42 protein-coding genes (1 of these 42 only partly in view) are annotated in these 46694 nt (G+C 68.2%); 28 read left to right on the top strand and 14 right to left on the bottom strand.

Annotated elements, in window-relative coordinates; genetic code table 11:
• The 14 genes from FGX59_RS39330 to FGX59_RS18190 form a co-directional block, all read left to right on the top strand.
• On the top strand, positions 1-92 hold a 92-nt coding region (locus tag FGX59_RS39330; RefSeq protein ID WP_093363049.1), incomplete at its 5' end, for a hypothetical protein.
• A gap of 199 nt (positions 93-291) precedes the next feature.
• Positions 292-600: a 30S ribosomal protein S10 gene (gene rpsJ, locus FGX59_RS18250; RefSeq protein WP_108261210.1), complete on the top strand. Its 309-nt coding sequence runs from the start codon at positions 292-294 to the stop codon at positions 598-600.
• A gap of 16 nt (positions 601-616) precedes the next feature.
• On the top strand, positions 617-1348 hold the full coding sequence (rplC, locus tag FGX59_RS18245; protein WP_138468568.1) for a 50S ribosomal protein L3: 732 nt from the start codon (positions 617-619) through the stop codon (positions 1346-1348).
• On the top strand, positions 1348-1968 hold the full coding sequence (gene rplD / locus FGX59_RS18240) for a 50S ribosomal protein L4 (RefSeq protein ID WP_138468567.1): 621 nt from the start codon (positions 1348-1350) through the stop codon (positions 1966-1968). The genes rplC and rplD overlap by 1 nt, the downstream gene beginning before the upstream one ends.
• Positions 1965-2261: a 50S ribosomal protein L23 gene (locus FGX59_RS18235; RefSeq protein ID WP_138468566.1), complete on the top strand. Its 297-nt coding sequence runs from the start codon at positions 1965-1967 to the stop codon at positions 2259-2261. Before rplD ends, FGX59_RS18235 begins: the two co-directional genes overlap by 4 nt.
• A gap of 119 nt (positions 2262-2380) precedes the next feature.
• The gene (locus FGX59_RS18230; protein WP_138468565.1) at positions 2381-3004 is read left to right on the top strand and encodes a hypothetical protein; all 624 of its coding nucleotides are present in this window, start codon (positions 2381-2383) and stop codon (positions 3002-3004) included.
• Between the two features lie 173 nt (positions 3005-3177).
• Positions 3178-4020: a 50S ribosomal protein L2 gene (gene rplB / locus FGX59_RS18225; RefSeq protein WP_138468564.1), complete on the top strand. Its 843-nt coding sequence runs from the start codon at positions 3178-3180 to the stop codon at positions 4018-4020.
• Positions 4021-4023: 3 nt separating this feature from the next.
• A complete protein-coding gene (gene rpsS / locus FGX59_RS18220; RefSeq protein ID WP_138468563.1) occupies positions 4024-4302 on the top strand; it encodes a 30S ribosomal protein S19 in 279 nt (92 codons plus the stop codon).
• A gap of 3 nt (positions 4303-4305) precedes the next feature.
• On the top strand, positions 4306-4686 hold the full coding sequence (gene rplV, locus FGX59_RS18215; RefSeq protein WP_138468562.1) for a 50S ribosomal protein L22: 381 nt from the start codon (positions 4306-4308) through the stop codon (positions 4684-4686).
• Positions 4686-5417, top strand: a complete 732-nt coding sequence (gene rpsC / locus FGX59_RS18210; protein ID WP_138468561.1) for a 30S ribosomal protein S3 — start codon at positions 4686-4688, stop codon at positions 5415-5417. The genes rplV and rpsC overlap by 1 nt, the downstream gene beginning before the upstream one ends.
• A gap of 11 nt (positions 5418-5428) precedes the next feature.
• Complete coding sequence (rplP, locus tag FGX59_RS18205) at positions 5429-5842, top strand: 50S ribosomal protein L16 (RefSeq protein WP_138468560.1); 414 nt, start codon at positions 5429-5431, stop codon at positions 5840-5842.
• A 134-nt stretch (positions 5843-5976) separates the two neighbouring features.
• On the top strand, positions 5977-6573 hold the full coding sequence (locus tag FGX59_RS18200; RefSeq protein WP_138468559.1) for a hypothetical protein: 597 nt from the start codon (positions 5977-5979) through the stop codon (positions 6571-6573).
• A 75-nt stretch (positions 6574-6648) separates the two neighbouring features.
• Complete coding sequence (locus tag FGX59_RS18195; RefSeq protein WP_138468558.1) at positions 6649-7269, top strand: TIGR02466 family protein; 621 nt, start codon at positions 6649-6651, stop codon at positions 7267-7269.
• A gap of 660 nt (positions 7270-7929) precedes the next feature.
• Positions 7930-8949 carry an LLM class flavin-dependent oxidoreductase gene (locus FGX59_RS18190; RefSeq protein WP_138468557.1) on the top strand — a complete coding sequence of 340 codons (1020 nt, stop codon included), beginning with the start codon at positions 7930-7932 and terminating at the stop codon, positions 8947-8949.
• A 33-nt stretch (positions 8950-8982) separates the two neighbouring features.
• Here FGX59_RS18190 and FGX59_RS18185 read toward each other — a convergent pair whose 3' ends face one another.
• Positions 8983-14085: a PAS domain-containing protein gene (locus FGX59_RS18185; RefSeq protein ID WP_171060699.1), complete on the bottom strand. Its 5103-nt coding sequence runs from the start codon at positions 14083-14085 to the stop codon at positions 8983-8985.
• Between the two features lie 117 nt (positions 14086-14202).
• On the bottom strand, positions 14203-15666 hold the full coding sequence (locus FGX59_RS18180) for an aldehyde dehydrogenase (RefSeq protein WP_138468555.1): 1464 nt from the start codon (positions 15664-15666) through the stop codon (positions 14203-14205).
• 236 nt (positions 15667-15902) lie between these two features.
• Here FGX59_RS18180 and hisC point away from each other — a divergent pair, with 236 nt between their 5' ends.
• On the top strand, positions 15903-17003 hold the full coding sequence (gene hisC / locus FGX59_RS18175) for a histidinol-phosphate transaminase (RefSeq protein WP_138468554.1): 1101 nt from the start codon (positions 15903-15905) through the stop codon (positions 17001-17003).
• On the opposite strand, the gene FGX59_RS18170 is transcribed toward hisC, so the two are convergent.
• Entirely contained in the window at positions 17000-17560 is a 561-nt protein-coding gene (locus tag FGX59_RS18170) for a gamma-glutamylcyclotransferase family protein (protein WP_138468553.1), read from the bottom strand. The genes hisC and FGX59_RS18170 overlap by 4 nt on opposite strands.
• Positions 17560-18339, bottom strand: coding sequence for a FadR/GntR family transcriptional regulator (locus FGX59_RS18165; protein ID WP_138468552.1), 780 nt, complete (start codon positions 18337-18339; stop codon positions 17560-17562). The genes FGX59_RS18170 and FGX59_RS18165 overlap by 1 nt, the downstream gene beginning before the upstream one ends.
• A 355-nt stretch (positions 18340-18694) precedes the next feature.
• On the opposite strand from FGX59_RS18165, the gene FGX59_RS18160 reads away from it, so the two are divergent.
• The 6 genes from FGX59_RS18160 (at position 18695) to lpdA (ending at position 30018) form a co-directional block, all read left to right on the top strand.
• Positions 18695-19747, top strand: coding sequence for a TRAP transporter substrate-binding protein (locus tag FGX59_RS18160; protein ID WP_138468551.1), 1053 nt, complete (start codon positions 18695-18697; stop codon positions 19745-19747).
• Between the two features lie 146 nt (positions 19748-19893).
• Positions 19894-21984 (top strand): TRAP transporter large permease subunit, encoded by a 2091-nt coding sequence (locus tag FGX59_RS18155; RefSeq protein WP_138468550.1) that lies wholly within the window; start codon positions 19894-19896, stop codon positions 21982-21984.
• 22 nt (positions 21985-22006) lie between these two features.
• Entirely contained in the window at positions 22007-23716 is a 1710-nt protein-coding gene (gene dld, locus FGX59_RS18150; protein ID WP_138468549.1) for a D-lactate dehydrogenase, read from the top strand.
• Between the two features lie 302 nt (positions 23717-24018).
• Positions 24019-26676, top strand: a complete 2658-nt coding sequence (gene aceE / locus FGX59_RS18145) for a pyruvate dehydrogenase (acetyl-transferring), homodimeric type (RefSeq protein ID WP_138468548.1) — start codon at positions 24019-24021, stop codon at positions 26674-26676.
• Between the two features lie 24 nt (positions 26677-26700).
• Complete coding sequence (gene aceF, locus FGX59_RS18140) at positions 26701-27966, top strand: dihydrolipoyllysine-residue acetyltransferase (protein ID WP_138468547.1); 1266 nt, start codon at positions 26701-26703, stop codon at positions 27964-27966.
• Between the two features lie 12 nt (positions 27967-27978).
• Positions 27979-30018 carry a dihydrolipoyl dehydrogenase gene (lpdA, locus tag FGX59_RS18135; RefSeq protein WP_138468546.1) on the top strand — a complete coding sequence of 680 codons (2040 nt, stop codon included), beginning with the start codon at positions 27979-27981 and terminating at the stop codon, positions 30016-30018.
• A gap of 80 nt (positions 30019-30098) precedes the next feature.
• Here lpdA and FGX59_RS18130 read toward each other — a convergent pair whose 3' ends face one another.
• The 4 genes from FGX59_RS18130 to FGX59_RS18115 all read right to left on the bottom strand — a co-directional run bounded on the left by FGX59_RS18130 (position 30099) and on the right by FGX59_RS18115 (position 33867).
• The gene (locus FGX59_RS18130; protein ID WP_138468545.1) at positions 30099-31142 is read right to left on the bottom strand and encodes a hypothetical protein; all 1044 of its coding nucleotides are present in this window, start codon (positions 31140-31142) and stop codon (positions 30099-30101) included.
• Positions 31143-31304: 162 nt separating this feature from the next.
• Positions 31305-32495: a hypothetical protein gene (locus tag FGX59_RS18125; protein ID WP_138468544.1), complete on the bottom strand. Its 1191-nt coding sequence runs from the start codon at positions 32493-32495 to the stop codon at positions 31305-31307.
• 166 nt (positions 32496-32661) lie between these two features.
• Positions 32662-33309 carry a VPLPA-CTERM sorting domain-containing protein gene (locus FGX59_RS18120; RefSeq protein ID WP_138468543.1) on the bottom strand — a complete coding sequence of 216 codons (648 nt, stop codon included), beginning with the start codon at positions 33307-33309 and terminating at the stop codon, positions 32662-32664.
• A 111-nt stretch (positions 33310-33420) separates the two neighbouring features.
• Positions 33421-33867 (bottom strand): low molecular weight protein-tyrosine-phosphatase, encoded by a 447-nt coding sequence (locus tag FGX59_RS18115; protein ID WP_138468542.1) that lies wholly within the window; start codon positions 33865-33867, stop codon positions 33421-33423.
• Positions 33868-33973: 106 nt separating this feature from the next.
• On the opposite strand from FGX59_RS18115, the gene FGX59_RS18110 reads away from it, so the two are divergent.
• A complete protein-coding gene (locus FGX59_RS18110; protein WP_138468541.1) occupies positions 33974-34534 on the top strand; it encodes a helix-turn-helix domain-containing protein in 561 nt (186 codons plus the stop codon).
• An 11-nt stretch (positions 34535-34545) separates the two neighbouring features.
• A complete protein-coding gene (locus FGX59_RS18105; protein ID WP_138468540.1) occupies positions 34546-35070 on the top strand; it encodes a GNAT family N-acetyltransferase in 525 nt (174 codons plus the stop codon).
• A 66-nt stretch (positions 35071-35136) separates the two neighbouring features.
• On the opposite strand, the gene gltX is transcribed toward FGX59_RS18105, so the two are convergent.
• Positions 35137-36459: a glutamate--tRNA ligase gene (gene gltX / locus FGX59_RS18100; protein WP_138468539.1), complete on the bottom strand. Its 1323-nt coding sequence runs from the start codon at positions 36457-36459 to the stop codon at positions 35137-35139.
• Between the two features lie 165 nt (positions 36460-36624).
• On the opposite strand from gltX, the gene FGX59_RS18095 reads away from it, so the two are divergent.
• From FGX59_RS18095 to FGX59_RS18085, 3 genes are all read left to right on the top strand, one after another.
• Complete coding sequence (locus tag FGX59_RS18095; RefSeq protein ID WP_138468538.1) at positions 36625-37047, top strand: metallopeptidase family protein; 423 nt, start codon at positions 36625-36627, stop codon at positions 37045-37047.
• A gap of 85 nt (positions 37048-37132) precedes the next feature.
• A complete protein-coding gene (locus FGX59_RS18090; RefSeq protein WP_138468537.1) occupies positions 37133-38059 on the top strand; it encodes an MBL fold metallo-hydrolase in 927 nt (308 codons plus the stop codon).
• Positions 38060-38136: 77 nt separating this feature from the next.
• Complete coding sequence (locus FGX59_RS18085; RefSeq protein ID WP_370296111.1) at positions 38137-38778, top strand: nucleoside/nucleotide kinase family protein; 642 nt, start codon at positions 38137-38139, stop codon at positions 38776-38778.
• A 57-nt stretch (positions 38779-38835) separates the two neighbouring features.
• Here the strand turns inward: FGX59_RS18085 and FGX59_RS39325 are convergent, their stop codons facing one another.
• The 4 genes from FGX59_RS39325 to FGX59_RS18070 all read right to left on the bottom strand — a co-directional run bounded on the left by FGX59_RS39325 (position 38836) and on the right by FGX59_RS18070 (position 42677).
• Positions 38836-38958: a hypothetical protein gene (locus FGX59_RS39325; protein WP_255471602.1), complete on the bottom strand. Its 123-nt coding sequence runs from the start codon at positions 38956-38958 to the stop codon at positions 38836-38838.
• Between the two features lie 407 nt (positions 38959-39365).
• Positions 39366-41027: an NAD+ synthase gene (locus FGX59_RS18080; RefSeq protein WP_138468536.1), complete on the bottom strand. Its 1662-nt coding sequence runs from the start codon at positions 41025-41027 to the stop codon at positions 39366-39368.
• A 132-nt stretch (positions 41028-41159) separates the two neighbouring features.
• Positions 41160-41687 (bottom strand): flavodoxin domain-containing protein, encoded by a 528-nt coding sequence (locus tag FGX59_RS18075; protein ID WP_171060698.1) that lies wholly within the window; start codon positions 41685-41687, stop codon positions 41160-41162.
• A 114-nt stretch (positions 41688-41801) separates the two neighbouring features.
• Entirely contained in the window at positions 41802-42677 is an 876-nt protein-coding gene (locus tag FGX59_RS18070; protein ID WP_138468534.1) for a helix-turn-helix domain-containing GNAT family N-acetyltransferase, read from the bottom strand.
• 159 nt (positions 42678-42836) lie between these two features.
• Here FGX59_RS18070 and FGX59_RS18065 point away from each other — a divergent pair, with 159 nt between their 5' ends.
• Positions 42837-44282: an MORN repeat-containing protein gene (locus FGX59_RS18065; protein ID WP_171060697.1), complete on the top strand. Its 1446-nt coding sequence runs from the start codon at positions 42837-42839 to the stop codon at positions 44280-44282.
• A gap of 51 nt (positions 44283-44333) precedes the next feature.
• On the top strand, positions 44334-44762 hold the full coding sequence (locus FGX59_RS18060) for a globin family protein (protein WP_138468532.1): 429 nt from the start codon (positions 44334-44336) through the stop codon (positions 44760-44762).
• A 1406-nt stretch (positions 44763-46168) separates the two neighbouring features.
• On the opposite strand, the gene FGX59_RS18050 is transcribed toward FGX59_RS18060, so the two are convergent.
• A protein-coding gene (locus FGX59_RS18050; protein ID WP_206078380.1) for an NAD-dependent succinate-semialdehyde dehydrogenase crosses the window boundary here: on the bottom strand, positions 46169-46694 show its 3' portion. Its footprint extends 947 nt past the window's final position; 526 of the gene's 1473 nt are visible here — the last part of the coding sequence; its start codon lies off the right edge, out of view — the gene reads right to left on this strand; it ends in the stop codon at positions 46169-46171.

Genomic DNA, 46694 nt, shown 5'->3' with positions numbered 1-46694 from the left:
CCCCGATCGCGATGGAAGAGAAGCTGCGCTTCGCCATCCGTGAAGGCGGCCGCACCGTCGGCGCAGGCGTCGTCTCCAAGATCATCGAGTGATGATCTGACAAGGGATGCGGGGCCCTGGTTCCGCTTCCCTTTCTTTTTGAATTTCGGGCGGTTCGGGGGCGTGAAACGCTTGCGAATCTGTCCGTTTCGGGCCAAAAGGCCCGACCCCCAAGACCTTCGGGAATGCAAGTGGGGCGCATAATGATGTGCGCTCCACCTCTCGTTTCCTTAGCCGCGAAAGCATAACCAAATGCAAAGCCAAAACATTCGCATCCGGCTGAAGGCGTTTGACTACCGGGTTCTGGACGCCAGCACCCAGGAAATCGTCAATACCGCCAAGCGCACGGGCGCACAGGTGCGCGGGCCCATCCCGCTGCCGAACAAGATCGAGAAATTCACGGTTCTCCGCGGTCCGCACGTCGACAAGAAGTCGCGCGACCAGTTCGAGATCCGCACGCACAAGCGTCTGCTCGACATCGTCGATCCGACCCCGCAGACCGTCGACGCTCTGATGAAGCTCGACCTGGCTGCCGGCGTCGACGTCGAGATCAAGGTCTGAGGGAGGGTATAGGATTATGCGCTCCGGAGTGATCGCCAAGAAGGTGGGCATGACCCGCCTGTTCATGGAAGACGGCCGCCAGATCCCGGTGACCGTGCTTCAACTCGACGCCCTGCAGGTGGTTGCACAGCGCACCGCCGACAAGGACGGCTATTCCGCAGTCCAGCTCGGCGCCGGCACTGCAAAAGCCAAGCGCGTCTCCAAGGCCATGCGCGGCCATTTCGCAGCTGCTTCGGTCGCCCCGAAGCGCAAGCTGGTCGAATTCCGCGTTGCCCCCGAGAACCTGATCGAGATCGGCGCAGAGATTTCTGCCGAGCACTATGTTGCCGGCCAGAAAGTCGACGTGTCGGGCACCTCGATCGGCAAGGGCTTCGCCGGTGCCATGAAGCGGCACAATTTCGGCGGTCTGCGCGCGTCGCACGGCGTGTCGATCTCGCACCGCTCGCACGGCTCCACCGGTCAGTGTCAGGACCCGGGCCGCGTGTTCAAAGGCAAGAAGATGGCCGGTCACATGGGTGCTGCCCGTGTCACCACCCAGAACCTCGAAGTCGTCCGCACCGACGCCGGCCGTGGCCTGATCATGGTCAAGGGCGCCGTTCCGGGCTCCAAGGGCGGCTGGGTCACCATCAAGGACGCCGTCAAGAAGAAGCTGCCGGAAGGCGTGCCGTTCCCGGCCGCTCTGAAGGCTGCGGAAGCTGCGGCCGCTGAGGCCCCCGCCGAGGCTCCGGCCGAAGGAGGGAATGAATAATGAAAGCTCCCGTTATCAAGCTCGACGCGGGCGAAGCCGGCGAAGTCGATCTGAACGACGACATCTTCGGCCTGGAGCCGCGGGCTGACATCCTGCACCGCGTGGTCCGCTGGCAGCGTGCGCGCATGCAGCAGGGTACCCACAAGGTCAAGACCCGGTCCGAGACCAGCTACTCGACCAAGAAGATCGTGCGCCAGAAAGGCTCTGGCGGCGCCCGTCACGGCGACCGCAACGCACCGATCTTCCGCAAGGGTGGCGTCTACAAGGGCCCGACCCCGCGCAGCCACGAGCACGACCTGCCGAAGAAATTCCGCAAGCTCGGCCTGAAGCACGCGCTGAGCGCGAAGCAGAAAGCCGGCGAACTGATCGTGATCGAGGACGCCAACCTGGCCGAAGCCAAGACCAAGGCGCTTGCCGCTGCGGTCAAGAATCTCGGCTGGAAGCGTGCGCTGATCATCGACGGCGCAGCGGTCAACGAGAACTTCGCCAAGGCCGCGGCCAACATCGAAGGTCTCGATGTGCTGCCGAGCCAGGGCGCCAACGTGTACGACATCCTGCGCCGCGACACCCTCGTGGTGACCAAGGCCGGGATCGAAGCTCTGGAGGCTCGCCTGAAATGAGCGTGAAGCCGGAACATTACGACGTCATCCGTCGTCCGATCATCACCGAGAAGGCCACCATGGCCTCCGAAGCCAACGCGGTCGTCTTCGAAGTCGCCATCGACGCGACGAAGCCGCAGGTGAAGGAAGCCGTGGAAACCCTCTTCGGCGTCAAGGTGAAGGCCGTGAACACGACCATCACCAAGGGCAAGGTCAAGCGCTTCCGCGGCATGCTGGGCAAGCGCAAGGACGTCAAGAAGGCCTATGTGACCCTCGAAGAGGGCAACACGATCGACGTCTCCACGGGTCTCTGATCCGGACGTCCTTCGGGCCACGACATCGAGAAAGCCCCCGCCGAGCGCGGGGGCTTTTTTCATGTCCGGCCGCCATCTCCGCGCTATGTCGGGAGTCGGGACCGGAAGGGGAGGCGAACGTGCTGTCGCGGATCAGGCGCTGGATCACCGAAGGGGTGCGGGTGCCCGAGGACCGGACCGAGCCCGGCGCGGCGGCCCTGGCGCTCTACCGCAGGATGGAGGGTCTCGACGCAGATCCGTATCTTCAGGTGGTCGACTGGCAGCTGCGGCTGATCTCGGTCTTCGACGAGCTTAGGTACGACCGGGCCGACGCGGACATCCTGTCCGCGGGAATGCGGCGCCACGCGCTGGCGAAGCTCGCGCCGCTGGGCTTCCGCCAGGTCTCGGGCACGGTCTTCCGCCATGCGGAGGCGGATGTGAACGTGGTCCTGCCGAAATTCCATGCCCTCGGCGCGTCGCCTTTCGACGCGACCCGCCACAGCCCCAAGCGGCTCTGCGATTTCTACCTGCTGACCCCGACCCAGGCCGCCTGCCGGCTGATCGACACCTGCCCGGCCGCGGAAGCCGTCGAGCGGGTCAAGGCGCTGGTGGCCAAGCATCCGGTCAACGTGCTGCGCATCGGAGACTACCTGGAGGACCGGGCCGAGCACCGCGCCTTCGAAGGCGCGATCGGGCACTTGCGCTATGTCCAGCGGGTGGCGATAGAGAGCACGGATTTGCGGCACCGCCGCGGCCTTGGCTGAAAGCAGCGGCGCGCAGGGACTATGCGCTGGACGCGGTGTCACCCTTCTGTTAAATGCGGCGGACCTGAACGGCCTCGGATTCGCTCCGGGGCCGCAGTTTTTGAATTCGGGCACCTACGGGGGCCTTCACTACTGGGACCTACGGGGCCCTCTAACAACGGAAGACAGAAACTATGGCACTCAAGTCGTATAAACCGACGACGCCTGGCCAGCGCGGGCTGGTTCTGATCGACCGTTCGGAGCTTTGGAAAGGGCGTCCGGTCAAATCCCTCACTGAGGGTCTGACCAAGTCGGGCGGCCGGAACAACACCGGACGGATCACCTCTCGCCGTCGTGGCGGTGGCGCCAAGCGCCTGTACCGCGTCGTCGATTTCAAGCGTCGCAAATTCGATGTGGCGGCAACCGTCGAGCGGATCGAATACGACCCGAACCGGACCGCCTTCATCGCGCTGATCAAGTACGAAGACGGCGAGCAGGCCTACATCCTCGCGCCCCAGCGTCTTGCTGTCGGCGACAAGGTCGTGGCCGCTGCCAAGGCAGACATCAAGCCGGGCAACGCAATGCCGTTCTCGGGCCTGCCGATCGGCACGATCGTCCACAACATCGAGATGAAGCCCGGCAAGGGCGGCCAGATCGCACGCGCTGCAGGCACCTACGCCCAGTTCGTCGGCCGTGACGGCGGCTACGCCCAGATCCGCCTGTCCTCGGGCGAACTGCGCCTGGTCCGTCAGGAATGCATGGCCACCGTCGGTGCCGTGTCGAACCCGGACAACTCGAACCAGAACTTCGGCAAGGCCGGCCGCATGCGCCACAAGGGCATCCGTCCGTCCGTCCGCGGCGTCGTCATGAACCCGATCGACCACCCCCATGGTGGTGGTGAGGGCCGCACCTCCGGTGGCCGTACCCCGGTTACCCCGTGGGGCAAGGACACCAAGGGCATGCGCACCCGTAACACCAACAAGGCGTCGCAGAAGCTCATCATCCGCTCGCGTCACGCCAAGAAGAAGGGCCGCTAACCCATGGCACGTTCCGTTTGGAAAGGGCCTTTCGTGGACTCCTATGTCCTCAAGAAGGCCGAAAAGTCCCGGGATTCCGGGCGCAACGAAGTGATCAAGATCTGGTCGCGCCGCTCGACGATCCTGCCCCAGTTCGTGGGTCTGACCTTCGGCGTCTACAACGGCCACAAGCATATCCCGGTGAACGTCACCGAGGACATGATCGGCCAGAAATTCGGCGAATATTCTCCGACCCGGACCTATTACGGTCACGCGGCGGACAAGAAAGCGAAGCGGAAATAAGCCATGGGCAAGGAAAAGAATCCCCGCCGCGTGGCTGAGAACGAGGCAATGGCGAAAGTCCGCATGCTTCGCACCAGCCCGCAGAAACTGAACCTCGTCGCGCAGCTGATCCGCGGCAAGAAGGTCGAGAAGGCCCTGGCCGACCTCACCTTCTCCGAGAAGCGGATCGCCAACGACGTGAAGAAATGCCTGCAGTCGGCCATCGCCAACGCAGAGAACAACCACAACCTCGATGTGGATGAGCTCGTCGTGGCAGAAGCCTTCGTCGGCAAGAACCTGGTGATGAAGCGCGGCCGTCCGCGGGCGCGTGGCCGCTATGGCCGGATCATGAAGCCGTTCTCTGAACTGACCATCAAGGTCCGCCAGGTCGAGGAGCAAGCCTAATGGGTCATAAAGTCAATCCGATCGGCATGCGCCTCCAGGTCAACCGCACCTGGGACAGCCGCTGGTACGCAGACACCAAGGACTACGGCGACCTTCTTCTCGAGGACATCAAGATCCGCGAGTTCATCAAGAAGGATTGCAAGCAGGCCGGCATCAGCCGCGTGATCATCGAGCGCCCGCACAAGAAGTGCCGGGTGACCGTTCACACTGCGCGCCCGGGCGTCATCATCGGCAAGAAAGGCGCGGATATCGAAGTCCTGCGCAAGAAGCTGGCATCGATGACCGCCTCCGAGCTGCACCTGAACATCGTCGAAGTCCGCAAGCCGGAACTCGACGCCCAGCTGGTTGCCGAGTCCATCGCGCAGCAGCTGGAGCGCCGGGTGTCCTTCCGCCGCGCCATGAAGCGTTCCGTGCAGAACGCCATGCGCATGGGTGCCCTCGGCATCCGCGTGAACGTCGCCGGCCGTCTGGGCGGTGCCGAGATCGCGCGGACCGAATGGTACCGCGAAGGCCGCGTGCCGCTTCACACCCTGCGGGCCGATATCGACTACGCAACCGCCGAAGCCATGACGCCCTACGGCATCATCGGCATCAAGGTCTGGATCTTCAAAGGCGAGATCATGGATCATGATCCGTCCGCGCGGGATCGCAAGGCCCAGGAGCTGCAGGACGGTCCGTCCCCCCGCGGCGCCGGTGGTGATCGTCGTCGCAACCGCGACAACGACCGCTAAGGAGTTAGAAAATGCTTCAGCCAAAGCGTACGAAATTCCGCAAGCAGTTCAAGGGCCGCATCCATGGCGAAGCCAAGGGCGGGTCTGATCTGGCTTTCGGTCACTACGGCCTGAAGGCCGTCGAGCCCGAGCGCATCACCGCGCGCCAGATCGAAGCTGCACGCCGTGCCATGACGCGCCACATGAAGCGTCAGGGCCGCGTCTGGATCCGCATCTTCCCGGATCTGCCCGTGACCTCCAAGCCCACCGAAGTCCGGATGGGTAAGGGTAAAGGTTCGGTCGACTACTGGGCCTGCAAGGTCAAGCCGGGCCGGGTGATGTTCGAGCTGGAAGGTGTTCCGGAGGCAACCGCCCGCGAGGCGCTGCGTCTGGCCGCCATGAAGCTGCCGATCAAGACCCGCGTCGTGGTCCGCGAGGACTGGTAAGACCGGATCGCGCAAGCGAGACAGTTACAGGGCCCCTGCCGAGCGATCGGCGGGGGCCTTTCCTTTTGGCGGTTGACCGATGGCAGAGTGCGGGAAACGATGGCCGGGCCTCTTGCCTGTCCGGGTTTTCCGTCTTGCCCTTGATCGACCGCCTCCGGCGCCGTGCATGTCCCGATGAAATCGGCCCTCGAGAATTCCGTCGGGAGCTGTGGCGCGCCGCGCTCGCAGGTCTGGCAGGTCCCGTCATCTGGTTCGTGCCTCTCCTCTTCTTCCTGGCTTGGCGGGCCGGCTACCGGACCTGGTCCGGGCTGGAGATCCTGGCCATCTTCGGCCTGATTTTCGCACTGGGCCATGCCTCCCGGTCTGCATCGCTGCGGCTGAACCGGGCGGCGCTGGCGCGCGAGACGCGGGTCCTGGGACGCGTGCCCGAGGACATCAGGAAGAAAACCCCCTTCCGGACCGCCGGGCATCCGGTCTCGCGGGCCTCCGGGCAGGTCGTCGGCCTGATGCGCGGAGTTCCGTTTCTAGGCGCGATGCTGGCGGGGTGGGCCGGTCTCCTTGTGCTCTCGTCGCAGCGGGAACCTTATCCGTGGCGGCCAGAGCCCAACCTGTACCTGGAAATCGCCCAGGGCCTTGCCATGCTGTGCTGTCTCTATGATTTCATCAGCCGTGCAGCGAAAGGCGCCCGGCAGGTCCGCTGGCTCCTGCGCCGCGTGCCCGCCGACGGCTGACCGGCCCTGCGGCTTTCCTTGGCCGGGCAGTTGCACTAAGGCTCCGGCAACTGCAGCCGAAGGAAGCCCTCCGCCATGGCCGAAATCAAATCCCTCTTCGTGACCCGTCTCTACCGCGCCGGCCTCTCCGAGCTGGGGCATGACATCGACCCGCGCGAGCTGGAGACCTCCTGCTACGTCATCGCCGAGGATGACGAGGCCGGCCAGCAATGGTGCGAGGAGAACGGCTATCCCGGCTACACGTCCTATGCCTCGCTGACCGATCTGCCGTGGCGCTTCCCGGTCTTCGCCGAGCTGAAGAAGGCGCTCGACGCCCATGTCGCGGCCTTTGCGGAGGATCTGGAATTCGACCTCGGCGAGGGCAAGCTGGAGCTCGAGGACCTCTGGATCAACATCCTGCCCGAGGGCGGCATGCATGCCTCGCACCTGCATCCGCATTCGGTGATCTCCGGCACGACCTATGTCGCCATGCCCGACGGCGCCTCGGCGCTGAAACTCGAGGATCCGCGCTCCGCCCGGATGATGGCGGCGCCGGCTCGCCGCAAGGACTGCCGCGAGGAGCTGCGCACCTTCGTCTACGCCAGGCCCGCGGTCGGCGACGTGCTGCTGTGGGAAAGCTGGCTGCGCCACGAAGTGCCGATGAACATGTCCGAAGACGAGCGGATCTCGGTCAGCTTCAACTACAAATGGGTCTGACGCCCGGACGGTCCGGGCAGGGGAGGCCTCTCCCGGTCCTGACCGGCGGCATCGTCTCGCGCTGATTTTGGGCGCCCCCGAGCGTCCTGCCGACCGGGTCGAGGGCGCGGCGGCCCTCTTCGTCCGGCACAGTCTCCGGCTCATGACGCGGCAGGGGCCTCCGGCGCCGGAAGGGCCCGGTCGTGGCCCGTCCCCGGCAGCGTCCCGCCGTTCCTGCCGCCGGGCACGGCCATGGGCTGTCCCTGGCGTTCCGAAGCGGAGCCGCGACCGGCATCCTGACGCATGTCGCGGAAGCCGGGCGGACAAGCTCCGGACCCCGGGCGAAGGACGAGACGGAGGTCCGGTTCCCCCGCGGCCGGTGATCAGCCCCGGTTCCGTCATGGACGGCTGGGATCCCGTTCCCGTCTGCCGGAATGGATATCCGCTGGGCGATATTCGCCGGGGCGGTTTTTTTCCGCCCCTCCTGTAAGACGAGGGAGATGGCGCGAACACTGGTCCGAAAGCGCTGCCGGGAGCGCCCGGACACGGCTTGCCGCTGGCGGCGGGATGGGCGTGGCTGCAGAGTGGCTGCGCGCGGGAGAACAGAGCGGACGGCTGACGCGGGGAATTGCGCCGACTATCTAGGGGACAACCGGCGCGCTGCGCCAGAAAGGATGTCCCATGAAGAAGATCGGTTTCCTGTCCTTCGGGCATTGGAGCCCCGAGCCCGGCTCGCAGGTGCGGTCGGCCTCGGACGTGCTGCTGCAATCCATCGACCTCGCGGTGGCGGCCGAGGGGCTGGGCGTCGACGGCGCCTATTTCCGCGTCCACCACTATGCCCGCCAGCTCGCCTCGCCCTTCCCGCTGCTCGCCGCGGTCGGCGCGCGCACCTCGAAGATCGAGATCGGCACCGGCGTCATCGACATGCGCTACGAGAACCCGCTCTACATGGTCGAGGATGCGGGGTCCGCGGACCTGATCGCCGGCGGGCGGCTGCAGCTTGGCCTCTCGCGCGGCTCGCCCGAGCAGGTGATCGACGGCTGGAAGTACTTCGGCTACGGCCCGGCCGAGGGCGAGAGCCCGGCCGACATGGCGCGGCGCCACACCGAGGTCTTCCTGCACATGCTGAAGGGCGATGGCTTTGCCGAGCCGAATCCGCAGCCGATGTTCCCCAACCCGCCGGGGCTGCTGCGGCTGGAACCGCAATCGCCGGGGCTGCGCGACCGCATCTGGTGGGGGGCGGGCTCGAACGCCACCGCCGAATGGGCGGCCAAGCTCGGCATGAACCTGCAGAGCTCGACTCTGAAGGATGACGAGACCGGCGAGCCCTTCCACGTGCAGCAGGCCAAGCAGCTGCGCGCCTACAAGGCGGCCTGGAAAGAGGCCGGACATGCGCGCGCGCCGCGCACCTCGGTCAGCCGGTCGATCTTCGCGATCACCAACGACATGGACCGGCGCTATTTCGGCCGCGGCGGCAAGGAGCGCGACCAGTTCGGGATCATCGACCAGACCTGCTCGGTCTTCGGCCGCGGCTATGCCGACGAGCCCGACAAGCTGATCGATCAGCTGCGCCAGGACGAAGGGATCGCCGAGGCGGACACGCTGCTCTTGACGGTGCCGAACATGCTGGGCGTCGACTACAACGCCCATGTGCTGGAAAGCATCCTGACCCATGTCGCGCCGGCCCTCGGCTGGCGCTGATCCGGGCAGGGGCGGGGCCCCGCGGTCCCGCCCTCAGGCACTCTGCTGCAGGGTGCCGCGCAGATAGGCGGTCAGCGCGTCTTCGCTGAGCGGGCGGGAATAGGCATAGCCCTGCAGCATGTCGCAGCCCGACTGGCGCAGGACGGTGATCTGCTCCTCCGTCTCGACCCCCTCGGCGATGGTCTGGATCCCCAGCGTCTCGGCGATTTCGACAATGGCACGCAGGAGGTTGCGCGAGCGGTGGTCGCGCGCCACCGGCATGACGATCCGGCGGTCGATCTTCAGCGCCTGGGGCGCGATCTCCATCAGGCCGATGATCGAGGCATGGCCGGAGCCGAAATCGTCGATCTCGATCTCGATCCCGGCCTCGCGGATCATGTCGACATGGAACTTGAACGCGTCGCTCTCCTCCTCGACCAGGATGGATTCGAGCAGTTCGAACGCCACCTTTGTGTGGCCGTCGAGCAGCGAGCGCGCCATGTCGACCACGTCCGGGTCGTGCATCCGCCCGGAGCTGACATTGAAGCTGATCTTGGGAATGACCAGCCCCTTGGCGCGCCAGCGCTTCAGCGCCTCGCGGGATTTCAGCATCATGATCCGGTCGATTTCCGGCACCAGGCGCAGCTGTTCGGCGACATGCATGAAATCGCCCGGCACCAGCACGCCGCGTTCGGGATGGTTCCAGCGCAGGAGCGTCTCGACCCCGACCAGGCTGCCGTCGCGGGCCGAGACCTGCGGCTGGAAATAGGGGACGAATTCGTCGCGCTCCATCCCGGCATGGATCTCGGTCGCCAGGCGGCGGTCGTTGAGGATCCCCTGATGCAGGTCGGTGGTGAAGAACTCCATCCGGTTCCGGCCGCCCTGCTTGGCCTTGTAGAGCGCGGCATCGGCGAAAAGCTGCAGCTCGGGGCCGAATTCGGTCAGGTCGTCGGTATGGGCGATGCCGAAACTGGCGCCGAAGCGGCAGAGCCGGCCGTCATAGGCCAGCGGTTCCGACAGCTTGACCTGGATCCGCTCGATGATCTCGCGGGCATTCTCCTCGCTCATGCCGGGCGCGAGGATGATCGAGAATTCGTCGCCGCCGATGCGCGAGGCGAAATCCTCGCCGCGCAGGCAGTTGCGCAGCACCTCGGCGACGCGCATCAGCACCAGGTCGCCGGCCTCGTGGCCCAGCGTGTCGTTGACATACTTGAAATGGTCGAGGTCGATGCGGATCAGCACGCAGTCGCGGACCCGCGAGTTCTGCGCGTAGTTCAGCCGCTTGGCGATCATGCTGTCGTAGTAGCGCCGGTTCGGCAGGCCGGTCAGCCCGTCATGCAGCGCCTGGCGCTCGTTCTCGGCGCGCATCTTCTCGGCCAGCTCATGGGCGCGGCGCAGCTCCGCCTCGCGCTGGACGTCGCTGGTGACATCATGGATCGCGCCGGTCCAGATGACGCTGCCATCGTCCTCGCGGCGCGGGATCGCAGAGCCGGAAAGCCAGATCAGCCCGCGTTCGGGATGGTGCAGGCGGAAGCGCGCCTTCCAGGGGATCAGGCTGCGGGCGCTGTCGTCGATGCTGTTGAGGATATTGGGCAGATCCTGCGGGTCGATGCGGTTGAACACGTCCGCCGGCGTGTTGCGCCCGCCGGGGCCGAGGCCCAGCAGTTCCTCGAACCGGCCGCTGGCATAGAGGAAATCCTGCTGCCCGTCCGGGTGGCGGCGGAATTCGTAGAGCCCGACCGGGGCGATATCGGCGATCATGCTCAGCCGCGCATGCGCCTTGTGGACTTCGGCGGCGGACTCGGCGGCGAGATACTCGATCTCCAGCCGCTCTGTGATGTCCATGATATTGCCGTACCAGACGACCGCGCCGTCCTCCTGCCGCTCGGGGCTGGCGCTGCACAGGAGCCAGCGCTGGCCCCGTTCCGGGTGGTCGAGGCTGAAGCGGATCTCGATCTGGTCGGTGAAATCGTCGAGCTCCGCCAGGAAGCGGTTGGTGATCTGCGCCGTCTCCTCGGGTGAGACATTGCGGAAGATGGCATAGGCATCCGCCTGCATCTCTTCGCTGGCGACGCCCACCAGCTCGGGCAGCTTGGCGTTGAAATAGCGCCATTCGGCGGCGCCGCCGCTCTGCAGCCACAGCTCGAAGAGCGCCCCGGGCGAGTTCTCGGCGATGGTGTTCAGCCGCTCATGGGCGGCGCGCAGCTCCTCGGCGGCGCAGCGGGCGCGATGCTCCACCTCCAGCTGGTCGGTGACATCGAGCGTGTTGCCGAACCAGGTGGTGACGCCGTCCTCGCGGATATAGGGCAGCGCCTTGACCAGGATCCAGCGCAGCCCGCGCTCGGGGTGGTTTATGCGGTGCTGGTACTCGAAGGTCTGGCCGGTGCGGCGCGCCTCTTCGACCCGCTGCTTGGCCTCCGGCACGTCCTCGGGCAGGATATTGGTGTAGATCGCCCGGCCGTCGGCGGCGAGCGCCTCGCCCGAGATGCCCATCAGATCGGGCAGGGTCGCGCTGAAATAGCGGAAGATCATCTGCCCGTCGGGCGTCGACTGGTATTCGAAGAGCGCGCCTGGCGCGCGGTCGGCCAGCGCGTTCAGCCGGTCGACGGCGCGGCGCGCCTTGTCGGCAGCGCGGGCGAGCCGCTCCTCGCTGTCCTTCTGGCTGTCGATATTGAAGATCGCCCCGGCCAGGACGAAGGGCAGGTCCTGGGCCGAGCGGTCGATCTTGCGGGCCACGACCCGGTACCAGTGGTAGCTGCCGTCCTTGTGGCGCATCTGGGTCTCGGTGTCGTAGACATCGCGCGCGTCGGCGAAGAGCGCGTCCATCATCGCGACATCGCCGGGCAGGTGGTCGGGATGGATCAGCCCGCGCCAGCCGGCATCGGTGCAGGGGAACTCCCCGGGCTCGTAGCCCATCAGCCGGTAGGTCAGATCGGGCGCGAGACCGTCATCCAGCTCGGGATAGATCATGAAATGGCCGATCTGCCCCGCCTCGGAGGTGATCGCCATGACCTGCTCGCGCAGCTCCACCTTGGCGGCGGCATCCTGCGCCGCGCCGAGCGCCTCGGCCAGGCGCTGCTCGTTCTCCTTCAGCGCGTCGATGCGGGTATGCGCCCCGGCCAGGTAGGCCGGCTGGCCCGGGGCGGAGATCCGGCGGCCGATCAGCCGGTACCAGTGCCAGCTGCCATCGCCATGGCGCAGCCGCATCTCGGCATCGAAGACCTCGGTCCGGCCGCGCAGGAGCGCGACCAGCCCGCGCCGCGCCTGCGGCAGGTCGCCGGGATGGATCAGCCGCCGCCAGCCGCGCAGATCCGGGCGGAAGGCGCCGGGGGCGTAGCCCAGCTGGCGGAAGCCCTCGTCCTCCATCCAGGCCTCGCCGGTTTCCAGCCCGATCCGCCAGGCGCCCATCTCGCCGCAGCGCGCGGCGATGCTGAGGAGTTCGGCATTGTCCTTGGCGGCCTGGCGGGCGCGCTCGGCATCTTCCAGCGCCTCGGCCAGCCGGGCCTCGGCGGCCTTGCGCTCGGAGATGTCGACGAAGCTGCCGCAGATCATGTCGGGCAGGCCGATCTCGGAATTGTCGACGAGCTTGCCGACCGAGGAGATCCAGACCCAGTGGCCATCCGCATGGCGGAGCCGGAAATCGACGCTGATTTCGCGCTGCGTGCCGTCGAGCAGCGCGCCGAAGCCCGCGCGGGTCGCGGCGAGGTCGCCGGGATGCATCGCCGCGTCGAGCGCGTCGCGGCTGAAGCCCTCCGCCGGGGGCTGGCCGAGGATCGCCGCCATATGGGCGCCGATCTCGGCCTCGCCGGTGGAGGGGATATGGTACCACGGGACGACATTGCTGCTTTCCGAGGCGACGCGCTGCAGCTCCATCCGGTACTGCAGCCGCTGGCGGGCGGTCTCGGCCTCGTCGCGGGCGGCGCGGGCATCGGCGGCCGCGCGGTGCAGCAGATCCTCGGCCTCCTTGCGCTCGGTGATGTCCATGGTGATGCCGCAGATCAGCAGCGGCGCCTCCTCGCCCTGGCGGAGCGGCCGCGCCTCGGAGGCGAACCACAGCCAGCGGCCGTCGCGGTGGCGCTTGCGGTAGTCGACCTGGGCGACCTCCGTGCGGCCGGCGATCAGCCCCTGCAGGGCCAGGCGGACGGCGTCGATATCGTCGGGATGGACATCGCCCTGCATGCTGGCGAGCGGCTGCAGCAGCGCTTCGTCGGGCTGGCCGAGCGCCTGGCGCGGCGGGGTGGTGTACTGGACCATGCCGGTCGAGGTGTCGAGGAACCAGGCGACGGCACGGCCGGAATCGGTGGCGATGCGGAGCATTTCGCTGTTGCGGTCGCCCTCGGCGCGGGCGGCCTGCGCGGCCACCAGGGCCGTGCCGAGCCGCGCCGCGGCGGCCTTGCGCCGGTCGATATCGACGAGGCTGCCGCAGATCATCGGCGGCAGCCCGTTCGCGCCGCTGCGCCTCGCCGAGGCCTCGAACCACTTGTAGCGCCCGTCGCGGCAGCGCAGCCGGTACTCGAACCGCACCAGGCTGCAGCGCCCGGCAACCAGATCGCCGATCGCGCTGACCGACATGGGCAGATCCTCGGGATGGACCTGGTCGCGCAGCCAGGCGGCATCGGCAGGGGCGTCGCAGGGCTCGTAGCCGAGCAGGGTGTAGTAGCTGCCGGTCGCCCAGATGCGGTTGGTGCCGAGCTCGCAGTACCATTGCCCGAAACTCGCCGCCGCCGCGGCATCGTTGAGCACGCGGTAATGGTCCTCCGGCGGCAGCGGCACCGGCGGGCCGTTCGTCCCGGCGCCCTGCGCGGCGGAGAGCGGCCGCAGCTGCAGCACCGCCGGGGCGGTGGACGGATCGCCGCCGAGCGGGGTCAGCACGCAGTCGAAGGCCGCGTCGCCGCCGCCCGGGCAGGGGAAATCCGCGACGCAGCCTTCGGCGCAGCCCTCTTCGGCGAGCCGGGCGCGGGCGGCGTCGAGGCGATCCGCGGATCCGGGGCTGCAGAGGCGGCGCAGCACCTGGCCCGCCAGCACGGAGGAGGGGCGGCCGAGCGCCTCGGCCATGGCGGCATTGACGGCCAGGACCCGGCCATCGGGCGCAAGAAGGCAGGCAGGACCTGGAAGATCCTGCACGACGCGGCCGATTTCTAGCAGTCCGTCTTCCATTCTCATCCCAGTGCAGCGGTCGGGCACTGGTCAGGAATGGCGGCAAAAGCCTAACCCAAACTTGAAACCGGGGGGGTCGTTAAACTTGCGCGTTCTTTTCGGGCGGGCCCCGGCGGATCACAGGTCTATGAGGACCGTCTTGGTCTTCAGGCTCGACAGATAGGCCTCGCGGCCCAGGTCCTTGCCCAGCCCGCTGGCCTTCCAGCCGCCGGTCGGCAGGATGTGGTCGCGGGTGCGGCCGTAGCGGTTGACCCAGACCGTGCCGGCCTCGAGCCGCCGGGTCAGCCGCATCGCCCGGCTGAGATCGCGGGTATAGAGCCCGGCGCAGAGCCCGTAGGTCGGGTGCGATGCCAGGGCCATCGCCTCCTCCTCGGTGTCGAAGACCTGGAGCGTGGCGACGGGGCCGAAGATCTCCTCGGTGATTGCCGGGCTTGCGGCATCGACGCCGCCGATCAGGGTGGGGCGGTAGAAGCTGCCCGCGCGGTCGAACCGGCTGCCGCCGCAGAGGATCTCCGCGCCCTTGGCCACGGCGGCGCCGACGATGCCGTCGATCCGCGCCAGCTGCTTTTCCGAGATGATCGGCGAGAAGCCGGCCGGGTCCTCCCAGGTGGCGGCGGGGGCGGGGCGGGCAAAGCGCTCTGCCAGTTTCGCGGCCAGCTCGTCGGCGATCCCGCGCTGGACCAGGATGCGCGAGCCGGCGACGCAGAACTGGCCGGCATTCGGGAGGATGCCCTTCTCCAGGCTGTCGAGCACGACCTCCATGTCGGCATCGGCGAAGACCACCTGCGGGGATTTCCCGCCCAGTTCCAGCGTCATCGGCTTGATGCCGGTGCGGGCGATGTTCTCCATGATCTGCGATCCGGCACGGGTCGAGCCGGTGAAGCTGACCTTGTCGATGCCGGGATGGGCGACGAGCGCGCTGCCGGTCACCGGCCCGTCGCCGAGCACGATGTTGACGAGCCCCGCGGGGATCCCGGCCTTCACCGAGAGGGCGGCGACATAGAGCGTCGAATAGGGCGTCATTTCCGACGGTTTCAGCACCACGGCATTGCCCGCGGCAAGCGCCGGGCCGAGCTTCCAGGCGGCCATGGAGAGCGGGAAGTTCCAGGGCGTGATCGCGCCGACGACGCCGTAGGGCTGGGCGGAGATGAAGCCCATCTGGCTGTCGGCGGTCGGCACCAGCGTCCCGGCCTCCTTGTCGGCGAATTCGGCGAAGAAGCGGATCTGCTCGGCGGTGCTGGCGACATCGCCGCCGAGCGCCTGGGCGACGGGGCGGGAGGAGGCGACGGCCTCGATCCGGGCGATGGTCTCCGCCTCGGCCTCGATCAGGTCGGCCCAGGCATGCATGGCGCGGATCCGCGCCCGCGGCTGCCAGCCGGCCCAGCCCGAGAATTGCAGCGCGGCGCGCGCGGTCTCGACGGCGCGGTCGACCAGATCGGCATCCGCCCTCGGGATCGGCGGCAGGGCGCGGCCGTCGGACGGGGCGGCAAGATCGAGCGCGGCCTCGGCCTCGACGAAGGCCCCGCCGATGAAATGCGCGGCGGGCAGGCTCAGGGCGGCGGGGTCGAAGGCGAGGGACATGGCGGCGCTCCGGTCTCTGGGGGATCAGCTCTGTCCCAGTCCTAGCGCCGGGGCGGCGCTGCGCCTAGCGCCGGGCCCCGGCTGGCGCGGTCGAAACCGGAGGCTGGACCTAAGCGGGCAGGGCACTGCCCGGATCCTGGCCGCAGGAGGCCCCGGCTCGGGGCCGGGGCGCCGCGGGGCTTGCCTTTGCCGCCGCGCTCTGCTCAAAAACATGTATATACTTATCAGGGACCGACATGGCCGAAGAGACCCTCCTGCGCCCGGAGCTGGGCGCGCTTGCCCCCTATAATGCCGGGCTGACGATCGAGGAGATCGCCGGGCGCCCCGGCGTCACCCGGATTGCCAAGCTCGGCTCCAACGAGAACCTGCACGGGGCCTCGCCGCGCGTCGCCGAGGCGCTGGAGGCGGCGGCGCGGGCGACGCATCTCTATCCCGATCCGCAGGGGCGGCAGCTGGCGGCGGAGCTGGGCGCGATGCTGGGCGTGCCGCCGGGCTGGGTCGTTCTGGGCGACGGGTCGGAAGATCTGCTGAACGTGCTGGCGCGCGCGGTGCTGCGTCCCGGCGACCGGGTGGTGACGCTCTATCCCTCCTTCCCGCTGCACGAGGACTATGCCCGGATGATGGGCGCCGAGGTGGTGCGGATCGGCCTGACGCCGGAGGGGCAGGTCGATACCGGCGCCCTGGAGGCGGCGATGGCGGAGCCGGTGCGGATGGTCATGATCGCCAATCCGATGAACCCGGCAGGCAGCTGGCTCGACCCCGAGGGCCTCGGACGGGTTCTGGCGGCGCAGCGGCCGGACACGCTGCTGGTGGTGGACGAGGCCTATGTCGAATACGCCGCCCATGGCGATTTCCGCTCGGCGGCCGAGATGCTCGCGACGCATGACCGGCCGCTGATGGTGCTGCGGACCTTCTCCAAGGCCTGGGGGCTGGCGGCGCTGCGGATCGGCTTCGGCGCGACCAATGACGCCGAGCTGCGCCGCGGGCTCGACCTGGTGCGCACGCCCTTCAATACCAGCCACATGGCCCAGGTGGCGGCGCTGGCCGCGCTGTCCGATCCTGCCCATATGGAGGCTTCGGTGGCCGCCACGGTGGCCGAGCGCGCCCGGCTGGCGCGCGGGCTCGAGGCGCTGGGGCTGCGGGTGCTGCCCTCGCTGGGGAACTTCCTCTTCGCCGAGACCGGGCAGCCCTCCTCGGAGGTCGCGGCGCGGCTGCTCGACCGCGGCGTGATCGTCAAGCCGTGGAAGCAGCCGGGCTACGAGCGCTGGCTGCGGATTTCCGTGGGGCTCGAGGCGGATACCGACCAGGTGCTGGCGGCGCTGAAGGCGGTGCTCTAGCCTTCGGGCGGGCGCCGTTCGATCCCGCGGGCGGCGAGCTCGGCATCCACCATGTCGCGGATCGCGGGGATCACGGGGCGGTGGCGGGGATAGACCGGCTGATGCCGGTCGTCGGTCACGGGCCGGTCCCAGCCGTCGGTGGTGGCGAAGAAGGCCGCCACCCCGGCCTCGCCGAAATGGTGCTGGTAGCCTTCGGCGACCACGTCGAGATAGCTCAGAAGGATGCTGCCGCGGCCGGTCCCGGCGCGGTGGCGGCCGGCGACGGAATAGACCTGCACGGCCTCCTCGGCGCGTTCGTCGGTCATCTGCGCGGTGACCGGATGGCGGTCATAGGCGTATTCGCGTTGGTCGAGCGCGCGCCAGTCGCCGCCCGGCACCTGCGCGACCAGCCCGTCGATGGCGCTGCCCGGGGCGGGGCGGGCCGACAGGAAGGCGACCGGGCGCAGCGTGGTCAGGCACCATTCGCGCCGCCACCCCTCCAGCCGCGCGGCGCGCAGCGGGCGGTTGTCATGGGTCAGATGGTTGACCAGCGAGCCGTAGCCGAAGAACCAGCCCATCAGCCGCCATCCCTGAGGAGCAGGCTGCGCTTGCGCGCGACGGTCTCGCGCTCATGCGCCTGCAGGCCCTTGCGGAAGGAGCGCTCGACGAAGTCGATATGGGCGACGGCGGCGGCCTCGGCGGCCTCGGGTTCGCCGGCCAGGATCGCCTCGCCGATGGCCAGGTGCTGCTCTACCAGGAGCTTGCCAGAGCCGTCGATCGATTGCAGGAAATGGCGGTTGTAGAACACGCCCTGGCGGGTGAGCTGGAAGATCGAGCCCATCATGTGGATCAGCGTGCGGTTGTGGCTGGCATCGACCACGGCCGAATGGAAGGCGGCATCCGCCTCGCGCGAGCCCTGGTCGTCGGCATCGACCCAGGTCTGGCGCAGCCGCTCCATGCAGGCGCGGATGATCTCGCGGTCGGGCGCGGTGGCCCGCTCGGCGGCGAGCCTGGCGGCAAAGGCCTCCTGCGTGCGGCGGTATTCGAGATAGTCGAAGAAGGCGACCGGGTGGCGGGCATAGAGGTCGATCAGCGCGGGCGACATCGCCTGGCCGGTCAGCGCGGCAACGAAGGTGCCCTCGCCATGGCGGGTGACGATCAGCCCGGCCTCCTCCAGCCGCTTCAGCGCCTCTCGCAGCTTCGGGCGCGAGACATCCATCAGCTCGGCCAGGTTGCGTTCCGAGGGCAGGCGGGTGCCTTCCTTGAGAATGCCCGCGACCAGCATGTCCTCGATCTGGGCGACGACCGAGTCGGCGACCGAGTCATGATCCACGGGATCGAAGAGCTGTTCCGACATCAAGTTCCGGGCCTGCAGAGGGTGAAGATCCAGTCAGGAGGTCAAGAGACTATTCCACAAGAGCTGCGGCCTGTTCCATCGCAAAACGCACCGGTTATGCAGAATCCAGCTATCCGTCATGCATTTTTCATGACGCTAGGAAAACTTTTCAAGCGTTTACAGTGTTTTAAACATTTGACATTTTCTGAATTCCTCCGTTAACCATTGCGTGAGGGGTGCGTAAGGTCGCCGCAGGATCTCGAAACCGGGTTCTCCGTGTCAGTGGTCAACTTTATAAACCTCTTATCAGGGGGGGTGCGGGAGCCACCCGGTTCTGTCGGCGTCCGTCGGGCGCCGAACGCTTTTGGAGGAGCACATGAAGAAATCCCTTATCGGCCTCGCGGCCGTCGCCGGCATGCTTGCCGCGCCCATGGCCGAGGCCGCGGACAAGCTGCTGCTGAAGACGCCGGTCGCCTTCTCGACCGCGCTTCCGGGGCTGGGCACGCCGCTGCCGCGCGTCGCCGAGCAGCTGGAGCTGATGTCCGGCGGCACGATGCAGATGCGCATCTACGAGCCCGGCAAGCTGGTGCCGCCCTTCGAGATCCTCGATGCGGTCTCCACCGGCAAGGTCAATTCCGGCTACACGATCTCGGGCTACTGGGCGGGCAAGATGCCGGCCTCGCCGATCTTCTCGGCCGTGCCCTTCGGCCCGGACGCGGGCGAGTTCATGGCCTGGATGTTCTACGGCAACGGCCTGAAGCTCTACCAGGAAATGTACGACGAGGGCGGCTACAACGTGCAGGTCATCCCCTGCGCGCTGAACGCGCCGGAAACCGCCGGCTGGTTCGCCGAGGAGATCACCTCGCCCGAGGACATGCAGGGGCTGAAGATCCGCTTCTACGGCCTCGGCGGCAAGGTGCTGGAGAAGATGGGCGCGGCCGTGTCGCTGATCCCGGGCGGCGAGATCTTCCCCGCGCTGGAGAAGGGCGCGATCGAGGCGACCGAATTCTCGATGCCCGCGGTGGACACCCGCCTCGGCTTCTCGAAGCTGGTGAAGTACAACTACTTCCCGGGCTGGCACCAGCAGGCGACCTTCTTCGAGCTGCTGGTCAACAAGGACGTCTATAACGACATGTCCGAGCAGCACCGCGCGATCCTGCACAATGCCTGCATGGCCTCGCTGGCCGACAGCTTCGCCGAGGGCGAGGCGTCCCAGTTCAAGGTCATGAACGACAATGTCGCCAACGAGGGCGTCACGATCGAGCAGTGGTCGCCGGAAATGCTGGCCGCCTTCGAGGCCGCCTGGGAAGAGGTCGCCGCCGAGGAGGCCGCGAACGACCCGTTCTTCGCCAAGGTCTGGGCCGACCTGTCGGAATTCCGCGACGGCTACGAAGTGTGGAAGGTCAACGCCTTCCTGCCGCGGAAGTGACCGCCGCATCCTAGAGACCTGCCGCGGGGCGCCATGAGGCGCCCCGCTCCGGTTTCCGGTCGGGCCCGCCGGCAGAATGCGGCCGCTTTCATCGAGACGAGGAGAGCCCCGGCAGGCGCCGGCGGCAGGGACGAGGACGACGCGCCATGCAAGGCTACCAGCAAGAGGACCGGCTCGACGATCCGGTCGGCACTTACGAAGGGCTCCTGGAGCATCCCGATATCGACGACCAGCCGGTCGCGAAGGCGATCGAGACGGGGGTCAAGACCGTCGGCCATGTCGTCATGCTGGCCAATGTGGTGCTGGTCCTGGCGATCGTCAGCCAGGTGGTGATGCGCTACGCCTTCAACATGAACTTCCCCAAGCTCGACGAGCTGCAATGGCATCTCTACGGGCTGGTGACGATGATCGGCATCTCCTACGCGATGGTCTCCGACAGCCATGTGCGCGTCGACCTCCTCCACATGCAGCTGTCGCGCCGGGCGCAAAGGGTGATCGAGGTGATCGGCATCCTGGCGCTGGTCTTCCCCTTCATCTGGCTGATGGTCGACCAGGGCTACGACTATTTCTACGAGAGCCTCCGCGTCAACGAGAGCTCGGACAGCCCCTCGGGCCTGCCCTACCGCTGGATCCTCAAGGGCGTGATCCCGGTCAGCTTCATCCTCCTGGGCCTCGCGGCGCTGGCGCGGCTGATCCATGACGGCCATGCGCTGATCTTCGGCGGCCCCTCCGAGCGCGAGGGCCGGGACCTGCGGATCATCCTGCTGACGCTGCTGGGCTTCGCCGTCGTCGGCTACGCGCTGACCTTCCTCGTCGAGTACACCGAGGAGAAGCTAGTCATCGCGATGTTCCTGACCTTCATCGCGCTCCTCTTCACCGGCTTCCCGGTGGCCTGGACGCTGGCGGGGGTCGGCGTGCTCTTCTGCGGCATCGCCTTCCTCTATGACAACGACCTCTTCGGCCTGCCCGCGATGATCGGCTGGGAGAGCTTCGAGGGCACGCTGACCGGGCTCGACTACCTGACGCTGGGCGCCACGGTGAACCGGGTCTACGCCACCATGGCCAATCCGGTGATGGTCGCGCTGCCGATGTTCATCTTCATGGGGCTGATGCTCGACGAATCCGGCGTGGCCGAGAAGCTGATGACCGCGATGCAGCGGCTCTTCGGCACGGTGCGCGGCGGGCTGGCGCTGACCGTGACGCTGATCGGCATCATCCTCGCCGCCTCGACCGGCATCATCGGCGCCTCGGTCGTGCTGCTGGGCGTGCTGTCTCTGCCGACGATGATGGCGCAGAACTACTCGAAGCCGCTGGGCGCGGGCGTCGTCGCGGCCTCCGGCACGCTCGGCATCCTGATCCCGCCCTCGATCATGCTCGTCATCATGGCCGACCAGATGGCGCTGTCGGTCGGCGACCTCTTCATGGCGGCGGTCTTCCCGGGCTTCATCCTCGGCGCGCTCTATCTCGTCTACATCTTCGTCATCGCGCTGGTGAAGCGCGACGTCGCCCCGGTCCCGGCCGGTGCCAAGGCGCCCGACTGGGCGGCGGTGAAGGACGTGGCGATCGCGGTGCTGCCGACCCTGGGGCTGATCCTCGCCGTGCTGGGCTCGATCTTCGCGGGCATCACCACCCCGACCGAAGCCTCGGGCGTGGGCGCGCTCGGCGCGACGCTGCTGGCGCTGCTCTACCGGAAATTCACCTTCGCCAAGCTGTGGAATGTCTGCAAGGCGACCTTCAACACCACCGCCTACATCTTCGCCATCTTCCTCGGCGCGACGGTCTTCTCCTTCGTGCTGCGCGAGCTCGGCGGCGACTTCCTGATCGAGGAGATGATCTCGGGCACCGGCTTCGGCCCCAACGGCACCGTGATCTTCATTCTCTTCATCGTGTTCCTGCTGGGCTTCGTTCTCGACTATATCGAGATCACGCTGATCGTCCTGCCGCTGATGGCGCCGGTCATTGCCGGGCTGGATCTGGCGATCCCGGGCTTCGGCGAGCTCGACGATGCCGCGCTGGTGTGGTTCGTGATCCTGGTGGCCGTGACCTTGCAGACCTCGTTCCTGACCCCGCCCGTGGGCTTCGCGCTCTTCTATCTCAAGGGCGTCTGCCCGCCCGAAATCAAGCTGATGGACATCTACAAGGGCATCATCCCCTTCGTGCTCCTGCAGCTTCTCGGCCTCGCGCTGGTCTTCCTGTGGCCCGCGCTGGCGACATGGCTGCCCTCGGTAGCCTACTGACACGACGGAAAGGATGACGGCGATGACCGATCACGATCTGGTGGAAACCCTCAGGAGCGTGGTCGGGCGCCGCCACGTCCTGACCGGCGAGAAGGCGACCGAGCGGTTCCGCAAGGGGTTCCGCTCGGGCGAGGGCGAGGCGCTGGCCGTCGTCCGTCCCGGCACGCTGCTGGAGCAGTGGAAGGTGCTGGAGGCCTGCGTCGCGGCCGACAAGATCGTCATCATGCAGGCGGCCAATACCGGCCTGACCGAGGGGTCGACGCCGAAGGGCCGCTACGACCGCGGCGTGGTGCTGGTCAACACCAACCGGATGGACGCGATCCACACCCTGCAGCAGGGCCGCCAGATCGTCAGCTTCCCCGGCGCGACGCTGTTCTCGCTGGAGAAGCTCCTGAAGCCGCTCGGCCGCAAGCCGCATTCCGAGATCGGCTCGAGCTGCATCGGCGCCTCGATCACCGGCGGGGTCTGCAACAACTCGGGCGGCTCGCTGGTCGAGCGGGGGCCGAGCTATACCGAGCTGGCGCTTTTCGCGCGGATCAACGAAGCGGGCGAGCTGGAGCTGGTGAACCATCTGGGGATCGAGCTCGGCGCCAGTCCCGAGGAGATGCTGACCCGGCTGGAGCGCGGCGACTACAACCGCGAGGCGCCCGCGCCGACCAACCGCAAGGCCTCGGATACCGACTATGCCGCGCGGGTGCGCGATGTCGATGCGGCCAGCCCCGCGCGGTTCAATGCCGACAAGCGGCGGCTCTACGAGGCGGCGGGCTGCGCGGGCAAGCTGGCGGTCTTCGCCGTGCGCCTCGACACCTATCCGGTCAACGGGGCCGAGCAGGTCTTCTATATCGGCACCAACGATCCGGCCGACCTGACCGAGCTGCGCCGCCGCATCCTGTCGGAATTCGAGACCCTGCCGGTCTCGGCCGAATACATGCAGCGCGAGATCTTCGACATCTCGGCGAAATACGGCAAGGACACGGTGGTGATGATCGACAAGCTCGGCACCGACCGGCTGCCGGCCTTCTTCGCCATCAAGGGGGCGGTCGATGCGCGGCTGAACAAGTTCGGGCCGACCAAGGGCTTCACCGACCGCTTCATGCAGTTTCTCGCCGGGCTCTGGCCCGAGCACCTGCCGCTGCGGCTGCGCCAGTACCGCGACCGCTACGAGCACCACCTGATCCTGAAGATGCATGACGGCGGCATCGCCGAGGCCGAGGCGCTGCTGCCGGCGTTCTTCGAGGACCGGGAGGGCGCCTTCTTCGCCTGCGCGCCGCGCGAGGCCAAGATCGCCGGGCTGAACCGCTTTGCCGCCGCGGGGGCCGCGATCCGCTACCAGCACATCCATTCCGGCGAGGTGGAGGACATCCTGGCGCTCGACATCGCGCTCCGGCGCAACGACCGCGACTGGCTGGAAGAGCTGCCGGCGGAGATTTCGGACAAGCTGGTGGCGCGTCTCTATTACGGCCATTTCATGTGCCACGTCCTGCACCAGGACTACATCGTCCGGAAGGGAGTGGACGCGAAAGCGCTGAAGGCGGAAATGCTGGCGATTCTCGATTCCCGCGGCGCGGAATATCCGGCCGAGCACAATGTCGGCCATCTCTATCTGGCCAAACCGGACCTCGCTGCGCATTATAGGGCCTGCGACCCGACCAATTCCATGAATCCGGGCATAGGTAAAATGTCGCGTGACAAGTGCTATGGGACAGATAATTCTTGCCATGCATGCCGGTAAGGGCGGTTATGCGGCGAGGGGGGTGTCGGCGTCCAGACCGGTCTTGTAGGTAAAGAACGCTGACTGTATCCAGTATCTAGTGCCTTGAAAATAACGGCAAAACGAAGATCAAGAGCGAAATAATCTTGCGCGGAAGATTGCTAGCGACGCACGCTGGACCGCGCAAGAAAATAATCGCCAAGAATTGAATGCCTGGGCTGGAAAAACCGCCTTTTCCGCGTCTCCTGCCCGGGAGAAACAGCACGGGGAGGGGCCGATTCAGCGGGTTCTCTCGGTGTGCTTCATGCACGGGAAGAGATTCCATGAAAGATCAGCCAGATATCGATCCGGTAGAGTCCCAGGAATGGCAGGAGGCAATTGCCGACGTCATCGAGCGGGACGGAGCCGATCGTGCTCATTTCCTTCTGGACAAGGCAGTGCAGCAGGCCCGCGCCGCTGGCGCGATGCTGCCCTTCTCCGCGACGACGCCCTACCAGAACACCATCCCCGTGGACGACCAGCCTGACTATCCGGGCGATCTTGAAATGGAATGGCGGATCCGCACCATCAACCGCTGGAATGCCATGGCCACGGTCGTGCGGCGGAACAAGGAAAGCTCCGAATATGGCGGCCACATCGCGTCCTTCGCCTCTTCGGCAGCGCTCTACGATGTCGGCCTGAACCATTTCTGGCGCGCCCGCTCCGCGACCAATCTCGGCGACCTGGTGTTCTTCCAGGGCCATATCGTGCCGGGCATCTACGCGCGCTCCTTCATGGAGGGCCGCCTGACCGAAGAGCAGATGGAGAACTTCCGCTCGGAATCGGGCGGCGGCGGGCTCAGCTCCTATCCGCACCCCTGGCTGATGCCGGACTACTGGCAGTTCCCGACCGTCTCCATGGGCCTCGGCCCGCTCTGCGCCATCTACCAGGCGCGCTTCATGAAATACATGGAGAACCGCGGCCTGATCGAGAAGTCGGACCGCAAGGTCTGGTGCTTCCTCGGCGACGGCGAGATGGACGAGCCGGAAAGCCTCGGCGCGATCTCCCTGGCGGCGCGCGAAGGGCTCGACAACCTGATCTTCGTGGTGAACTGCAACCTGCAGCGCCTCGACGGCCCGGTCCGCGGCAACTCGAAGATCGTGCAGGAACTCGAAGGCGCCTTCCGCGGCGCGGGCTGGGAAGTCATCAAGCTTCTCTGGGGCCGCGGCTGGGACGAGCTGCTGGAGAAGGACACGTCCGGCAAGCTGCGCCAGCTGATGGACGAGACGATCGACGGCGACTACCAGACCTTCAAGTCGAAGAACGGCGCCTATATCCGCGAGCATTTCTTCGGCAAGTACCCGGAGACGGCGGCGCTGGTCGAGGACTGGACCGACGAGCAGATCTGGGATCTGCGCCGCGGCGGCCATGACGTGCAGAAGGTCTATACCGCCTTCGACCGCGCGACCAAGGTCAAGGGCCAGCCGACCTGCCTTCTGGTGAAGACGGTCAAGGGCTACGGGATGGGCACGGCCGGCGAAGGCCAGAACACCACCCACCAGCAGAAGAAGATGGCCGAGGACCAGCTGCGCGCGATGCGCGACCGGTTCAACATCCCGGTCACCGACGAGGATCTGCCGAAGGCGCCCTTCGTCAAGCTGAACAACGCCCAGAAGGCCTATCTGGCCGACCGCCGCAAGGCGCTTGGCGGCGAGTTCCCGAAACGCCATCACGACGCGCCGAAGCTGGAGATCCCCAAGCTCGACGCCTTCTCGAAAGAGCTGCAGGGCACCGGCGACCGCCACATCTCGACCACGATGGCCTTCGTCCGCATCCTGACCACGCTCCTGCGCGACAAGAAGATCGGCAAGCAGGTCGTTCCGATCGTCCCGGACGAAAGCCGCACCTTCGGCATGGAGGGGCTGTTCCGCTCGGTGGGGATCTACAACCCGCTGGGGCAGAACTACACCCCGCAGGACGCCGACCAGATGATGTTCTATAAAGAGAGCGTCAACGGCCAGGTGCTGCAGGAAGGGATCAACGAGGCCGGGGCCATGGCCGACTGGATGGCCGCGGCGACCTCCTACTCGGTGCATGGCGTGCCGATGATCCCGTTCTACATCTACTACTCGATGTTCGGCTTCCAGCGGATCGGCGACCTCGCCTGGGCCGCAGGCGACAGCCGCTGCCGCGGCTTCATGCTGGGCGGCACCGCGGGCCGCACCACGCTCAACGGCGAGGGGCTGCAGCACGAGGACGGGCACAGCCACATCCTGGCCGGCACCATCCCGAACTGCGTCACCTATGATCCGACCTTCCAGCACGAGGTCGCGGTGATCGTCCAGCACGGGCTGAAGCGGATGTACGAGGACCAGGAGGACGTGTTCTTCTACCTCACGCTGATGAACGAGAACTACAGCCACCCCGACATGCCGATGGGCTCGGAAGGCGACATCATCAAGGGGCTCTACCGCCTCAAGGAGGTCGCGAAGCCGGGCAAGAAGCACGTCACGCTGATGGGCTCGGGCACGATCCTGGTGCAGGCGATCAAGGCGGCGGAGATGCTGCAGGAAGATTTCGGCGTCACCGCGGAGATCTGGTCGGCCACCAGCTACAACGAGCTGGCCCGCGACGGCCAGGACGCGGCGCGGTTCAACCGCCTGAACCCGCTGGCGGAGCCGAAAGTGGCCTTCGTCACCGAGCAGCTTGCCAAGTCGACCGGCCCGATCATCTCGGCCACCGACTACATGAAGAACTATGCCGAGCAGATCCGCGGCTTCGTCCCCGAAGGGCGCAGCTTCACCTGCCTCGGGACCGACGGCTTCGGCCGCTCGGACAGCCGCGTCAACCTGCGGCGGTTCTTCGAGGTCGATCCGAACCATATCGCCGCCGCGGCGATGGTGGACCTCTACAAGGCAGGCAGCGTCACCAAGGCCCAGCTCGAGAAGGCGCTGAAGAAGTACGAGATCGACGGCGAAAAGCCGAACCCGCGCCTGGTGTAAGGCAGCGGACGAGGAGACAAGACTATGGCAATCGAAGTTAAGGTTCCGGATATCGGCGATTTCAAGGACGTTCCGGTCGTGAGCATCCTGGTCTCCGTCGGAGACACCGTCGCCGAGGAAGACGCGCTTCTGGAACTCGAATCCGACAAGGCGACGATGGAGGTTCCCTCCCCCGCCGCCGGCGTCGTGAAGGAGATCAAGGTCGCCGAGGGCGACAGCGTGTCGGAAGGCTCGCTGATCATGGTGCTCGAGGGCGCGGACGCCCCGGCCGCCAAGGAAGCGCCGAAAGCCGAGGCGCCGAAGGCGGCCCCGGCCGCGGCGCCTGCGGCCGCTCCGGCGGCGGCGGCTCCGGCCTCCGTCACCGATAGCGGCTTCTCCAAGGCGCATGCCTCGCCGTCGGTCCGCGCCTTCGCGCGGCAGGTCGGCGTGGACCTGGCCAAGGTGAACGGCACCGGCCGCAAGGGCCGCATCCTGCGCGAGGACATCGCCAAGGCTCTGAAGGCGGCCGCCCCGGCAGCGGCGCCCGCAGGCGGCGGCGCGGTCTCGGGCGGCATGGGCATCCCGCCGGTCCCGGCGATCGACTTCTCCAAGTTCGGCCCGGTCGAGAATGTGGAGATGTCCCGGATCAAGAAGATCTCGGGCCCTGCGCTGCACCGCTCCTGGCTGAACGTCCCGGCGGTCACGCATAACGACGAGGCGGATATCACCGAGCTCGACAAGTACCGCAAGGAAATGGACACGATGGCCAAGGAGAACGGCTATCGCGTCACGCTCCTGTCCTTCGTGATCAAGGCCTCGGTCTCGGCGCTGAAGGAGCACTGGGAACTGAATTCCTCGGTGCATCCCGACGGCGACAAGCTGATCAAGAAGAACTTCTACAATATCGGCTTCGCGGCAGACACGCCGAACGGGCTGGTCGTGCCGGTGATCAAGGACGCGGACCGCAAGGGCCTCGTGGAGATTTCCAAGGACCTGATGGAGCTCTCCGGCAAAGCCCGCAAGGGCGAGCTGAAGGGCGGCGACATGTCGGGCGCGACCTTCACCATCTCGTCGCTCGGCGGGATCGGCGGCACCTCCTTCACCCCGATCGTCAATGCGCCGGAAGTCGCGATCCTCGGGCTGACCCGCTCGAAGATGGCGCCGGTCTGGAACGGCTCGGAATTCGTGCCGCGCCTGATGCAGCCGCTGTCGCTTTCCTATGACCACCGGGCCGTCGACGGCGCGCTGGCAGCCCGCTTCTGCGTGACGCTGAAGACGCTGCTCGGCGACATGCGCAAGCTGATGTGGTAAGGAGAGCTACCGATGGATGTCAAAGTACCCGATATCGGTGATTTCACCGATGTTCCCGTGGTGTCGGTCCTGGTCTCGGTCGGCGACGTCGTCGCCGCCGAGGATCCGCTGATCGAGCTCGAATCCGACAAGGCGACGCTTGAAGTCCCGTCTCCGGCGGCCGGCAAGGTCGTGGAGATCAAGGTGGGCGAGGGCGACAAGGTCTCCGAGGGCACGCTGATCATCGTGCTCGAGGCCGAAGGCGCCGCGGAGGCCCCCGCGGCCCCGGCGGCCGCACCGGAGGCGAAATCCTCCGGCGGCGGCGCGATCGAGGTGACGGTTCCGGATATCGGCGATTTCACCGATGTTCCGGTGGTCTCGGTGCTGGTCTCGGTCGGCGACACGGTTGCCGCCGAAGATGCGCTGATCGAGCTGGAATCCGACAAGGCGACGATGGAAGTGCCGTCGCCCGCGGCCGGCGTGGTCAAGGAGATCAAGGTCGCCGAGGGCGACAAGGTCTCGCAGGGCTCGCTGATCATGGTGCTCGAAGGCGAGGGGGGCGCGTCCTCCGGGGCCGTCGAGGCCCCGAAGGCCGCGGCTGCGCCGGCGGCGCCTGCCGCCGTCGCCGCCACCGGCACCGCGTCGGGCAAGGGCGACCTGCATGCCGAGGTGGTGGTTCTGGGCTCCGGCCCGGGCGGCTACACGGCGGCGTTCCGCGCGGCCGATCTGGGCAAGAAGGTGATCCTGATCGAGAAGAACCCGACACTGGGCGGGGTCTGCCTGAATGTCGGCTGCATCCCCTCGAAGGCGCTGCTGCATGTCGCCAAGGTGATCACCGAGGCCGAGGAGATGGGCGCGCATGGCGTGAGCTTCTCCAAGCCGAAGATCGATCTCGACGGGCTGCGCGCCTTCAAGGACTCGGTCGTCGGCCAGCTGACCGGCGGGCTCACCGGCCTGTCGAAGGCGCGCAAGGTCGAGATCGTGACCGGCACCGGCAAGTTCACCGGGCCGAACATGATCGAGGTGACGGGCGAAGAGGGCACCAGGACCGTCTCCTTCGACCAGTGCATCATCGCCGCCGGTTCGGAGCCTGTCAGCCTGCCCTTCATCCCGCAGGACGATCCGCGGGTGGTGGATTCGACCGGCGCGCTGGAGCTGCGGCAGATCCCGAAGCGCATGCTGATCCTCGGCGGCGGCATCATCGGGCTGGAGATGGCCTGCGTCTATGACGCGCTCGGGGCGAAGATCACGGTCGTGGAATCCATGGACCAGATCATCCCCGGCGCCGACAAGGACATCGTCAAGCCGCTGGCGACCCGCATCGGCGGCCGCTACGAGAATATCCACCTGAAGACCAAGGTCACCAATGTCGAGGCCCTGAAGAAGGGGCTAAAAGTGACGTTCGAGGGCGCCGACGGCAAGACCTTCGAGGATACGTTCGACATGATGCTGGTCGCGGTCGGCCGCCGTCCGAACGGCAAGCTGATCGATGCCGAGAAGGCGGGCGTGCTGGTCGACGAGCGGGGCTTCATCCCGGTCGACAAGCAGCAGCGCACCGGCGTGCCGCATATCTTCGCCATCGGCGACGTGGTCGGCCAGCCGATGCTCGCCCACAAGGCGGTGCATGAGGGCAAGGTCGCGGCCGAGGTCTGCGCCGGCGAGAACCGCTGGTTCGACGCGCGGCTGATCCCCTCGGTGGCCTATACCGATCCGGAGGTTGCCTGGTGCGGCCTGACCGAGACGGAAGCCAAGGCCAAGGGCATCAAGGTCGAGAAGGGCGTCTTCCCCTGGGCGGCCTCGGGCAAGGCGCTGTCGAACGGGCGCTCCGAGGGCATGACCAAGCTGCTCTTCGATCCCGAGGACCAGCGCGTCATCGGCGCCTGCATCGTCGGCACGAATGCCGGCGACCTGATCGCGGAGGCCGCCCTGGCCATCGAGATGGGGGCGGATGCCGTCGATCTGGGCCATACGATCCACGCCCACCCGACGCTGTCGGAGACGCTGAACTTCGCGGCCGAGATGTTCGAGGGCACGATCACCGACCTGATGCCGCCGAAGAAGAAGAAGCACTGACCGGGCGGCGCCTGCGGGCGCCCCTCGGCTCCGTGACGTCCAGGCGCGCCCCTCCGGGGGCGCGTTTCGCGTTCAGGGGGTCAGAGAAGCACGCCGTAGTCGCGGGCGAGCGTCTCGGCCGTGCCGCGGTAGAGGCTGCCGAGGAAGTCGAGCACGTCCTCCGCCGGTGCGGGATGGCCGGCGCGGCGCTGCTGCGGAAGGGCGGGGCTGGCCTCGGGCAGGCCGAGCACCTTCCAGGCGGCGGCGGCGACCTCGGTCGGGCTCTTCTCCAGCTGGGACCGGGCGAGGATGCTCAGCCGTCCGGACTCGATCGCGTCCTGCCAGAGCGGCAGGCGCTGGTCGTAGAAGCCGGTCTGCAGATAGGCGGCGCCGCGCTCCAGATCGGCGCGCAGCCGGGCGACGGTCAGCTCTTCGCGAGGCCCGGCAGGGTCCGGCGGCGCCGCGTAGTATTCCTCGATGGCGCGACGGACGGGATCGGCGAGGATCAGGAAGAGATGGGCCCCGGGCGCCAGGGCGGCGATGCGGCCGGGGGTGCCGGGCAGCGGGCGGTCGAAATATGAGGCGCTGGCCTCGCCCGCCAGCATCCCGTCCCGGCGGCCGGCGAAGAACTGGCGGTACCAGGCCTCGCCCTGATGGCGCCGGAGCGTGAAATAGCCGATCTCGGCCGGGCGGCGGTCCATGATCTTCGGATGGCGGCAGATATGGTCGTAGAGCGTCGCCGCGCCCTCTGCGCCCGAGCCAATGACGATGAAATCCGGGCCCATCCGGCCGAGATCGCGCCGTTCGGCGGACGGGCCGCCATGGGGCAGGGTGAAGAGCGCCGAGGCGAGATAGGGGTCGCGCCGGTCCTCCTCCCGCCAGAGCGCACCGGTTTCGGGCGGGGTCAGCGCGCGCTTCAGCAGGATCCGTCCGGCCGCTTCGCGCACGGCGCGCAGGTCGCCGCCGGAAACGGCGTCCCAGAACCCCTCGCCGGGCGTGCCCCGCGGGATGATCTTCCAGCGGATCCCGCCGTCGCGGCCGAGGTAGCGCCGCCCGTTGCCGTCCGCGGGCTCCGCCCGGGCGGCCTGCGGGTCCCAGAGCGCGACATGCGCGTCCAGGATGCTGTGCCTGAGGCTGTCCGGCATGGCCGCTCCCCCATGTCTGCGATGGCATGACGGGAGCAGCCGTCCGGGCAGCTGTCAAGGCCGTCCGTGCGACAGGGGATGTGCAAGTTCCTGGCAAGGAACGGTTCTATCCCGCCCCTGCGGCGATGCGGCACCCCGGTCCGGGCCGGGGCGCCCGGCGGCTCAGCGCGCCTGGAAGGCGATCGGCCACATGAAGTCGAGCGGCTTGAAGCCCTGGCCCAGATACTGGACGATCCCGGCCTTGTCGGCGACGTTGTAGCCCGGATGCAGCGCGCCTACCGGCACCGAGAAGGGAAAGAAGCTGCCGCTTGCGGGGTTGTAGGCAGCGGTGGCGTGGCAGGCATGGCAGCTCGCCTGGAAGCCGGTCCAGTACTGCGGCTGCGCGGTGTTCGGGCCGCCGGCGAAATCCTCCATGTCGGTATGGCCGAGCACGACCGGCACCGCGCCCGTGCCGTTCTCGGTGAAGCGGATCTGGGTGCCGTTCGGGGCGTAGCGGTCGAACCCCTCGCCGCCGAGCCCGGCGGCGGCCAGGATTTCGGCGATCTGGCCGCCGGGCAGCGGCGCGCGCTGGGTGATGAGCGTCTCGCGCACATGGGCGACGCCGGGATTGGCGTTGAACTCGAAGGTCGTCCAGAACCAGCTGGGATCCTCGCTGTAGAAGGTGTCGCCCGGATCAGGGAGCGGCGCCATCTTCACCATGATATGCAGGCCGCGCCACCAATAGGTGCCGCTGTCGAAATCATAGGTCAGCGCGCCCTCGGGCGCCGGGCTGCCATCGGCGACCTGCAGCCAGGAGGCCTTCAGCTCGATCGTGCCGACCGGCATGTCGACATAGTCGTGATCCTCGAAATACGCGGCGACATCGAGCTTGGTCGTCAGCCCCTTGGCGATCAGGTAGTCGTAGCTGATCTGGTTGCGGGTGACTTCCTCGTTGGCGCCGTCGGGATCGGCGGTGGTCACGCGGCCGGCCACGATGTCCTTCTTCTCGGCGCTCGGCTCCATGTCGGTGCGGGGCGGGGCGCCGAAATCGAAGGGCCTGGCGGAGTGGAACGTGTCGGGATCGGTCGGCCAGGCCATCCAGAGCGGCACCTTGCCCGAGGGCGTCATGCCGTCATTGCCCTCGGGCGCGTCGAGCAGGCGGTTGACCCGGGCGAAGAACATCCAGGCCAGGCGCTGGCGTTCCTCGAGGCTGCCATTGAAGGCCAGATCGGCGCAGGCGGCGGCGAAATCGGCATCGGATTTCTCCAGCCAGCCCGGCGTGATGCAGGTCTGGTAACTGGTCTGGGCGGCAAGCGGCAGGGCAGGGACGAGAAGGCAGGCCGCGGGCGCGGCCAGCTTGGCGAAGGTGGTCATCGGAATGGGCTCCAGAAAGATCTTCGACGAAGGTGGTCCCGACATGTTTAACAATTCATTTATGGAAATGCGTTAACGGGCCTGGCCCGGCAGGGGGCCGTCCTCTGCGCGCCGGGCAGCCGGCCGCAACCGCTCGGGGGCCCGTCTGGGGTCCCGCCCCCGGGGATCAGTTCGGCCGCGCGGCCTTCCGGCGGCGCAGGGACCAGATGCCGCCCAGCCCGGCAGCCAGCAGCGGCAGCGAGGCGGGCAGGGGCACTTCGGAATTCACCTCGTAGACCAGCCCGCCCAGCAGGCCGCGGGAATAGTAGTAGGTGCCGAGCGGGTAGCTGACCGAAAGGCCGTTCTCGATCGAGAGATTGTCGTCGGAGGCGATCACGTCGCCCGTCGAGCCGTCCCAGCTGGCATTCACGCCGCCGCCGCTGGCGCCGAGGATGAGAAGCGCATAGGTGGAGTCTGCCTCGAGCAGCAGATCGGTGGTGTCGAGGCTCTGCTCGCTGCCTGTCCCGGTCAGGTCGTCGAAGGCGGTGAGAAGGGTCCAGTCGCCGAGCGCGCCCATCTCCGTCTCCGCGTAGCTGCCGGCATAGTAGTAGACCGCGTAATCGGCGGTGACCCCGGTATGAAGCGTGGCGATGATGTCGGTCAGTGTCAGGCTGTTCGAGCCGGTCGTGATGTCGAACATGAGGCCCCGGAAGTCCGGGTCGTCGAAGCTGGCGCCATCGGCGGTCCCGTTCGTCAGCAGCGTCGCGGCCTGCGGCGCCGTCGCGGCCAGGGCGAGCGCCAGACTGCCAAACGTAGTTGCAAGGGGATTTGTCATATCGTCCTCCGGTTGAAAAATCTTTTATTTTCAACGAGATGATTCAAAATCCCGCATGTCTATGCAAGGGGGGATCCGGCTTGGAAACAAATTTCCGGCCGCCGCCCCGGGTCAGTCCCGCGGGGCGGATTGCGCGGCCAGGCCCCGTGCCGCGGCCTCGATCAGGTCGAGCGCGCCGTCGAAATCGCGGGTGTAGTAGGGGTCGGGCACTTCGGAGATGCCGGTCTCCGGGGCGAACGCCATCATCAGCACCACCTCCGTGCCGTCCCCTGCCGGGCGCAGCCGCTCGATATTGGCGAGATTGGCGTCGTCCATCGCGACGATCCGGTCCCATCTGCCGAAATCCGCACGGGTGAACTGGCGCGCGCGCAGCCCGCCGAGCTCGTAGCCGCGGGCCTGCGCCGCCTGCTGCATCGGTCCGTAGGGCGGCTCGCCGACATGCCAGTCGCCGGTCCCGGCGCTGTCGATCTCCCAATCCGGTTCCAGCGCGCGCAGCACGCCTTCGGCCGCGGGCGACCGGCAGATATTTCCCAGGCAGACGAAGAGAATGCGCGGCATCGCGGGCTCCTTTTCCTGCCTGCGTAGCGCCTTGCCGCCAGCGGAACAAGCATGCGGCCGCCGTCCTGTCTTGCGCACCGATCAGAATCGGGATTAATTCCCGGATATGGAAAACACGGAAAGCGATCTCATCCGGCCCCTGGCCGATCATCTGCGCGCGCTGCGCACCGGGCAGGGGCTGACCCTGCAGGACCTGGCGGGCAGGAGCGGCATCAGCCGCGCGACGCTCTCGCGGATCGAGAATGGCGAGGTCAGCCCGACGGCGGAGACGCTCGGCCGTCTGGCCACGGCGCTGGCCCTGCCGATCTCGCAGCTGCTGGCGCCGCTGGAGCCGGGCTTCGAGCCGCTGATGCGCCGCGCCGGACAGAGCGTCTGGGAGGATCCCGGCAAGCAGTTCACCCGCCGCAATGTCTCGCCGCCGAGCCGCCAGCTGACGGTGGAGCTGCTGGAATGCACGATCGGGCCGCATCAGCGGATCAGCTACGGCGCCCCGGCGCGGCCCGGGCAGGAGCACCACCTGCTGCTGCTCGAAGGGCGGCTGCGGCTGACGGTGGACGGCGCCGCGCATGAGCTGGGGCCGGGCGACTGCCTGCGCTACTGCCTGCGCGGTGCGTCGTCCTTCGAGACGGCCGAGGCGCCGGTCCGCTACATAATCGCCCTGGCTTGAGGAGTTCCGCCATGGAGACGCGCGTGATCACGATCGACGGCGCCGGGCTTGGCCCGAGGCTGGAGGCTTTGGCGGAGATCCTCGTTGGCAGCGTCGCGGGCGGGGCGGCGATCGGCTTCATGGCGCCGCTTGCCGAGACGGAGGCGCGGCGGTTCTGGGCCGAGGATGTGCGCGCCGAGATCGAGGCCGGGCGGCGGGTGCTTTTCGGCGCCGAGCGGGCGGGCCGGCTGCTCGGCACAGTGCAGCTTGTCACGGCGATGCCGCCGAACCAGCCGCATCGCTGCGAGATCGCCAAGATGATGGTGCATCCCGCGGCGCGGCGGCAGGGGATCGGCCGGCAGCTGATGACGGCCGCGCTCGGCCATGCCCGCGGCCTCGGCCGGACGCTGGTGACGCTCGACACGCGCAGCGGGGATGCGGCGGCGCCGCTCTATGCTTCGGTGGGGTTCGAGGTGGCCGGGGAGATCCCGGATTTCGCCTGGGATCCGGACGGGCGGGCGCGGCATGCGACCACCTACATGTACCGGCGCCTCTGACGCGGATACCGTCGCGTGGCAAGGCGGGCGGCGGCCGGGACCCGTGGCGGGCCCCGGCGGCAGGGCTCAGCCCTGTTTCGGCAGGGCCTGCATCAGCGGCAGGAAATGCGCCATTTCCGGGCCGCGGGCCTTGCCGGTCAGCGCCTTGCGCAGCGGCATGAAGAGCCCCTTGCCCTTGCGGCCGGTCTTCTCCTTCACCGCGGCGGTCCAGCTGCCCCAGGTCGTGTCGTCGAACGGCAGCGGCGGCAGCATGGCGAGCGCCTCGGCGATGAAGTCGCGGTCCTCGTCCTCGATCGCGGGCTCGGCCCCGTCGCGGAGGATCTGCCACCAGCCGGCGATCTCGGCGCGGGTCGCGACATTCTCGTGGATCACCGCCCAGAAGGCCGGGGCCAGCGCGTCGGGCACGCCCGCCGCGGCAATGTCCGCCGCGACCGCCTCGACCGGCAGGCTGCCCAGATGGCGCGCGGTCAGCGGCAGCAGGTCGGCCTCGTCGAATTTCGTCGGGGCGGCGCCGAAGCTCGAGAGGTCGAAGCCCTCGATGATCTCCTCCATCGAGCTGCGCAGCTCCACCGGCTGCGAGGAGCCGAGCCGCGCCATGTGGCTGAGGATGGCCATCGGCTCGATCCCGCGGGCGCGCAGGTCGCGCAGCGAGAGCGTGCCGAGCCGCTTCGACAGCGCCTCGCCCTGCGGGCCGGTCAGCAGCGAATGGTGGGCGAAGGCCGGCACCTTGCCGCCGAAGGCGTCGATCATCTGGATCTGCGTCGCGGTGTTGGTCACGTGGTCGGCGCCGCGCACGACATGGGTCACGCCCATCTCGGCATCGTCGACCACCGAGGCCAGCGTGTAGAGCACCTGGCCGTCGCCGCGGATCAGCACCGGGTCGGAGACCGAGGCGGCGTCGATGGAGATCGGGCCGAGGATGCCGTCGGACCATTCGATCCGCTCCTGGTCGAGCAGGAAGCGCCAGTGGCCGGGACGCTCGGCGCGCAGGGCGGCCTTCTCGTCGTCGGAGAGGCTCAGCGCGGCGCGGTCATAGACCGGCGGCTTGCCCATGTTGAGCTGCTTCTTGCGCTTCAGGTCGAGCTCGGTCGGGGTCTCGAAGCATTCGTAGAACCGGCCCATGGCGCGGAACTTGTCGGCGGCGGCGGCATAGCGGTCGAGCCGCTTGGACTGGTATTCGACCCGGTCCCAGGTGAAGCCGAGCCATTCGAGGTCGGCGAAGATCCCGTCGATGTATTCCTGCTTCGAGCGTTCCTGGTCGGTGTCGTCGATGCGCAGGATGAAGGTCCCGCCGGCCTTGCGGGCGATGGCGAAGTTCATCAGGGCGGCACGCAGGTTGCCGATATGCAGGTAGCCCGTGGGGGAGGGCGCGAAGCGGGTGGTGGTCATGGCGGATCTCCTGTCGGCGCTGGCTAACCACATCGCGCGCACGGTGTCCAGAAATCCGCGCGGAAGCCGCCGGGAGAGGGCCCGGCCCTCTCCCGGACCCTCTCCGGGCGCCCTGTGACGACGCGGTCGCTAGGCGGCGGCGGGCCCGGCTGCCATGACGGGGCCATGACCGATGAACCTGAGTCGCTGCCCGCCTTCGGACTGCCCCCCGGCCTCGAGGAGATCGAGGAGATCGCCCGTGCCACGCTGGAGGCGCTGCCGCAGCGCTTTGCGGCGGCGGCGCGCCAGGTGGCGCTGAGGGTCGAGGATCTCGCCCCCGAGGAGATGCTGCGCGACCTGGAGATCGCCGATCCCTACGAGCTGACCGGGCTCTATGACGGCATCCCGCTGACCGAGAAGTCGGTGATGGACCAGCCCTCGGGGCCGGACACGATCTGGCTGTTCCGGCTGGCGATTCTCGACGAATGGATCGCGCGGGGGGATGTCGGGCTCGAGGATCTGGTCGCGCATGTGACGGTTCACGAGCTTGCCCATCACTTCGGCTGGTCGGATGATGACATCGCCGTGATAGACCGCTGGTGGGAGTGAGATCCGGAATAGATCATGGCTAGTCTCCGGCTGACTGGCGGTGGCGCCGTGATTGCCGCTGCCGGAACAGCAAGGGAGACGCGACATGACGAAGATCACCCGCCGACAGGCCCTGACCACCGCAGCCGCCGCGCCGCTGGCTGCCGCAATGCCGAGGATGTCCATGGCAGCCGCCGAGATGATGGGGGCCACGACGCCGCCGCAATTCTTCCGCTTCAAGCTGGGAAGCTACGAGGTCGTCACCCTTCTGGGCGGCACGACGACCCGCGACAATGCCCATGCGATCTTCGGCACCGACGTGCCCGAGGACGAGTTCGCCGCCGTGTCGGACGCGCATTTCATTCCCGCCGACCGGGCGCAGTTCTTCTTCACGCCGATGCTGGTCAATACCGGCTCGGAGCTGGTGCTGTTCGATACCGGCCTGGCGCCCGAGGGCGTGACCGGCGCGCTGGAAGCGGCGGGCTACAGCGCGGACATGGTCGACCGGGTCGTGCTGACCCATATGCATGGCGACCATATCGGCGGGCTGATGTCGGGCGATGACGCCACCTTCGCCAATGCCGCCCATGTGGCCGGCGCGGTGGAGGACAACCACTGGTCGGCCTCGGGCAACGAGGGCTACGAGGCCAAGGTCCGTCCGCTGCGCGAGCAGTTCAGCTTCGTCGATCCGGGCGCCTCGGTGGCGCCGGGCATCACTGCGGTCGAGGCCTATGGCCATACCCCGGGCCACATGGCCTACATGGTGGAGAGCGACGGCGAGCAGATGATGCTGTTCGCCGATACCGCCAACCACTATGTCTGGTCGCTCGGCTATCCCGACTGGGAGGTCCGCTTCGACATGGACAAGGCGCAGGCGGCGGCGACGCGGAGGAAGATCCTCGGCATGATCGCCGCCGACCGGATCCCGGCGATCGGCTACCACATGCCCTTCCCGGCGCTTGGCCATGTCGCCCCGCGCGGCGAGGGCGGGTTCTCCTGGGTGCCGGCCAGCTATCAGACCTGGCTGGAGTGAGACCACGCGGCGGGTTGCGGGCGGCCGCCCGGGCGGCCACTCTGCGGCAGGACTGACCTGACGAGGAGCCGCGGCCCGTGACCGACCCCATCCCGCGCGAGGCCTGCCTGGCCCGCCTGGCCGAGCTTCCCCGCGGCGCGCGCCGCCTGATCGCCGTCGCGGGCGCGCCCGGCTCTGGCAAGTCGCGCCTGGCGTGCTTCCTCGCAGAGGGGCTGAATGCCGGGAGCCCCGGCCGGGCCGAAGTGGTGCCGATGGACGGGTTCCACTATGACGACGCGGTGCTCGAGGCGCGCGGGCTGCGGCCGCGCAAGGGCGCGCCGGCGACCTTCGACGTCGCCGGGTTCGACCATCTTCTGGCGCGGCTGCGCGCCAATGCCGAGCCCGAGATCGCCATTCCCGTCTTCGACCGGGATCTGGAGATCTCGAGGGCCGGGGCGCGGATCGTCGGGCAGGAGACGGAGATCCTCGTGGTCGAGGGCAACTACCTGCTGCTCGATCTGGCGCCCTGGGACCGGCTCGCCCGGCATTTCGACGCAACGGTGTTCCTCGAGGTCGAGGCGGCGGAGCTGGAGCGGAGGCTGCTGCGGCGCTGGGAGGTCCGGCACGGGATCCCGCCGGAGGAGGCGGCGCGCCGCATCCGCGGGAACGACCTGCCCAATGGCGAGACCGTCCGCCGCCACAGCCGTGCGGCCGACTGGGTGGTGGGCCCGGCGCCCTGAGCGCGCGTTCCGTTCCCGGGAGATTCCGGTTCCCTATTGACCGCGCCCCGGTGCGCGTCAGGAATGCCCCTGGCAGGCCGCGCGCTGCCGCAGCTTCCGCATCAGGCTGCGATAGGTGCGCTCCGCGCGGCGCTGCGCGAGTTCGTCGCCCTGGAGCTCGGCCGAGGTCAGCACTTCCATTGCCTGGAGGATTTCCTCGACAAGCAGGGCCGTCTCGGGGCTCAGGGTGCGTCTGTCAACAGGTCCCCGCATAGCAGCCACCTTGTTCAAATTTGCGAGTCGAACAGTAAATAGATACCTCACATGACAGGCTCAAGTGAGGATCTCCGCGTCTAATCTGAATGAAGAATTCCGTGTGACATTTTCCTCATGACCTTTTTGCTATGGCTTTTCATTTAAGAATGTAGAGGAAAATCGCACATTTTACTTCAGAAGGCGAGTGTTTTGAAACCACCGTGACCGGAGGTTGCAGGACAGCTCGTGACCGGAGGTTGCAGGACAGCTCGTGACCGGAGGTTGCAGGACAGCCCGTGCCCGGCCGCGCAGGCGGAGCGGAGGGCGCGGCCGCGGGGGCCGCGCAGCCGCGCTCAGGACGTGGTGTCGCGCCAGCGGTTGGCGATCGGATAGCGGCGGTCGAGCCAGAAGGCGCGCTTGGTCAGGCGGGCGCCTGGGGCTGCCTGGAAGCGCTTGTACTCGCTGATGAAGATCAGGTGCTCCACCCGCCGGACGGTCTCCCGGTCGAAGCCCGCGGCCACCAGCTCGTCGACCGATTTCTCGTCATCGACCAGCCCTTCGAGGATCGCGTCGAGCACCTCGTAGGGCGGCAGGCTGTCCTCGTCCTTCTGGTCGGGGCGCAGCTCGGCGGAGGGCGGCTTGTCGATCACGCGGACCGGGATCACCTCGCCCTCGGGGGCTTTCATCCACTCGCGCCAGTTGGCGTTGCGCCAGCGGCAGGTCTCGAAGACGCGGGTCTTGTATAGGTCCTTGATCGGGTTGTAGCCGCCGTTCATGTCGCCGTAGATCGTGGCATAGCCGACCGCGACCTCGGACTTGTTCCCGGTGGTCAGGAGCATCTCGCCGAACTTGTTCGACAGCGCCATCAAGAGGAGCCCGCGCAGGCGCGACTGGATGTTCTCCTCGGTGATGTCGGGGGCGCGGCCCTCGAAGAGCGGCGCCAGAACCTCCTCGACTGCGTGCTTCGGACCGGCGATCGGCAGCGTGTCGATCCGCGTGCCGAGCCGCTTGGCCACCTCGGCGGCATCCTCCAGCGAATGGGCGGAGGTGTATTCCGACGGCAGCATGACGCAATGCACGTTCCCGGGCCCGATCGCGTCGGCGGCGATCACCGCGACCAGCGCCGAGTCGATCCCGCCCGAGAGGCCGAGCAGCACCTTCGAGAAGCCGGTTTTCGACAGGTAGTCGCGCAGCCCCTCGACCATCACGCGGTAATCCTGCTCCCAGGTGTCGGGATGGGTGGCGAGCCTGGTCTTCTTCGCGCGCCAGCCCTCCGGGGTCTCCTCGAAATCGACATGCGCCACCGCCTCGTCGAAGACCGGCAGCTGCGCCATCAGGTGGCCGCCGGGGTTCAGCACGAAGCTGCCGCCGTCGAAGACCTGGTCGTCCTGGCCGCCGACCATGTTGAGATAGACCAGCGGCAGGCCGGTCTCGACCACGCGGGCGACCATGATGCCGATCCGCTCGGACTGCTTGCCGCGGTGATAGGGCGAGCCGTTCGGCACCAGCAGGATCTGCGCGCCGCTCTCGGCCTGCGCTTCGGCGACATCGGGATACCAGCTGTCCTCGCAGATCGGCGAGCCGATGCGCAGCGGGCCGATCGCATAGGGGCCGTGCAGCGGGCCGCGCTTGTAGAGCCGCATCTCGTCGAAGACGTCGTTATTGGGCAGGCAGTGCTTCAGCACCCGCGCCGTCACCTTGCCGCCCTCGAGGATCCAGAACGCGTTGTAGAGCCCGTCCTCGCCGCGCCAGGGACCGCCGATGCCGATCGCGGGCCCGTCCGCGCAGTCGGCCGCCAGCTTGCGGATCTCCTCCTCGGCGGCGGCGACGAAGGACCGGCGCCGTATCAGGTCCTGGGCCTGGTAGCCGGTGATGAACATCTCGGTGAAGGCGATCATCTGCGACCCGGCGGCTTTCGCCTCTTCCCAGGCGGCGCGCGCCTTGGCGGCATTGCCCTTGAGGTCGCCGAGCGTGGGGTTCAGCTGGGCCAGGGTCAGGCGGAAGGATGCGGTCATGGTCGGGTCTCCAGGATCTCGTCCCCTCTTAGCAGGGTCGGGCGAGAGGGAAAGCCCCGCTTTGCCCGCCCGGCCGCGCCCTGGCGGCGCATGGCGGGATTTGCCCGGGCTTTGGCCGCCCTGCGGAGCGGTTCAGCCCGCGAGAAAGCGTTCCACCGCGCGCTCCAGCGCCGCCCAGTCGGTATAGACATGCACCTTGCGCGGATCGGCGCCGGGATCGCGGGCGGCGAGCACCCGGCGCATCGCCGGGCGGGCCAGCCAGCCGTAGCGCTCGGGACGGTAGGCGCCCGCCACCTGCTCCACGCGGGCGGGCCGCCAGCCGGTCGCGGCGGCGAGGCCGTCGAGGACCCGCCCGAGCCCCTGCCAGTCGCCGGCATCCTGCCCGGCGGCGGAGAGCGAGACCGAGAGGAAGAGGACCGGCATCTGCGCCAGGGTATCGGCGTGGCGCGCCGCATAGCGCCGGAGGTCGCGGTGGTAGCGCCCCAGATGGACCGGCGCGGCCAGGATCGCCCGGTCGTAATCCGAGGGCGCCCGGCGGATCGCCTTGCGGAGCGGCAGCAGATCCGCCGCGTGCCCGGCTGCCGCGATCTGCGCGGCGACGCGCCGGGCGATCTCGGCGGTATGGCCTTCCTGCGTGGCGTATCCCGCGAGAACCCTCATCTCCGTCCTCCCTTGCCGAGGATGGCGGCCGGGATGCCTCCGCGCAAGCCCCGCAGCCCCGGCGGCGGTCCGGACGGTCCGGCGGTCATGCATCGACCGCCGCATCCGGCCGCGTCAGAGCGCCTTCTCGAAGAAGAGATCGGGATAGGGGTCGTCGTTGAAGCGCGGGATCTCCGTCCAGCCGGTGCGGCGGTAGAGCGCCACCGCCTCGGGCAGGGCGCTGTTGGTGTCGAGCCGCAGCACTCGGATGCCCAGCTCGCGCGCGCGGTCTTCGGAGGCGGTCATCAGCCGCCGCGCCAGCCCGTGGCCGCGGGTCAGCGGATCGACCCAGAGCCGCTTGATCTCCGCCGTGCCGTCGCCCGCCCCCTTGATGCCGACGCAGCCCGCGGGCAGCCCGTCGGAATAGGCCAGCAGGAAGCTGCCCTTCGGCGGCACCATGTCCGCCGCCTGCGGATCGCGCGAGAGACTGACGTCGAAGCCCTGGGCGAAACGGCGGCCGAGCTCGGCATAGTATTCCCCGAGGCAGTGCAGCGCCGGGGCGCTGCGGGGATCGGCCTCGGCGATCTCGACATGCTGCCGCCCCAGCGCCAGCGCGATCCGGTCCATCGCGTCGAGCAGCGCCCCGGCATCGGCCTGCCCGCCAAGCAGCTTTGCCGCGCGGTCGTCCGAGAGCTTCTCGTAGGCGGCATACTCCGCCGCCCCGTCCGCGGTCAGGCGCAGGATGCGCCGCCGGCCGTCCCCGGGATGGCGGACGGTCTCGACCAGGCCCTCGTCCTCCAGCGCGCGCAGCAGCCGGCTGGCCAGCCCCGAATCGAGGCCCAGATGCGCGCGGATCGCCGCCAGGTCGGACTGGCCGCGGCCGATGGCGTTCAGCACCCGCGCCGCGCCCAGCGGGCGGCCTCGGCCGAGGAAGGACTGGTCGAGCGCGCCGAGCTCGGCCGTGACGGCACGGGCGAAGCGGCGGAAGCGGGCAACGGGATCGAGCGGCATGATTCCTGACTCCGGTCAGACATTTTCCCTGACTTAGGTCAGATATACCCGCGACGCAAGCGCCCGCCCGCGCATCCTCGCCAAACAGGGTTGGACTTGGCGGCGCCAATTCCCATACAAACGCTCAGGATTGCCATGAACGAACGAAGGTGCCGCCCCATGTCTCCGAAGCTCCGGACCGCGCTTCTCTCGGCCATGCTTGCCGTCGGCGCCGGCCTTGCCGTCACGGCCGAAGAGGGCCCGGTCACCGTCCAGTTCTCCAATGGCGGCGTCTACGAGGGCGCGATGGAGGCCGGCCTGCCCGAGGGCTTCGGCAGCTACAGCCTGCCTTCGGGCTACCGCTATACCGGCGACTGGGTGGCCGGGAAGCAGGAGGGTCAGGGCCGCGCGCAGCTGGTCAACGGCTCGGTCTACGAGGGCGCCTTCGTGGCGGGCCAGCCGCAGGGCGAGGGCCAGCTGACCCTGCCCGACGGCTCGGTGATGATCGGCACCTGGGCAGACGGCAAGATGAGCGGCCAGGGCACGCGGACCTATCCCGACGGCTCGGTCTACAAGGGCGGCTTCCAGGACGACCTGGCCGATGGCGAAGGCACGCTGCGGATGCCCGACGGCTATCTCTACGAGGGCGGCTGGGACGGCGGCCGCCGCTCGGGCCAGGCCAGGGTGACGATGCCCGACGGCTCGGTCTACGAGGGCGCCATGGCGATGGACCAGCGCTCCGGCCCGGGCAAGCTGACGCTGTCGGACGGGTCGAGCTTCGAGGGCCAGTGGGTCGCGGACCAGCTCTCGGGCGAGGGCGTGGTGACCTATGTCAACGGCGACGTCTACCGCGGCAGCCTGGCGATGGGCCGCCGCTCGGGTCCCGGGATCACCGAATACGCCACCGGCGAGCGCTTCGAGGGCACCTATGCCGATGACGTGATCTCCGGCCGCGGCACCTTCACCGGCGCCGACGGCTACCGTTACGAGGGCGAATGGGCCGACGGCCAGTTCGAGGGCGAGGGCGTGCTGACCTATACCGACGGCACCGTCCATCGCGGCCAGTTCAAGGCCGGCCAGCCCGACGGGCCCGGCCAGGTGGCCTTCGCCAATGGCGATGTCTACGAGGGCGACTTCCGCCAGGGCATCATGGAGGGCCAGGGCAAGAGCATCCTGCGCTCGGGCGCGGTCTACGAGGGCGGCTTCCACGAGGGCCGCTACGAGGGCAAGGGCAAGCTGGTCCTGCCCGGCGGCTACAGCTACGAGGGCGACTGGCTCGCGGGCCTGCGCGAGGGCCAGGGCAAGGCCACCTTCGCCTCGGGCGCGACCTACGAGGGCGGCTTCCATGACGATGTCTTCGAGGGCGAGGGCGTGCTGACCATGCCGGAGCAGCTGGTCTATACCGGCGGCTTCAAGGCGGGGCGGCAGCACGGCCAGGGCAAGGTCGTCTTCGAGAGCGGCGACAGCTACGAGGGCGGCTTCGACGAGGGGCGACGCACGGGGCAGGGCGTGCTGACCTATGCCGACGGCACGGTGCTCAAAGGCGAATGGAAGAACGACAATCTCGTCTCCGATGCCGCCGCCCCGGAAGGCGGCGAAGCCGAGCCGGGTTTAGCGCCGAATTAACCCCGCCCCCCGCAAGCTCCGCCACGCCGGAGCGCAGAGGGAGGTTGCAGGATGACGCCGCAGGAGGTGGAGCTGGTCCAGGCCAGCTTTGGCAAGGTGCTGCCGCAGGCGGAGGCCGCGGCCGGGCTGTTCTACGAACGGCTCTTCGAGATCGCGCCGCATGTCCGGCCCTATTTCCGCGGCAATCTCCGGGCGCAGGGGGCGAAGCTGATGACCACGCTCTGCGCCGTGGTCGAGAGCCTGCACGATCTCGACGAGCTGATGCCCTCGGTGCGGGCGATGGCCCGGCGCCATGTCGCCTATGGCGTGACCCCGGCCGACTACCAGCCGGTGGGCGCCGCGCTGGTGCATGCGCTCTCGGTCCATCTGGGCGAGGAGTTCACCCCGGACGTGCGCGGGGCCTGGCTAAGCGCCTATGCCGATCTCAGCAGCGAGATGATCATGGCCGCCTATCCCCCGCGGGGCGCGGAAGGTCCGTGACGGCCGCCACCGGCGCTGGGCGGGCCCGCGTTGACGCCCCCGGGACCCGGGGCGCCGTGGCCCGTTCCTGCCGCCGCCTATCGCCGGGAGGGCCCGATCGCCCGCGGCCTGCTGCCGGACAACATCCCGCCAGGCAGTGAAGCGGAGCTCTTCCGCCTGCGGGAGCCGCGGCGCGGCTGCTGCCCGCCGGGACATTGCCTTGGCGGTTCCGGTGCCCGGCCGTTGCCGCAGGGCTTGCTGACAGTTTTGCAACGGCGTCCCGGAGCAGTGCCGGGCAGGCGGTCCCGGGGATCGCTCGCAGGCGCCCGACCTCGCGGGCCGGCTCTCGGGGCCGCCGGGCCCGGCCGCGTCTGGCTGGCCGGCATAGGCAGTGTCGAAATCCGGTCGGGCCAGCCGCGCAGCTTTGGCAACGCGCCGGACTGCGCGCCAGCATGCGGCGGTGTCGGTCATGAGGCGGGCTCTCAGGTGGACAAGGCCGATGGCCAGGCGCTAGGGGATGCCGCGTGTCTTGGCGGCGCGCCGCTCGCCCTGGCGCGCCCCTGCAGGCGGACCAGACAGACCGGTTGAACTGCCCCGCGCGGGCGTTCAGAGGAAGAAAGCCCATCCCCGGACGCCACCGAAGCCACGGCACCGCGTTCGAGCGCCACGTCCTCGCCGGGCATCTTGGCGACAAGACGCTCCACGCGCTCAGCCGCCGCCAAGACCTGTTGCGCAACGTGATCCGCATCTGGATGGACGCAGCAGAGGTCAGTGAGGGCGACGTGGCGGTGGCGGAGCTGATGGCCGAGCATGAAGCCCCGATTGCCCCGCTCGGGCGGCTGGCAGGGCGCCAGGGGTCCGGGATCGCGCTTGCGAATTGGGCCTTGCCGCAGCGGGCCCAGCGAGAGAGGCGGAGCTGCCGCTGCCGCTGCCGCTGCCGCTGCCGCTGCGTCTGCTACTGCCGATAGCGCGGGCTCTCCAGCCGCCGGGGATGCAAGCTGACGGGGCGGGGCCTCTGCCCGCGCCGGGAGCGGCCCGAAGCCCGGCGACGAGCCAGCTGTCACGGACATCCGGGGGGCTGCTGTGGTGTCGGGGATGGCCCCGAGCGCCGGGATCCGCTCGTCAATCTGAAGAACGTGCAGCGGCGGACCATCCGCAGGAAGGACAGGGGTCCGGCCGCAAGAGGGTCCATTTCGAACGGCTCGCGGAGCCGTCAGCTTGACCGGTCCGGAGGACCGTCCATCGCGGCGGGCCCGGTTCGCGCCCTGTGGACGGCGATCTGTCCTGCATTGCCGCCGGTGCCGCGCACTCGCGGTACTCGGATCGGTGGCGCGGGTCGAAGGCCCGGGCGGTGCAAATGTGCCGCCCCGTGCCTCGATTGCGAGGACCCCGCCGGCCGTGGCCGGCAGGGCGCTGTGCCGTCCGGCTCAGACGCCGCCGAGGCAGACGTATTTCAGCTCCAGATAGTCGTCGATGCCGTATTTCGAGCCCTCGCGGCCCTGGCCCGACTGCTTCACGCCGCCGAAAGGCGCGACCTCGGTGGAGATGATGCCGGTATTCACCCCGACGATGCCGTATTCCAGCGCTTCGGCCACGCGGAACACCCGGCTGAGGTCGTTGGCGTAGAAATACGAGGCCAGGCCGAAGATCGTGTCATTCGCCTGGGCGATCACGTCCTCGACCGTGTCGAACTTGAAGAGCGGCGCCACCGGGCCGAAGGTCTCGTCGGTGGAGACCTGCATCTCCTTCGTCACCCCGGTCAGCACGGTCGGCTCGAAGAAGGTCCCGCCGAGCGCATGGGGATGGCCGCCAGTGGCAACCGCGGCGCCCTTCGAAGTCGCGTTGGCGATATGCTCCTCGACTTTGGTCACGGCCTTGGGCGAGATCAGCGGCCCGGCCTGCACGCCCTCGTCGAAGCCGTTGCCGACCTTCAGCGCCTCGACCGCCTTGACC

This window comes from Poseidonocella sp. HB161398, assembly GCF_005870025.1.
Classification (GTDB): domain Bacteria; phylum Pseudomonadota; class Alphaproteobacteria; order Rhodobacterales; family Rhodobacteraceae; genus Mangrovicoccus.
The sequence above is the reverse complement of the archived record's forward strand: the minus strand, read 5'-3'. Positions and strand labels throughout refer to the sequence as shown.

Excerpts from the sequence above, each read along its gene's own strand:
- rpsJ (WP_108261210.1), top strand. The coding sequence starts at position 292 with ATGCAAAGCCAAAACATTCGCATCCGGCTGAAGGCGTTTGACTACCGG.
- rplC (WP_138468568.1), top strand. The coding sequence starts at position 617 with ATGCGCTCCGGAGTGATCGCCAAGAAGGTGGGCATGACCCGCCTGTTC.
- rplD (WP_138468567.1), top strand. The coding sequence starts at position 1,348 with ATGAAAGCTCCCGTTATCAAGCTCGACGCGGGCGAAGCCGGCGAAGTC.
- FGX59_RS18235 (WP_138468566.1), top strand. The coding sequence starts at position 1,965 with ATGAGCGTGAAGCCGGAACATTACGACGTCATCCGTCGTCCGATCATC.
- rplB (WP_138468564.1), top strand. The coding sequence starts at position 3,178 with ATGGCACTCAAGTCGTATAAACCGACGACGCCTGGCCAGCGCGGGCTG.
- rpsS (WP_138468563.1), top strand. The coding sequence starts at position 4,024 with ATGGCACGTTCCGTTTGGAAAGGGCCTTTCGTGGACTCCTATGTCCTC.
- rplV (WP_138468562.1), top strand. The coding sequence starts at position 4,306 with ATGGGCAAGGAAAAGAATCCCCGCCGCGTGGCTGAGAACGAGGCAATG.
- rpsC (WP_138468561.1), top strand. The coding sequence starts at position 4,686 with ATGGGTCATAAAGTCAATCCGATCGGCATGCGCCTCCAGGTCAACCGC.
- rplP (WP_138468560.1), top strand. The coding sequence starts at position 5,429 with ATGCTTCAGCCAAAGCGTACGAAATTCCGCAAGCAGTTCAAGGGCCGC.
- FGX59_RS18195 (WP_138468558.1), top strand. The coding sequence starts at position 6,649 with ATGGCCGAAATCAAATCCCTCTTCGTGACCCGTCTCTACCGCGCCGGC.
- FGX59_RS18190 (WP_138468557.1), top strand. The coding sequence starts at position 7,930 with ATGAAGAAGATCGGTTTCCTGTCCTTCGGGCATTGGAGCCCCGAGCCC.
- FGX59_RS18185 (WP_171060699.1), bottom strand. The coding sequence starts at position 14,085 with ATGGAAGACGGACTGCTAGAAATCGGCCGCGTCGTGCAGGATCTTCCA.
- FGX59_RS18180 (WP_138468555.1), bottom strand. The coding sequence starts at position 15,666 with ATGTCCCTCGCCTTCGACCCCGCCGCCCTGAGCCTGCCCGCCGCGCAT.
- hisC (WP_138468554.1), top strand. The coding sequence starts at position 15,903 with ATGGCCGAAGAGACCCTCCTGCGCCCGGAGCTGGGCGCGCTTGCCCCC.
- FGX59_RS18170 (WP_138468553.1), bottom strand. The coding sequence starts at position 17,560 with ATGGGCTGGTTCTTCGGCTACGGCTCGCTGGTCAACCATCTGACCCAT.
- FGX59_RS18165 (WP_138468552.1), bottom strand. The coding sequence starts at position 18,339 with ATGTCGGAACAGCTCTTCGATCCCGTGGATCATGACTCGGTCGCCGAC.
- FGX59_RS18160 (WP_138468551.1), top strand. The coding sequence starts at position 18,695 with ATGAAGAAATCCCTTATCGGCCTCGCGGCCGTCGCCGGCATGCTTGCC.
- FGX59_RS18155 (WP_138468550.1), top strand. The coding sequence starts at position 19,894 with ATGCAAGGCTACCAGCAAGAGGACCGGCTCGACGATCCGGTCGGCACT.
- dld (WP_138468549.1), top strand. The coding sequence starts at position 22,007 with ATGACCGATCACGATCTGGTGGAAACCCTCAGGAGCGTGGTCGGGCGC.
- aceE (WP_138468548.1), top strand. The coding sequence starts at position 24,019 with ATGAAAGATCAGCCAGATATCGATCCGGTAGAGTCCCAGGAATGGCAG.
- aceF (WP_138468547.1), top strand. The coding sequence starts at position 26,701 with ATGGCAATCGAAGTTAAGGTTCCGGATATCGGCGATTTCAAGGACGTT.
- lpdA (WP_138468546.1), top strand. The coding sequence starts at position 27,979 with ATGGATGTCAAAGTACCCGATATCGGTGATTTCACCGATGTTCCCGTG.
- FGX59_RS18130 (WP_138468545.1), bottom strand. The coding sequence starts at position 31,142 with ATGCCGGACAGCCTCAGGCACAGCATCCTGGACGCGCATGTCGCGCTC.
- FGX59_RS18125 (WP_138468544.1), bottom strand. The coding sequence starts at position 32,495 with ATGACCACCTTCGCCAAGCTGGCCGCGCCCGCGGCCTGCCTTCTCGTC.
- FGX59_RS18120 (WP_138468543.1), bottom strand. The coding sequence starts at position 33,309 with ATGACAAATCCCCTTGCAACTACGTTTGGCAGTCTGGCGCTCGCCCTG.
- FGX59_RS18115 (WP_138468542.1), bottom strand. The coding sequence starts at position 33,867 with ATGCCGCGCATTCTCTTCGTCTGCCTGGGAAATATCTGCCGGTCGCCC.
- FGX59_RS18110 (WP_138468541.1), top strand. The coding sequence starts at position 33,974 with ATGGAAAACACGGAAAGCGATCTCATCCGGCCCCTGGCCGATCATCTG.
- FGX59_RS18105 (WP_138468540.1), top strand. The coding sequence starts at position 34,546 with ATGGAGACGCGCGTGATCACGATCGACGGCGCCGGGCTTGGCCCGAGG.
- gltX (WP_138468539.1), bottom strand. The coding sequence starts at position 36,459 with ATGACCACCACCCGCTTCGCGCCCTCCCCCACGGGCTACCTGCATATC.
- FGX59_RS18095 (WP_138468538.1), top strand. The coding sequence starts at position 36,625 with ATGACCGATGAACCTGAGTCGCTGCCCGCCTTCGGACTGCCCCCCGGC.
- FGX59_RS18090 (WP_138468537.1), top strand. The coding sequence starts at position 37,133 with ATGACGAAGATCACCCGCCGACAGGCCCTGACCACCGCAGCCGCCGCG.
- FGX59_RS39325 (WP_255471602.1), bottom strand. The coding sequence starts at position 38,958 with ATGGAAGTGCTGACCTCGGCCGAGCTCCAGGGCGACGAACTCGCGCAG.
- FGX59_RS18080 (WP_138468536.1), bottom strand. The coding sequence starts at position 41,027 with ATGACCGCATCCTTCCGCCTGACCCTGGCCCAGCTGAACCCCACGCTC.
- FGX59_RS18075 (WP_171060698.1), bottom strand. The coding sequence starts at position 41,687 with ATGAGGGTTCTCGCGGGATACGCCACGCAGGAAGGCCATACCGCCGAG.
- FGX59_RS18070 (WP_138468534.1), bottom strand. The coding sequence starts at position 42,677 with ATGCCGCTCGATCCCGTTGCCCGCTTCCGCCGCTTCGCCCGTGCCGTC.
- FGX59_RS18065 (WP_171060697.1), top strand. The coding sequence starts at position 42,837 with ATGTCTCCGAAGCTCCGGACCGCGCTTCTCTCGGCCATGCTTGCCGTC.
- FGX59_RS18060 (WP_138468532.1), top strand. The coding sequence starts at position 44,334 with ATGACGCCGCAGGAGGTGGAGCTGGTCCAGGCCAGCTTTGGCAAGGTG.